The 57,340-nt window shown below is 69.3% G+C and carries 51 protein-coding genes (2 of these 51 cut by a window edge); 37 read left to right on the forward strand and 14 right to left on the reverse strand.

Annotated features, from left to right (window positions below):
* Window positions 1–1,529 carry the 3' portion of a LuxR C-terminal-related transcriptional regulator gene (locus tag ACZ7KI_RS05645; RefSeq protein ID WP_470272016.1) on the forward strand. The gene continues 784 nt to the left of window position 1, outside the view, so only the last 1,529 of its 2,313 coding nucleotides appear in the window; its start codon lies beyond the left edge, outside the window; it ends in the stop codon at window positions 1,527–1,529.
* 180 nt (window positions 1,530–1,709) lie between these two features.
* Here ACZ7KI_RS05645 and ACZ7KI_RS05650 read toward each other — a convergent pair whose 3' ends face one another.
* The 3 genes from ACZ7KI_RS05650 to ACZ7KI_RS05660 all read right to left on the reverse strand — a co-directional run bounded on the left by ACZ7KI_RS05650 (window position 1,710) and on the right by ACZ7KI_RS05660 (window position 6,164).
* Window positions 1,710–2,834, reverse strand: a complete 1,125-nt coding sequence (locus tag ACZ7KI_RS05650; RefSeq protein WP_470272017.1) for a helix-turn-helix domain-containing protein — start codon at window positions 2,832–2,834, stop codon at window positions 1,710–1,712.
* A 305-nt stretch (window positions 2,835–3,139) separates the two neighbouring features.
* Window positions 3,140–4,819 carry a dihydroxy-acid dehydratase gene (gene ilvD, locus ACZ7KI_RS05655; protein ID WP_470272018.1) on the reverse strand — a complete coding sequence of 560 codons (1,680 nt, stop codon included), beginning with the start codon at window positions 4,817–4,819 and terminating at the stop codon, window positions 3,140–3,142.
* 64 nt (window positions 4,820–4,883) lie between these two features.
* Window positions 4,884–6,164, reverse strand: a complete 1,281-nt coding sequence (locus tag ACZ7KI_RS05660; protein WP_470272019.1) for a hemolysin family protein — start codon at window positions 6,162–6,164, stop codon at window positions 4,884–4,886.
* Window positions 6,165–6,292: 128 nt separating this feature from the next.
* On the opposite strand from ACZ7KI_RS05660, the gene ACZ7KI_RS05665 reads away from it, so the two are divergent.
* The 9 genes from ACZ7KI_RS05665 (at window position 6,293) to ACZ7KI_RS05705 (ending at window position 14,887) form a co-directional block, all read left to right on the forward strand.
* Window positions 6,293–7,627: a cytochrome P450 gene (locus ACZ7KI_RS05665; protein WP_470272020.1), complete on the forward strand. Its 1,335-nt coding sequence runs from the start codon at window positions 6,293–6,295 to the stop codon at window positions 7,625–7,627.
* Between the two features lie 61 nt (window positions 7,628–7,688).
* On the forward strand, window positions 7,689–8,177 hold the full coding sequence (locus ACZ7KI_RS05670; protein WP_470272021.1) for a hypothetical protein: 489 nt from the start codon (window positions 7,689–7,691) through the stop codon (window positions 8,175–8,177).
* 62 nt (window positions 8,178–8,239) lie between these two features.
* Entirely contained in the window at window positions 8,240–9,238 is a 999-nt protein-coding gene (locus ACZ7KI_RS05675) for an AraC-like ligand-binding domain-containing protein (protein ID WP_470272022.1), read from the forward strand.
* 40 nt (window positions 9,239–9,278) lie between these two features.
* On the forward strand, window positions 9,279–10,046 hold the full coding sequence (locus tag ACZ7KI_RS05680) for a MoaF C-terminal domain-containing protein (RefSeq protein WP_470272023.1): 768 nt from the start codon (window positions 9,279–9,281) through the stop codon (window positions 10,044–10,046).
* 9 nt (window positions 10,047–10,055) lie between these two features.
* Window positions 10,056–10,457 carry a nuclear transport factor 2 family protein gene (locus ACZ7KI_RS05685; RefSeq protein WP_470272024.1) on the forward strand — a complete coding sequence of 134 codons (402 nt, stop codon included), beginning with the start codon at window positions 10,056–10,058 and terminating at the stop codon, window positions 10,455–10,457.
* The gene (locus ACZ7KI_RS05690; RefSeq protein ID WP_470272025.1) at window positions 10,454–11,632 is read left to right on the forward strand and encodes an ABC transporter substrate-binding protein; all 1,179 of its coding nucleotides are present in this window, start codon (window positions 10,454–10,456) and stop codon (window positions 11,630–11,632) included. Before ACZ7KI_RS05685 ends, ACZ7KI_RS05690 begins: the two co-directional genes overlap by 4 nt.
* Before the next feature lie 12 nt (window positions 11,633–11,644).
* Window positions 11,645–12,505 (forward strand): branched-chain amino acid ABC transporter permease, encoded by an 861-nt coding sequence (locus tag ACZ7KI_RS05695; RefSeq protein WP_470272026.1) that lies wholly within the window; start codon window positions 11,645–11,647, stop codon window positions 12,503–12,505.
* The gene (locus tag ACZ7KI_RS05700; RefSeq protein WP_470272027.1) at window positions 12,492–14,195 is read left to right on the forward strand and encodes a branched-chain amino acid ABC transporter ATP-binding protein/permease; all 1,704 of its coding nucleotides are present in this window, start codon (window positions 12,492–12,494) and stop codon (window positions 14,193–14,195) included. The genes ACZ7KI_RS05695 and ACZ7KI_RS05700 overlap by 14 nt, the downstream gene beginning before the upstream one ends.
* Window positions 14,192–14,887, forward strand: coding sequence for an ABC transporter ATP-binding protein (locus tag ACZ7KI_RS05705; RefSeq protein ID WP_470272028.1), 696 nt, complete (start codon window positions 14,192–14,194; stop codon window positions 14,885–14,887). Before ACZ7KI_RS05700 ends, ACZ7KI_RS05705 begins: the two co-directional genes overlap by 4 nt.
* A gap of 636 nt (window positions 14,888–15,523) precedes the next feature.
* Here ACZ7KI_RS05705 and ACZ7KI_RS05710 read toward each other — a convergent pair.
* Both ACZ7KI_RS05710 and ACZ7KI_RS05715 read right to left on the reverse strand, forming a co-directional pair.
* Entirely contained in the window at window positions 15,524–16,321 is a 798-nt protein-coding gene (locus tag ACZ7KI_RS05710) for an SDR family NAD(P)-dependent oxidoreductase (RefSeq protein ID WP_470272029.1), read from the reverse strand.
* Between the two features lie 14 nt (window positions 16,322–16,335).
* Window positions 16,336–17,055, reverse strand: a complete 720-nt coding sequence (locus ACZ7KI_RS05715) for an SDR family NAD(P)-dependent oxidoreductase (protein ID WP_470272171.1) — start codon at window positions 17,053–17,055, stop codon at window positions 16,336–16,338.
* A gap of 122 nt (window positions 17,056–17,177) precedes the next feature.
* Here ACZ7KI_RS05715 and ACZ7KI_RS05720 point away from each other — a divergent pair, with 122 nt between their 5' ends.
* Genes ACZ7KI_RS05720 through ACZ7KI_RS05735 form a run of 4 tightly spaced genes read left to right on the forward strand, consistent with a single transcriptional unit; the run spans window position 17,178 to window position 22,112 of the window.
* Window positions 17,178–19,043, forward strand: coding sequence for a primary-amine oxidase (locus ACZ7KI_RS05720; RefSeq protein WP_470272030.1), 1,866 nt, complete (start codon window positions 17,178–17,180; stop codon window positions 19,041–19,043).
* 10 nt (window positions 19,044–19,053) lie between these two features.
* Window positions 19,054–19,845 carry a molybdenum cofactor biosynthesis F family protein gene (locus ACZ7KI_RS05725; RefSeq protein WP_470272031.1) on the forward strand — a complete coding sequence of 264 codons (792 nt, stop codon included), beginning with the start codon at window positions 19,054–19,056 and terminating at the stop codon, window positions 19,843–19,845.
* Window positions 19,846–19,848: 3 nt separating this feature from the next.
* Window positions 19,849–21,483, forward strand: coding sequence for an amidohydrolase (locus tag ACZ7KI_RS05730; protein WP_470272032.1), 1,635 nt, complete (start codon window positions 19,849–19,851; stop codon window positions 21,481–21,483).
* Window positions 21,484–21,524: 41 nt separating this feature from the next.
* The gene (locus tag ACZ7KI_RS05735) at window positions 21,525–22,112 is read left to right on the forward strand and encodes a TetR/AcrR family transcriptional regulator (protein ID WP_470272033.1); all 588 of its coding nucleotides are present in this window, start codon (window positions 21,525–21,527) and stop codon (window positions 22,110–22,112) included.
* Window positions 22,113–22,164: 52 nt separating this feature from the next.
* On the opposite strand, the gene ACZ7KI_RS05740 is transcribed toward ACZ7KI_RS05735, so the two are convergent.
* Both ACZ7KI_RS05740 and ACZ7KI_RS05745 read right to left on the reverse strand, forming a co-directional pair.
* A complete protein-coding gene (locus ACZ7KI_RS05740) occupies window positions 22,165–23,118 on the reverse strand; it encodes an alpha/beta hydrolase (RefSeq protein ID WP_470272034.1) in 954 nt (317 codons plus the stop codon).
* Window positions 23,115–24,101, reverse strand: coding sequence for a methyltransferase (locus ACZ7KI_RS05745; protein ID WP_470272035.1), 987 nt, complete (start codon window positions 24,099–24,101; stop codon window positions 23,115–23,117). Before ACZ7KI_RS05745 ends, ACZ7KI_RS05740 begins: the two co-directional genes overlap by 4 nt.
* Window positions 24,102–24,335: 234 nt before the next feature.
* Between ACZ7KI_RS05745 and ACZ7KI_RS05750 the strand changes: the two genes are divergently transcribed.
* The 5 genes from ACZ7KI_RS05750 (at window position 24,336) to ACZ7KI_RS05770 (ending at window position 30,260) form a co-directional block, all read left to right on the forward strand.
* Window positions 24,336–26,096 carry a dipeptide ABC transporter ATP-binding protein gene (locus ACZ7KI_RS05750; protein WP_470272036.1) on the forward strand — a complete coding sequence of 587 codons (1,761 nt, stop codon included), beginning with the start codon at window positions 24,336–24,338 and terminating at the stop codon, window positions 26,094–26,096.
* Window positions 26,093–27,673, forward strand: coding sequence for an ABC transporter substrate-binding protein (locus ACZ7KI_RS05755; RefSeq protein WP_470272037.1), 1,581 nt, complete (start codon window positions 26,093–26,095; stop codon window positions 27,671–27,673). Before ACZ7KI_RS05750 ends, ACZ7KI_RS05755 begins: the two co-directional genes overlap by 4 nt.
* On the forward strand, window positions 27,670–28,614 hold the full coding sequence (locus ACZ7KI_RS05760) for an ABC transporter permease (RefSeq protein ID WP_470272038.1): 945 nt from the start codon (window positions 27,670–27,672) through the stop codon (window positions 28,612–28,614). The genes ACZ7KI_RS05755 and ACZ7KI_RS05760 overlap by 4 nt, the downstream gene beginning before the upstream one ends.
* Complete coding sequence (locus ACZ7KI_RS05765) at window positions 28,611–29,531, forward strand: ABC transporter permease (protein WP_470272039.1); 921 nt, start codon at window positions 28,611–28,613, stop codon at window positions 29,529–29,531. Before ACZ7KI_RS05760 ends, ACZ7KI_RS05765 begins: the two co-directional genes overlap by 4 nt.
* A 75-nt stretch (window positions 29,532–29,606) precedes the next feature.
* Complete coding sequence (locus ACZ7KI_RS05770) at window positions 29,607–30,260, forward strand: alpha/beta fold hydrolase (protein WP_470272040.1); 654 nt, start codon at window positions 29,607–29,609, stop codon at window positions 30,258–30,260.
* A gap of 77 nt (window positions 30,261–30,337) precedes the next feature.
* Here the strand turns inward: ACZ7KI_RS05770 and ACZ7KI_RS05775 are convergent, their stop codons facing one another.
* The gene (locus ACZ7KI_RS05775) at window positions 30,338–31,279 is read right to left on the reverse strand and encodes an aldo/keto reductase (protein ID WP_470272041.1); all 942 of its coding nucleotides are present in this window, start codon (window positions 31,277–31,279) and stop codon (window positions 30,338–30,340) included.
* Window positions 31,280–31,348: 69 nt separating this feature from the next.
* On the opposite strand from ACZ7KI_RS05775, the gene ACZ7KI_RS05780 reads away from it, so the two are divergent.
* Entirely contained in the window at window positions 31,349–32,065 is a 717-nt protein-coding gene (locus ACZ7KI_RS05780; RefSeq protein ID WP_470272172.1) for an SDR family NAD(P)-dependent oxidoreductase, read from the forward strand.
* On the opposite strand, the gene ACZ7KI_RS05785 is transcribed toward ACZ7KI_RS05780, so the two are convergent.
* A complete protein-coding gene (locus tag ACZ7KI_RS05785) occupies window positions 31,982–33,361 on the reverse strand; it encodes an amidohydrolase (protein WP_470272042.1) in 1,380 nt (459 codons plus the stop codon). The two genes, ACZ7KI_RS05780 and ACZ7KI_RS05785, sit on opposite strands and share 84 nt — an antisense overlap.
* Window positions 33,362–33,411: 50 nt before the next feature.
* On the opposite strand from ACZ7KI_RS05785, the gene ACZ7KI_RS05790 reads away from it, so the two are divergent.
* The 3 genes from ACZ7KI_RS05790 to ACZ7KI_RS05800 are packed head-to-tail and all read left to right on the forward strand — an operon-like array spanning window position 33,412 to window position 36,406.
* Window positions 33,412–34,515, forward strand: a complete 1,104-nt coding sequence (locus ACZ7KI_RS05790; protein ID WP_470272043.1) for a zinc-binding dehydrogenase — start codon at window positions 33,412–33,414, stop codon at window positions 34,513–34,515.
* A gap of 8 nt (window positions 34,516–34,523) precedes the next feature.
* Window positions 34,524–35,483, forward strand: a complete 960-nt coding sequence (locus ACZ7KI_RS05795) for an aldo/keto reductase (protein ID WP_470272044.1) — start codon at window positions 34,524–34,526, stop codon at window positions 35,481–35,483.
* Window positions 35,480–36,406 carry an alpha/beta hydrolase gene (locus tag ACZ7KI_RS05800; RefSeq protein WP_470272045.1) on the forward strand — a complete coding sequence of 309 codons (927 nt, stop codon included), beginning with the start codon at window positions 35,480–35,482 and terminating at the stop codon, window positions 36,404–36,406. Before ACZ7KI_RS05795 ends, ACZ7KI_RS05800 begins: the two co-directional genes overlap by 4 nt.
* On the opposite strand, the gene ACZ7KI_RS05805 is transcribed toward ACZ7KI_RS05800, so the two are convergent.
* Window positions 36,390–37,835: a GMC family oxidoreductase gene (locus ACZ7KI_RS05805; protein WP_470272046.1), complete on the reverse strand. Its 1,446-nt coding sequence runs from the start codon at window positions 37,833–37,835 to the stop codon at window positions 36,390–36,392. The genes ACZ7KI_RS05800 and ACZ7KI_RS05805 overlap by 17 nt on opposite strands.
* A 138-nt stretch (window positions 37,836–37,973) precedes the next feature.
* Here ACZ7KI_RS05805 and ACZ7KI_RS05810 point away from each other — a divergent pair, with 138 nt between their 5' ends.
* On the forward strand, window positions 37,974–39,407 hold the full coding sequence (locus tag ACZ7KI_RS05810) for an aldehyde dehydrogenase family protein (protein WP_470272047.1): 1,434 nt from the start codon (window positions 37,974–37,976) through the stop codon (window positions 39,405–39,407).
* Window positions 39,404–40,075: a GntR family transcriptional regulator gene (locus ACZ7KI_RS05815; RefSeq protein WP_470272048.1), complete on the forward strand. Its 672-nt coding sequence runs from the start codon at window positions 39,404–39,406 to the stop codon at window positions 40,073–40,075. The genes ACZ7KI_RS05810 and ACZ7KI_RS05815 overlap by 4 nt, the downstream gene beginning before the upstream one ends.
* A 693-nt stretch (window positions 40,076–40,768) precedes the next feature.
* On the opposite strand, the gene ACZ7KI_RS05820 is transcribed toward ACZ7KI_RS05815, so the two are convergent.
* Window positions 40,769–41,662, reverse strand: coding sequence for a helix-turn-helix domain-containing protein (locus ACZ7KI_RS05820; protein WP_470272049.1), 894 nt, complete (start codon window positions 41,660–41,662; stop codon window positions 40,769–40,771).
* Between the two features lie 115 nt (window positions 41,663–41,777).
* On the opposite strand from ACZ7KI_RS05820, the gene ACZ7KI_RS05825 reads away from it, so the two are divergent.
* Entirely contained in the window at window positions 41,778–42,665 is an 888-nt protein-coding gene (locus tag ACZ7KI_RS05825; protein WP_470272050.1) for a DUF2268 domain-containing putative Zn-dependent protease, read from the forward strand.
* On the opposite strand, the gene ACZ7KI_RS05830 is transcribed toward ACZ7KI_RS05825, so the two are convergent.
* Window positions 42,662–44,182 carry a choice-of-anchor A family protein gene (locus tag ACZ7KI_RS05830; RefSeq protein ID WP_470272051.1) on the reverse strand — a complete coding sequence of 507 codons (1,521 nt, stop codon included), beginning with the start codon at window positions 44,180–44,182 and terminating at the stop codon, window positions 42,662–42,664. The two genes, ACZ7KI_RS05825 and ACZ7KI_RS05830, sit on opposite strands and share 4 nt — an antisense overlap.
* 157 nt (window positions 44,183–44,339) lie before the next feature.
* Between ACZ7KI_RS05830 and ACZ7KI_RS05835 the strand changes: the two genes are divergently transcribed.
* Together ACZ7KI_RS05835 and ACZ7KI_RS05840 are read left to right on the forward strand one after the other, a co-directional pair.
* Window positions 44,340–45,299 carry a permease gene (locus ACZ7KI_RS05835; protein WP_470272052.1) on the forward strand — a complete coding sequence of 320 codons (960 nt, stop codon included), beginning with the start codon at window positions 44,340–44,342 and terminating at the stop codon, window positions 45,297–45,299.
* Window positions 45,296–45,943 carry a TIGR03943 family putative permease subunit gene (locus tag ACZ7KI_RS05840; RefSeq protein WP_470272053.1) on the forward strand — a complete coding sequence of 216 codons (648 nt, stop codon included), beginning with the start codon at window positions 45,296–45,298 and terminating at the stop codon, window positions 45,941–45,943. Before ACZ7KI_RS05835 ends, ACZ7KI_RS05840 begins: the two co-directional genes overlap by 4 nt.
* A gap of 48 nt (window positions 45,944–45,991) precedes the next feature.
* Here the strand turns inward: ACZ7KI_RS05840 and ACZ7KI_RS05845 are convergent, their stop codons facing one another.
* A complete protein-coding gene (locus tag ACZ7KI_RS05845; protein ID WP_470272054.1) occupies window positions 45,992–46,900 on the reverse strand; it encodes a helix-turn-helix domain-containing protein in 909 nt (302 codons plus the stop codon).
* A gap of 252 nt (window positions 46,901–47,152) precedes the next feature.
* Between ACZ7KI_RS05845 and ACZ7KI_RS05850 the strand changes: the two genes are divergently transcribed.
* The 9 genes from ACZ7KI_RS05850 to ACZ7KI_RS05890 all read left to right on the forward strand — a co-directional run bounded on the left by ACZ7KI_RS05850 (window position 47,153) and on the right by ACZ7KI_RS05890 (window position 57,161).
* Entirely contained in the window at window positions 47,153–49,243 is a 2,091-nt protein-coding gene (locus tag ACZ7KI_RS05850) for a metallophosphoesterase (RefSeq protein WP_470272055.1), read from the forward strand.
* A gap of 15 nt (window positions 49,244–49,258) precedes the next feature.
* The gene (locus ACZ7KI_RS05855; RefSeq protein WP_470272056.1) at window positions 49,259–50,470 is read left to right on the forward strand and encodes an MFS transporter; all 1,212 of its coding nucleotides are present in this window, start codon (window positions 49,259–49,261) and stop codon (window positions 50,468–50,470) included.
* The gene (locus tag ACZ7KI_RS05860; protein WP_470272057.1) at window positions 50,467–51,372 is read left to right on the forward strand and encodes a TolB family protein; all 906 of its coding nucleotides are present in this window, start codon (window positions 50,467–50,469) and stop codon (window positions 51,370–51,372) included. The genes ACZ7KI_RS05855 and ACZ7KI_RS05860 overlap by 4 nt, the downstream gene beginning before the upstream one ends.
* On the forward strand, window positions 51,369–52,403 hold the full coding sequence (locus tag ACZ7KI_RS05865; protein WP_470272058.1) for a hypothetical protein: 1,035 nt from the start codon (window positions 51,369–51,371) through the stop codon (window positions 52,401–52,403). The genes ACZ7KI_RS05860 and ACZ7KI_RS05865 overlap by 4 nt, the downstream gene beginning before the upstream one ends.
* A gap of 9 nt (window positions 52,404–52,412) precedes the next feature.
* A complete protein-coding gene (locus tag ACZ7KI_RS05870) occupies window positions 52,413–53,516 on the forward strand; it encodes a sensor histidine kinase (RefSeq protein WP_470272059.1) in 1,104 nt (367 codons plus the stop codon).
* Window positions 53,509–54,579 carry a histidine kinase gene (locus ACZ7KI_RS05875; RefSeq protein ID WP_470272060.1) on the forward strand — a complete coding sequence of 357 codons (1,071 nt, stop codon included), beginning with the start codon at window positions 53,509–53,511 and terminating at the stop codon, window positions 54,577–54,579. The genes ACZ7KI_RS05870 and ACZ7KI_RS05875 overlap by 8 nt, the downstream gene beginning before the upstream one ends.
* Window positions 54,558–55,214, forward strand: a complete 657-nt coding sequence (locus ACZ7KI_RS05880; RefSeq protein WP_470272061.1) for a response regulator — start codon at window positions 54,558–54,560, stop codon at window positions 55,212–55,214. The genes ACZ7KI_RS05875 and ACZ7KI_RS05880 overlap by 22 nt, the downstream gene beginning before the upstream one ends.
* A gap of 101 nt (window positions 55,215–55,315) precedes the next feature.
* Window positions 55,316–55,939 carry a hypothetical protein gene (locus ACZ7KI_RS05885; protein ID WP_470272062.1) on the forward strand — a complete coding sequence of 208 codons (624 nt, stop codon included), beginning with the start codon at window positions 55,316–55,318 and terminating at the stop codon, window positions 55,937–55,939.
* A 784-nt stretch (window positions 55,940–56,723) separates the two neighbouring features.
* Window positions 56,724–57,161 (forward strand): SRPBCC family protein, encoded by a 438-nt coding sequence (locus ACZ7KI_RS05890; RefSeq protein WP_470272063.1) that lies wholly within the window; start codon window positions 56,724–56,726, stop codon window positions 57,159–57,161.
* On the opposite strand, the gene ACZ7KI_RS05895 is transcribed toward ACZ7KI_RS05890, so the two are convergent.
* Window positions 57,158–57,340, reverse strand: partial view of a 3-deoxy-7-phosphoheptulonate synthase gene (locus ACZ7KI_RS05895; RefSeq protein ID WP_470272064.1) — the 3' end only. The gene runs 858 nt beyond the window's last position; the window shows 183 of its 1,041 coding nt (coding positions 859–1,041); the start codon falls outside the window, past its right edge; the stop codon is at window positions 57,158–57,160. The genes ACZ7KI_RS05890 and ACZ7KI_RS05895 overlap by 4 nt on opposite strands.

A 57,340-nucleotide genomic window follows, 5' to 3' on the forward strand; every position in this document is an offset into this window, starting at 1 on the left:
TGCGGGCGCTGATCGACTGGAGTCACGACCTGTGCACCGGTCCCGAGCGGCTGCTGTGGGCCCGCGCTTCGGTGTTCTCCGGCAGTTTCGACCTCGACGCCGCCGAGGAGGTCTGTTCCGGCGGAGACCTGCCGCGCGAGGACGTCCTCGAGGTCGTCGACGGGCTGCTCGACAAGTCCATCCTGCTGCGCGAGGAGTACCCGGGCGGCGTGCGATACCGCATGCTGGAATCGGTCCGCGAGTACGGCGTCGACAGGCTGAGCGAGACCGGCGGGACGACGGAGTTCCGGAAACGGCACCGGGACTGGTTCGCCGAACTCTCCGCCCGGTACGCCGCGGAATGGCTGCAGACCGATCAGCTGGGCTGGATCGCGCGGTTGCGGCGCGAGCACGCGAACCTCCGGGTAGCGCTCGACTTCTGCGCCGGTGCTCCCGAAGAAGCGGTCGTCGGACTGCGGATGTTGCGCGACGTCAAGGAGTTCTGGATCGTCCGCGGGCTGAACACCGAGGGCCGGATGTGGGTACGCCGTCTCGACGAGGCCGCCCCGCCTGGTGTCCCGGAGCGGGCACACGGACTGTGGCTGTCCGGTTTCCTGGCCCTGGTGCAAGGAGATCTGCCCGCTCATCGGTCCATGGTGGACAGGGCGGCCGCGGAAGCCGGGACGAACGGCGACGAACTCGCCGCCGCGTACGTCCTGCACGTCCGCGCTTATGCCGCGCTGATCGGCAACGACATGGCCGAGGCGGCGCGTCTGTTCGGCGCGGCCATCGACCTCTTCCGCACCCACGGCGACGAAGGCGCGGAACTCTGGGCGAGCTACAACTACGGGCTGGCCGTCTGGCTGGACGGCGACATCGACCGCGGCCGGGCGGTGCTCACCGAATCCGTCGAGCGCTGCGAACGCCGGGGTGAGGTCTTCTGGCGGGGCTGGGCGCTGTGGTCGCGTGCCGCCGCCGAGTACCTCCAAGGCGATCTCGCGGTGGCGGGCCGCTGCTGCGAGCAGATCCTGCGGCTGCACGCCCGCGTCGACGACCGCGTCGTCGTCGGCTTCACCCTCACCGTCATGGCGGGCTGCGCGGCCCGCACCGGACGGCCCAACCGGGCCGCGATCCTGCAGGGCGCCGCGATGAACGTCTGGCGCACGGTCGGCGCTTGGCCGACGCGGTACGAAGCGTTCACCGAGCCGCTGCAGGCCGACATCGACACCGTGACGACGGCACTCGGCTGGGAGGTCGCGGTCAAGGAGTTCACCGACGGCTCCGCGATGTCCACCGGTGACGCCATCGCGTACGCCCTCGGCGAGCGGTCCCCCGAGTCGGGGAAACCGGCCGCGCGGGTACTCACCAAACGCGAGACCGAGATCGCGCACGTGATCGCCGAGGGGCTGACCAACCAGGAGATCGCCGACCGGCTCGGCATCGCCAGGCGCACCGTGGACACCCATATCGACCACATCCTCACCAAGCTCGGCTACTCCAACCGGGTGCAGGTCGCCACCTGGGTGACCCGCACCGCCGATCAGGCCTGAGAGCCTGTTGGCGGAGCTGCGACGTGCCTCGCGAAAGGGACATGACGCGTGAACCCGCCCCGGCCGAAGGCCCCGCTATCGGGGTGGCAGGGCCACCTCTGTCGCCAACGTGAGAGGTATGACCAGGTCGCGCCCTGCCGACGCGATCGCGGACGCGGGTTCACCACCAGACACTGACGGTCAGGCCGCCCTGATCGGGGTGAGAGGCTTCGCCGGCTCGGGTGCGGGCGTGAGCAGCTCCGCGCGCAAGGCGATCCGCAGGTCGAGCCGCTCACGCGGGTCGTCGAGGCGGTCACCGAACAACACGCGGAGACGGCGCAGGCGGTTGCGGACCGTCTGCGGGTGCACGCCGAGGTTGTTCGCGATCTCGGGGGCACCGCCACGGGCGGCGAGCATCGCCTCGAGGGTCTCGGCGAGTTTGGTGCGCTCGTTGGGCGGCAGCTGCGCGATCGGCGCCAGGCTGCGCGTGACGAGCGCGGTCGTGAGTACTTCGTCGGCGAACAGCCAGTGCGTGGTGAGGTGGTCCGACCAGCGCACGAGCGGACCGTCCTCGATCACCTCACGCCGGACCAGTTCGAGCGTCCGGCGGGCCCACCGCAGGGACACCGCCGCTTCGGCGGGCGCCACGGCGGGCCCGACAGCCGCCCGTGTCCCCGCCGGTACGCCACCGATCTCGACGTCGTCGGGCACGAGGAGGTGCGGATATTCGCCGGTGAGGTCGGCCAGCACCTCCGGGCCGAACGAGGCCCGGATCGCGCCGGGCTCCGCGGCGATGGCGACCACGCGCGCGGGCGGCACCCAGCCCGCCTCGGCCGCGAGTCCCGCCCACCTCGCGGGCGGGCGGCCGCTCAAGATCTCCTTGAGCAGATCACGGCGCAACTCGGCGACCGAAGGTGTATGCGCGGCGCGGTAGGCGGCGGTGGAGAGCCGGGTCAGGACGTCCGAGCAGCGGAGCAGCGCCTCCACCCCGGTGTCCATCAAACCCGGCCCGGCCCCGGTCCGGCGGGACAACGAGGCCAGCACGGGCAGCGCGCACCGGCCCGCCGCGTGGTAGGCCCTGGAGAGCCTGTCGAGCCCCCTACCGGCGGCGTACTCGGCTACACCCACTTCCCGGAAGGCGTCCGCCCCGGCGGCGATGCCCAGCGCGGACGCCATACCGTCGTGCTCCAGGATCGACGCGACGAACTCCGTGGCACGCGCGCCGAACAGGGGCGCGTGCTCCGGCAGGGAATGCCGGACTCCGTCGACGACGGCACGGGCGAGCACGAGGGCGGCGGAGCGGGCTGGAGCAAGGGACGCGGTCATCGTCGACCTCCGGAGCAGCGGGAATCGTCGGGGCGCCGAGTCTGCTACTCCGGGGTAACGGGCACATCGGGTGAATTACGTAGTCGGGCCTTTCCGCGGTGTGGATCACCCGATCGTGGCGGGATCTCCCAGGATCACCGCAGGGTCAGCGGACGCCGCCCATAGGCGAAGCCGTTACGAGCAGGCCGGCACAGCGAACACCGCCAAGCCGGCGGGTAGCGATGTGCCGGGCCGTCCATGAAGGAATTGGGGCGTTGAGTGTCCTGGTTCCTCCACGCTCACCGCAGGGTCAGCGGATTAGCGGCCTATTCGCATACGGCTCCGTGCGCGGCGCTCTGGACGACCTTCGCGTACTTGCCGAGCACCCCGCGCGTGTACGCCGGAGCCTTGGGGGTCCAGCCCTCCCGGCGCGCCTCGATGTCGTCGATCTCGACGTCGAGCGTCCGGTTCGCGACGTCCAGCGTGATCGAGTCCCCGTCCCGCACGAACGCGATCGGCCCGGCGTCGACCGCTTCCGGCGCGATGTGGCCGACGCAGAGGCCGGTCGTGCCGCCGCTGAACCGGCCGTCGGTGATGAGCAGGACGTCCTTCCCGAGTCCGGCGCCCTTGATCGCGCCGGTGATGGCGAGCATCTCCCGCATCCCCGGCCCGCCCTTGGGGCCTTCGTAGCGGATGACGACGACGTCCCCGGCGACGATCCGGCCCTCGGCGAGCGCGTCGAGCGCGGCCCGTTCGCCGTCGAAGACCCGCGCGGTCCCGGTGAACGTCGATTCGTCGAAGCCCGCCGACTTCACGACCGCGCCTTCCGGTGCGAGCGATCCCTTGAGGATGGTCAGCCCGCCGGTCTTGTGGATCGGGCGGTCGAGCGGGCGGATGATCTCGCCGTCGAGACCGGCGGGCGCGATGCCTTCGAGGTTCTCGGCCATCGTCTTGCCGGTCACGGTCAGCACGTCACCGTGCATGAGCCCGGCGTCGAGCAGCGCCTTCATCACCACGGGGATGCCGCCGACCTTGTCGACGTCGTTCATCACGTACTTCCCGAACGGCTTCAGATCGCCCAGGTGCGGGACCTTGTCGCCGATCCGGTTGAAGTCGTCGATCCGCAGGTCGACCTCGGCCTCACGCGCGATCGCGAGGAGGTGGAGGACGGCGTTGGTCGAGCCGCCCAGCGCCATCACGACGGCGATGGCGTTCTCGAACGCCTCCATGGTCATGATCTGCCGCGCGGTGATGCCCTGGCGGAGCATGCCGACGACGGCCTCTCCCGACCGGTGGGCGAACCCGTCGCGGCGCCGGTCGACGGCGGGCGGGGCGGCCGAACCGGGCAGCGACATGCCGAGTGCTTCGGCCACCGACGCCATCGTGTTGGCGGTGTACATCCCGCCGCAGGCACCCTCGCCGGGACAGATCGCGCGTTCGATCCGGTCCACTTCGGCGCGGGTGATCTTGCCTGCCAGACAGGCGCCGACGGCCTCGAAGGCGTCGATGATCGTGACGTCCTGCCCGTCGACCTGCCCGGGCATGATCGAACCGGCGTAAAGGAAAACGGAGGCGAGGTCGAGCCGGGCCGCGGCCATCAGCATGCCCGGCAGCGATTTGTCACAGCCGGCGAGGAGCACTGAGCCGTCCAGCCGCTCGGCCATCATCACCGTCTCGACGGAGTCCGCGATGACCTCCCGCGACACCAGCGAGAAGTGCATGCCCTCGTGCCCCATGGAAATACCGTCGGACACCGAGATCGTGCCGAACTCGAGCGGGTAGCCGCCGCCCGCGTGCACGCCGTTCTTGACCGCCTTGGCCAGCCTGTCCAGCGACAGGTTGCACGGGGTGATCTCGTTCCACGACGACGCCACGCCGATCTGGGGTTTGGCGAAGTCGTCGTCACCCATGCCGACCGCGCGGAGCATGCCGCGGGCGGCGGCGCGCTCCAGGCCGTCGGTCACGTCGCGGGAACGAGGCTTCAAGTCCGGCTGGTCCTGCGGCATCGGGATACCTTTCCTTCGTGGTGGGACACCGGGCACGCTGCCAACCGAAGCCGCCCGGCGCAACTCACCGCTCCGCGTTCGTCCCACGGCGCAGCGCGACTCGCGTGATCGCGTGGTGGTCCACGCCGAGCACTTCGACCGTCCAGCCGGAGACCACCACCCGGTCACCCGGCTTCTCCGGGATCCGGCCGAGGATCACGAGAATCAGCCCCGCGATCGTCGCGTACTCCCCCGGCGGCGCGTCCGGCAGTTCGACCCCGATGTCGACGAGGTCGTGCACCGGGAAGGTACCGGGCAGCACCAGCGAACCGTCCTGGCCGTCCCGTACGGCCAGGACGTCCCGGTCGGTCTCGTCGTAGATCTCGCCGACGATCTCCTCCAGCAGGTCCTCCAGCGTGACCATGCCCGCGACCGCGCCGTGTTCGTCGACGACCAGCGCCATCTGCTCCCGCTCGGCCTTGAAACCGCGCAACGCGTCGGAAACCCGCAGCGAATCGGGGAACACCACCGCCGGCCTGACCACCTCGGCGAGTTCTTCGCGGTCGTCGAGCAGATCGCGCAGGTGCACCACGCCGACGACGTCGTCCAGATGGCCACCGCGGGCGACCGGCGCCCGGGAATGACCCGACTCGGCCAGCAGTCTCCGGGCCGAACCGAGGTCCTGCTCCACCGCGAGTGTCAGGACCGCACGCCGGGGGACGAGCACTTCGCGCAGCCTTCGCTCGTGGATCTCCAAGGCACCGTTCATGATCATGCGCTGCTCGGCGTTCAGCCCGCGCTGGGCCGACACCAGTTCCCGGAGCTCCTCGGGCGACATCTGATCCGGATCGGCTTCCGTTCGGCCGCCCAGCATCCGCACGACGAAGTTCGTCGACACGCTCAGCGCCCACACCGCGGGCCGGGAGATCGCCGACAGCAAGGTCAGCGGACGCGCCACCAGCAACGCCCACCGCAGCGCGTTCTGCATGGCCAGCCGTTTGGGCGCCAGTTCGCCGAGCACCAGGGTCAGGAAGGTGAGGACCATCGTCACCAGCGCGACAGCCACCGCTGCGGCGGCATTGCCGAGGAAACTCAACAGTGGCACCAAGGGCTCGGAGAGGGACACCGCCGCCGTCGCCGAGGCAAGGAACCCGGCGAGCGTGATCCCGATCTGGATCGTCGCCAGGAAGCGGTTCGGGTCACGCGCCAACCGCACCAGTGTCCGGGCGGCGGCGCGCCCGTCCCGTTCCAAGGTCCGCAACTGCCCCTCGCGCAACGAGATCAGCGCCATCTCGCTGCCCGCGAACACCGCGTTGAGCACCACCAGCACCGCGACCAGCGCGATGTCGAACCCGTAGCCGCCCACAAGCACTCCCCGGCCCGCCGGAAGTGCAGAACATTACCGAGGGACGAGCGCGCCCGCAGAGATCCGGACGGGTCGATACTGACACGTCGTTCCGCTACCGTCGAAGGACCCGCACGGACGGAGTCCTGATGTTCGCACTCAAGACCGCTCCCGCCCGGACCTTCCTGCGCCGGGCGGAGGAGATCGCCAAACCGGTCACCCGCTGGAGCCTCGGCCACGCGATCCCCCGGGTGGCCCTGCGGGCCGCAGCTCGCCGGGGCGATCTCCAAGGCAGGCTGTCCGTCGAAGCGAGCGGCGGGGCCGACCTGACCGGCCTGTTCGACGAGATCCGCTCGCACGGCGCCATCGCCACCACCCGGGTCGGGCATGTGACCACCCGGCACGCGGCGTGCAAGGAGATCCTGACCAGCGACGCGTTCAAGACCGTCCGGTTCGTCCCGGACAACCCGCTGCTCAACCGGCTGGTCACCTGGTCGGCGTCCGGGTTGATCCATCCGATCGAACCGCCGTCGCTGCTCGCCAGCGAGCCGCCGGACCACACGCGCTACCGGAAACTGGTCACGCGCGTCTTCACCGCCCGCGCGGTCGAGCAACTGCGCGAGCGCACGCAGGCGATCACCGACGAACTGCTCGACGGCCTCGACCCGAAGGACCCCGTCGACCTCATCGAGTCCTACTGCGGGCTCCTGCCGGTCACCGTCATCAGCCAGATTCTCGGTGTCCCGCTGGAAGAACGGGACAAGGTCCTCGCGCTCGGCGGGGCCGCGGCCCCCAGCCTCGATCTCGGACTGCCGTGGCGGACCTTCCGGACCGTGGAGTCGACGCTCGCCGAGTTCGACTCCTGGCTCACGGAGCATCTGGAGAAGCTGCGGGCCGATCCCGGCGACAACCTGCTCAGCAAACTGATCGCCGCCCGCGAAGACGGCGTCGGCCTGACCGAGCGGGAACTCAAGGCCACCGCGGGGCTGGTGCTGGCGGCCGGCTTCGAAACGACCGTCAACCTGCTCGGCAACGGCATCGCCTTGCTCACCCGGCATCCGGACCAGCTCCGGAAACTGCGGGACGATCCGGAACTGTGGAGCAACGCCGTCGACGAGGTCCTCCGCTACGACCCGCCCGTCCTGCTCACCGGACGGCTGTGCGCCCGCGATACCGAGATCGGCGGAGCGCGCGTCGAACGAGGGGCGATCGTCAGCACGGTCCTGGCGGGCGCGAACCGGGACCCGGAGATCTTCGACGACCCCGCCGCTTTCGACGTCGCTCGGGCGAACGCGCGGGACCACGTGTCCTTCGGCGCCGGTCGGCACTACTGCCTCGGCGCGTCGCTGGCGAGGATGGAAGGGGAGATCGGCTTGCGGTCGATCTTCGAGCGGTTCCCGGATCTGCGGCTCCTGGACGGCGCGCGGCGGCGGCAGACGCGGATCCTGCGCGGTTTCGAAACACTGCCCGCCGCCCTCTCCTGAGTGGTGAGGACCGGCATTTTTACCGGACCGGCCCCGAAGATCGGCCACTACTGTCGCGCCGATGACGACCACTCCGGACCGTCGAGGCGAGGAGGCCCCGGAGTTGCCCGCCCTCACCGGCTTCGGGTGCCTGATGGGCTTCTTCATGACCGTGATGGCTCTCATCGGGCCTGCCTTGCTCTGGCTCAGCACCCGGTTCGATCCCGCCGATGACGACCGGCTGGTCGTCATCGCCATGGGCGCCGTGTTCACGATCGGCGGACTGGCCACCGTCGCCGCACACCTCCGGCAGAACGCCAGGGCCCGCGAGGTCCACCGCGCACTCGACCGGTCCGGGGTCCGTGCGACCGCCGAAGTCGTTGCCAGGAAACGGATCTGGGTCGGCGAGGTGAGCACTCCCGCCGACGACGTCGACTTCGTCGTCACCGGCCCCGGGGTGACACCGTTCAGCGCCCGGCTGCTCACCGAGGACGTCGGCCGCTACGAAACGGGCACGGTGGTACCCGTCGACGTCGACCCGGGAACCCTCCTGTTCCGCCTCGCCGACTGACCTCGTCGCGATCATTGCCCGGCAGCATCGTATCGCTTATCGTATATGAAATTCACCCCCCGATGCTGCGAGGTGACGTCTTGACCACCGCCACCGCCGACCCGACCACCACCACGGTCGCGCGAGATTTCACCGATTTCCGCACGGTGGTGTCGCAGTCCTTCGTGCCGTTGCACGTGACGAGCGAGCACCGCGACCACTTCCGCGGCCGCATCCGCTCGTGTGGCGCCGACGAGGTACAGCTGACCGAGGTGACCGCGTCGGCCCACGTGGTCGAGCGGACGCCCGAACTCATCGCGAGGGCGGACAGGCACTACTACAAGCTCAGCCTGATCCTGTCCGGGACCGGGCTGCTGGTGCAGGACAACCGCGAGGCGATGCTGCGCCCCGGTGACGTGGCGTTGTACGACACGAACCGGCCGTACACGCTGGCGTTCGAGGAGGATTTCCGCACGCTCGTGGTGATGTTCCCGCAGCGGCTCATCGATCTCCCCCGTGACCTGGTCGGCCAGCTGACCGCGGTCCCGATGTCGGGCAAGCGCGGGATGGGCAACGTGGTGGTGCCGTTCCTCGCGCAGCTCGGCAGCAACCTCGACCAGCTCGGCGGACCGGCGGGCGTCCGGCTCGCGCATACCGCGGTCGACCTGCTCGCCACGCTGCTCGCCAGCGAACTCGACCTCGCCCGCACCACGGCCGGACCGCATCACGAACTGATGCGCCGCGTCCTCGCCTACATCGACGCGAACCTCTCCTCCACCGACCTCGGCCCGGCGCAGATCGCCGCGGAGCACTACATCTCCACCCGGCATCTGCACGGCCTCTTCCACGAACAGGGCACGACCGTCTCGAGCTGGATCCGCACCCGCCGCCTCGAACACTGCCGCCGTGAACTGCTCGACCCGGTGCACGCCTCGCGGCCCGTCGCCGCCATCGCGGCGAAGTGGGGTTTCGTCGACGCGCCGCATTTCAGCCGGGTCTTCAAGACGGAATTCGGCCGCTCGCCGAGCGAACTGCGCCGTGGCTTGACCGTGAGCGAGCGGTTGTTGCCGCCCAGCGCGTGACAGCTGGCCCTCCCCCGGCGGTCGCCCCGACGATGACCGCATGTCCGAAGCACCCGAGGAACAGTGGCGCACCTATGACGAGTTCGCCGCCGGAATAGCCACCTACCGCCTGCCGAACGCGGATCTGTCGGGACGCGAGCTCACCGTCACCCTCGACGACGGGAAGACGTTCGCGCTGCGGTTCGAGAACGCGGAAACCGTCACCTGCAACGGCATCGAGGATCCGTACGACGCGGTCGCCGTCCGGGAAGACGTCTTCTTCGTCAATCTCCCCCATACCAGCGTGGAAGGCGAAGCGCTCACCGTCGTCTTCTCCACGACGACGCATCGCGCGCTGGCCGTGCGCTCGGTGATCGGCGCCGAGGACGTCGAAGGCGTTCCCCGTGTCTCGCAGACATTCTGGTCCGGCACCACCGACGCGGGCACGCCGACCGGCGAGGTGCCGGGACCCTCGCGCGACCTGATCGGCAAGCGCAACGTCTACCGCTACAGCCCGGAACACCTCTACGAGCACGTGTACGTGTCCTCCCAGCGCTATGCCTGGCAATGCCTCGAAGGCGTGCAGCGCGGCCACGGGGACATGGACCTGTCGACGGTGTGGAAGTTCCAGGACGGGCTCTACCTGTTCTGCTTCCGCGAATTCCGCATCGCCGTGGCCAGTGTATGGCTGCACGACCTCGGCTACGCGTTGAAGACCACCGGCGTCTTCCTCGGCCTGACCGGCGACGGCCGGTCGGAGCATTCCCGAGCGGGCGGGCACATCTACCCACTCGGCGCCGTCTCTTATCCCGACGCGCAACCGGTCTAAGGAGCTCAAGTGTCCAATTCAGACATCATCGCGGCGCACTACGCCGCGAGCGACCGAGGCGACCTGGCGGGCATGCTGGCCCCGCTCGGTCCCACCACCACCTGGACGGAGGCGGCCGGTTTCCCTTACGCCGGAACCTACACCGGCCCGGAAGAGGTCCGTGACAACGTCTTCGGCGCGATCGCGAAGGACTGGGACGGCTACACCTTCACCCTCGGGGACCTGCTCGACGCCGGTGACACGGTGATCGGCCTCGGGACCTACCAGGGCAAGCACCGCGAGACCGGTCGCTCGTTCACCGCCCGTGTCGCGCACGTATGGAAGTTCGAGGGCGGCAAGCTCGCCTCGTTCGAGCAGATCGTCGACTCCGTGCCCGTGGTGAAAGCCATGAACGATGCGGGGAACCGGTGAAACCCGCACGGGGCCTGACAGCCCTCGCCGCCGCCATCCTGCTCGGCGCGGCGGGCTGCGCCGGAGCCGAAAGCGGTTCGAGCGGCCCGATCGTGGTCGGCTCGGTCAACGCGCTGAGCGGCGCGGCCACCTTCCCCGAGGCCTCCCAGGCGGCGAAGGCGGTCTTCGACGCGGCCAACGCGAGCGGCGGTGTCAACGGCAGGCAGATCCAGTACAAGGCCCTCGACGACAAAGGCGACCCAGCGGCAGCGGCGGCCGCGGCCCGCGAGGTCGTCGGCCGCGACGAGGCTGTGGCGCTGGTCGGCTCGTCCAGCCTTATCGAGTGCGAGATCAACAACAAGTACTACGAGCAGCAGAAGATCCTGTCCATGCAGGGCATCGGGGTGGACCCGGCGTGCTTCTCCAGCCCCAATATCGCGCCGGTCAACGTCGGCCCCTACCACGACATGACGTTGACGTTGCTCTACGGCTCGGAAACGTTGAAGCTGAACGACATCTGCGCGTTGCTGGAGATCGCGGGCAACACGCTGCCGTCGTATCACGCGGCCATCGACGAGTGGTCGGCCATCACCGGCAAGAAGCTCAAGTACCTCGACGCGACCGTGCCCTACGGCGGTTCCGACTACACCTCCTACATCGTCAAGGCCCGCAACGCCGGCTGCAAGGCGATCACGGTGAACCCGGTCGAACCGGATTCGATCGGCCAGCTCAAGGCCGCCGCCGCGCAGGGCTGGAACGACGTCACGTGGTTGCTGCTGACCAGCGTCTACAGCGAGAACTACGCCAAGGCCATCACCAACGCCGGTGCCGGGGTCTACGTACCCGCCGAGTTCTATCCGTTCACCGACGCGACCAGCCCGCAGAACAAGGACTGGCGCGAGCTGATGACGAAGAACGGCATCCCGCTGACGTCGTTCAGCCAGGGCGGCTACCTGGCGGCGAAGTACTTCCTCGACGTCGTCCGCGGGATCACCGGTGACATCACCCGCGAGTCGGTGACCAAGGCACTGCGCGAAATGAAGCCGGTCAGCGACCCGATGGTCGGCACGCCGTACGTCTTCGGCCCCGGCAAGGCCCACCACGACAACACCTCGGGCTGGCCGATCAAGCTCGCCTCGGGCACCAACAAATGGGAGCTCGTCGCGAACGACTGGCTGCGGATTCCCAAAAAGTAACGGGAGGATTCGATGCTGCAGGGAGCGCTGGCAGGCTTGGCCGCCGGCGGACTGTACGCGGTACTGGCGGTGTGCCTGACACTCATGTCGCGCTTGGTACGGGTGGTCAACTTCGCCCAGTCGGCCACCGGGATGTTCGGTTGCTACGTCGCGGTGTTCCTGTCCGTCGGCTGGGGATTGCCGACCTGGCTCGCCACGGTGGCGGGGATCCTGCTCGGCGGTCTGCTCAGCGCGCTGCTCGGCTGGATCGTGTCCACCTGGCTCGCCGAAGCCGACACCGGCACCCGCTCGGCGGTCACCGTGGCGGTGCTGCTCCTGCTGATCTCGGTGTCGTTCATCCTGTTCGGCAACAAACCGCAGCCGTTCCATCCGATCCTCGACGGACCGGCGGTCACGGTCGGCGGCGTGGTGATCAGCCAGGTCACCGTGGTCACCGTCGCGCTGGCGGTGCTCGTGGCGGCGGCCAGCCGGATCGTGCTGACCCGGACGTCGGCGGGGGTCCAGCTCCGGGCGCTTTCGGAACGGCCGACGACGGCCGAACTGCTGGGCATCCCGGCGAAACGGCTCAGCATCGCGGTCTGGGCGGTCACCGGGGTGGTCAGCACACTGGTCATCTCGATCGTCGCACCGTCGCAGTCGAACGACGCGACGTCGCTGGCGATGCTGGTGGTCCCGGCCGCCGCCGCTGCCCTGCTCGGCGGGTTCCGCCGCCTCGACCTCGCGGTCGCGGGCGGACTGGGCCTCGGCCTGATCCAAGGTGCGGCCGCGCAGGTCGACGGCCTTTCGGTGGTGCGGTATTTCCTGCCGTTCGCGGTGATCGTCGCGCTGCTGCTGTGGTCGCAGCGCAAGGAGGTGTGGGATGCGGCTCGCTGAACGCGGGATTCCGTTCGTGGTCGCGCTGGCGGCGATCGCGGCAGGCTACGGCCTGAGCATTGGCCTCGACGGGTACTTCGTGTACCTCGGCATGAGTGCCGTGGTCGCCGGCATCTCGTTGCTCGGGCTGGGCGTGGTCACCGGCAGCGCGGGGATGATTTCCCTGTGCCAGCTCACCTTCGGCGCTGTCGGCGCCTGGACGGTGTCCGCGCTGAACGAGGCACAGGCACCCGGCGGGTTCCTCACCTGGCTGGTGCTCGGCGGTCTCGCCGCCGGGGTGGTCGGGGTGCTCGTCGGTCTCCCGGCGTTGCGGCTGCGCGGGATCAACCTCGCCGTCGTCACGCTGGGGCTCGCCGCCGCGGCCGACCTCGCGCTGGTGCAGCTGCAGTTCCCCGGCGTCTCCGGCGGGATCTCGGTCGAGCGGCCGGACGCCTTCTCCGACGACCGGTCCTACTTCCTGCTCGCCGTGGTGGTGCTGGTGCTGTGCTGCCTTGCCGTGTACTTTCTGCGCCGCGGACGCTGGGGCAGCGCGTGGCAGGCGGTGGCGTTCTCCGAACGGGGGACGGCCGCCGCCGGCACCAGCGTCCGGACGTCGAAGCTGACCGCGTTCGCGGTGAGCGCCACCCTCGGCGGGATCAGCGGCGGCCTGCTCACCGGGCAGGTCGGGCTCGCCTTCCCGGCCAGTTTCACCGCGATCCAGTCGCTGGCGCTGTACGTGCTGGCGATCATGTCCGGGGCGCATCTGATCGACATGGCGGTGTTCGGCGCGGTGTTGTGGGTCGGTGTTCCGGAGCTGCTGAAACGCTGGGGAATCCCGCAGGACTGGGGTTTCGTGGTCTTCGGGGTGCTCGGCGTCCAGGCGCTGGCCAGTGGCGGGAACCTGGGCACGACGGTGCGGCAGATCTGGTACCGGCGGTCCACAAAGGAACCGGCGAAACTCGACCTCGCTTCCGGAACCGCGGACATCGAGTCCAAGGCGCCCGGCCCGCCTGTGCTCGTCGTGCGTGGGCTGAGCGTGACCTTCGGACATGTGGCCGCACTGTCCTCAGTGGACATCGCGGTGCCGGAACATGGCGTGCTCGGGGTGATCGGCCCCAACGGCGCGGGCAAATCGACACTGGTCGACGCGATCAGCGGATTCCTGCCGAACGCGGACGGCGTGGTCGAACTCGGCGGCAAACCGTTGACCGGGTCACCGTCGAACCGGGCCCGCTCCGGGCTGCGCCGGACGTTCCAGCAGGACCGTGTCCCGCCTGGTCTGACGGTCGGCGCCTACCTGAAGTTCCTCGCCAGGCGTCGCCTCACCGCCGACGAGATCGAGGACGCCCTGCACTTCTTCGGCTGCCCCACCGCCCGCACCCCGCTGTCGCGGGTGGACGTCGGCGCGCGCAGGCTGGTCGAGGTCGTCGGGCATCTGCTGGCGAAACCGCGCGTCCTGCTGCTGGACGAGCCGGCCGCCGGACTCCCGCACGAGGAGCACGTCGCGTTCGGGGAACGGCTACGGCAGGTTCCCGCGCGCTTCGGGGTATCCGTGCTGCTCATCGAGCACGACCTCGACCTGGTGCGGTCGGTCTGCGACACGATCACTGTCCTCGACTTCGGCCGTGTCCTGGCCTCCGGCCCCCAGGCCGAAGTGCTCGCCGATCCGGCCGTGCTCAAGGCGTACATGGGTGAAACGGAGCTGCTGTGAACGCTTTGCGGATAGCGGGACTGACGGTCACCCGCGGTGCCGGGCCGGTGATCTCCGACGTCGATCTGACGCTGGAGCCGGGCCGGATCACCGCGCTCGTCGGGCCCAACGGCGCCGGGAAGACCAGCCTGCTGGAGGCGGTCTCCGGCGTCGTCCCCGCCTCGGCCGGGACCGTCCACATCGGACCGGACGAGATCACGAAGCAGTCGCGCGTCGCCCGCGCGCGACGTGGTCTGGCGCATATCGAGCAGGGGCGCGCGGTGTTCGGCGGACTGACCGTGCTGGAGAACCTGATGCTGACCGCGCGCACCCGCGCGCGGGCCGACGAGCTGTTCGAGTTGTTCCCCGAACTGGAGAAACGCCGCGATTCCCCGGCGGCGCTGCTCAGCGGCGGGGAACAGCAGATGGTGGTGCTGGCCCGCGCGTTCGCCGCGCGGCCGTCGTTCCTGCTGATCGACGAGATGTCACTCGGGCTCGCGCCGGTGGTGTTCACCCGGTTGCTGCCGATGGTGACCCGGTTCGCCGAGGAAGGCGCGGCGATCCTGCTCGTCGAGCAGTTCACCCACCTGGCGCTCGGCGTGGCGAGCGACGCGCTGGTGGTGTCTTCGGGGCGTGTCACCTACGCGGGTTCAGCTCAGGCCCTGCTGGACTCCCCCGGCACCCTGCACACGGCCTACCTCGGGGAATCCTGACCAGCGGCCTCGTGCCGCCGGTTCGAGGTTGGGCGTCACTGTTGTCTCCAGGGTCGCCTGGGGGCACATCGGCGGGTAGTAAAGGGCCCCTTCCCTACTTGAGGGTCAGGGTCGCGGCAAAGTCGAGATCTTGCAGGTCAGGCGACTATTCCTACACAGTCGCAGGGTCGCATGAGGCTTATTGAGGGGTAACCCAAAGGTGGTGCCCTGGGGGGGCTGATTCGGCGTTGCGGGGAATCGGGAACCGGACACGTCTCCAATGCGGCATTGGAGACGCTCAGCGCCCCCAATGCCGCATTGGGGACATCAGACCGCGGCGCAAAACCGCGCAAGTCACCCAGACCGGGCACGTTTTCTCGGAAAGTGTCCCTTATGGACAGTCGAGAGCCGAGTGACGCTCCTTGCGTGAGCCAGCTCCCACCGGGTCCACCACGACACGGTGCCCAGTCTCGCCATAGCGGTGGAGTTGACCGGCAGTTATGCGACTTTGCCGGGCCCCAGACTCTGAGGGTAGGCAAGGAGTCCTTCACGGCGAAACCGGCAGGCACGTGCGGCCCATACTCGCGTTTAGTCCTCTGGATGCGTTCGGGGGGTAGGTCACGGGGGTCGCGGCCGCACCGGGTTCACGCGCTACGGCTAAGCACCCATGCCCGCTCGTTCGAAAGCCAGGGTCGGCAGGTCGACGGCGTGCGCGCCGCCGTCGGCCACGATCACCGCCCCGGTGATGTACGACGACTCCGAAGATCCCAGGAACCGCACGATCGACGCGATCTCCTCGGGTTCGGCGGGGCGACGCAACGGGACCTCGGCGGTGACTCGCCGGTAGCCCTCGTCGTGACCGCCGTCGAAGCCCGCCGCCTCGGCGAACTGGTCCATTTCGCCGTCCGCCATCGGGGTGCGCACCCACCCCGGGCAGACGGCGTTCGCGCGGACGCCCTTCGGCCCGTAGTCGCGGGCGATCGAGCGGGTCAGCCCGATCAGCGCGTGCTTGGCGACGGTGTAGCCGGCGACGTTCGGTCCGGCGAACAGTCCGGCCAGTGACGACACGATGACCACCTGACCGCCGGTCTCGATCAGCGAGGGCAGGGTGGCCCGGCAGAACACGAACGCGCTGGACAGGTTCGAGCGCAGGGCTAGTTCCCATTCGTCGTCGCCGGTGTCGACCACCGAAGACAGCCCGTGCCCGCCCGCGTTGGCCACCACGACGTCCAGCCTGCCGAACTTTCCGACGATCTCGGCCGCGGCGCTCTCGGCGGCTTCGCGTTCGCTGGCGTCACAGGCGATGACGTGCGCGCCGGTCTCGGCGGCCACCTTCTCCAGCGGCTCGCGGCGCCGTCCGAGCACCACCACCTGGGCGCCCTCGTCGGCGTACCGGCGGGCGACGGCCGCGCCGATACCGGTACCGCCCCCTGTGATCGCGATGACCTTCTTCACTTGCGGAGTCCTTTCTAAGCGGGAAAACCGGAGCGGGCCGAGACGCCGAAGTCGGCGAGCAAGGCCTGGCCGTTGACCGTCCGCGAACGCGCGGACGCGAGATAGAGCACCTGGTCCGCGACGTCTTCAGGAGCCTGCACCGGGAACGCGGGATCGTCGAGCACCTCGCCGAGGTCACCGCGCGCCATCGGGGTGTCGACCACCGATGGGCACACGCAGTTCACCCGGACACCGGGGAGGTCGACCGAGAGTGCCCTGGTCATCGCGACCACGGCGCCCTTCGACGCGCAGTAGGGCACCATGCCGGGCGCGCTGGTGAACGCCGAGTCGCTGGCCAGCAGGACGACCGAGCCTCCTGCCGCGGTGAGCCACGGCGCGGCGTGTTTGACCAGCAAGAACTGTCCGGTGACGTTGACCGCCATGAGCGCGGCGAAGTCGGCCGCCGAGGTTTCGGTGACCGGAGTCCCCACCGGGCCGGAGATCCCGGCGCAGCCGACGACGACGTCCAGGCCGCCGAACCGCTCGGCGACGGCGCCGACCGCGTCGGACACCGAACGCTCGTCGGTGACGTCGGCGTGGACCGTCAGCAGGCCGTCGGCGAGGGTGGGCACGGGTGCCCGGTCCAGTGCGCCGACCCGCGCGCCTTCGGCCAGGAAGGCGTGGACGCAGGCGAGGCCGATACCGGACGCCGCGCCGGTCACCAGCACGGCCTTGCCCGCGAGATCCAGTCGCATGGCGCCATCCTCCGGTCCGGCCCGTTCGCGGGGGTTGGCCATCAGCGCATCCTTCTTGTCCGCGGCCGCATGACGACGTCGCGCCCTTTCCTCGCGCCGGTGGACCGGCAAGACTGCGAAGCATGACCAGGCCGCATCCTTTGGACCCGCTGACCGCCGACGAGCTCACCGCAGGCCGTGCGATCCTGGCCGACGAGGGCCTGCTCACCGAGACCACGCGGTTCCCGGCGGTACTTCCGGTGGAGCCGGACAAGGCCGACGCCGCCCCCGACCGCCGGGTCCAATACACGCTGCTGGACACCGCGACCGGCCTGGCGCGCGACGTGGTCGTTTCGCTGGCGAAACGCGAAATCGTCGCCGCCGAATCCTGCGGCGACGGCCAGCCCGCCTATCTGTTCGAGGAGTACGACCTCGCCGCGTCGATCACCAAGGCGTCACCCGAATGGCAGGCCGCGATGCGGCGGCGCGGACTCGGTGACCGGATCGGGCAAGCCTTCTGCGCTCCGCTGGCGCCGGGTTTCTTCAGCAGGTCCGACGAGACCGGACGGGTCATCCGCTCGCTGACCTTCCTGCGCGACGACGAGTCGGACAGCCCGTGGGCGCATCCCGTCGAGGGCCTGATCGTGCACATCGATCTGACTGGACAGCGGGTGCTGCGGGTCGAGGACGAGGGCGACGTGCCCGTCCCGCCGGAGCACGGTCGCTACGACGGAGTCCCACCCCGCACCACACTCAAGCCCATCGAAATCACCCAGCCCGAAGGCCCGAGCTTCACCGTCGACGGCAATGAGGTCACCTGGGAGGGCTGGCGGCTGCGTGTCGGTTTCAACGCCCGCGAAGGCCTGACGCTGCACCAGATCTCGTTTCAAGAACGCTCGGTGCTGTACCGGGCTTCGGTTCCGGAGATGGTCGTGCCCTACGGCGACACCGCGCCCGGGCGGTTCTGGATCAGCTACTTCGACGCGGGTGAGTACCTGCTCGGCAAGAACGGCAACGACCTGCGGCTGGGCTGCGACTGCCTCGGCGTCATCCACTACTTCCCCGCGTTCGTCGCCGACGACCACGGCCACCCGGTCGAGATCCCCCGCGCGATCTGCCTGCACGAGGAGGACTACGGGATCCTCTGGAAGCACACCGATCTCGACGGCCGCGCCGAAGTCCGCCGCTCGCGGCGGCTGGTGATCTCGTCGATCTCCACCATCGGCAACTACGACTACGGCTTCTTCTGGTACCTCTACCTCGACGGCACCGTGGAGCTGGAGGCGAAGGCCACCGGCATCGTGTTCGCCGGCGCCGCGCACTCCGGGACGAAACACCCGCACGCCAACGAGATCGCGCCCGGCCTGTTCGCGCCGGTGCACCAGCACCTGTTCTGCGCGCGGCTGGACGTGGCGATCGACGGCGAACGCAACTCCCTCGTCGAGATCGACGTCGAGGGCGTGCCGACCGGCGACCGGAACCCGTACGGGAACGCCTTCACCTGGAAGGAAACCCCGCTGCGGACCGAGCGGGAAGCGCAGCGGCACGCGGATCCGGCCAAGGCGCGGGTCTGGGAGATCCGCAGCGCGGAGCGGACCAACCGGCTCGGCGCGCCGACGGCGTACCAGCTGGTGCCCCGGCCGTCCGCGACCCTGATGGCGCAACCGGAATCGAGTGTCCACAAGCGAGCGACGTTCGCCACCCGGCATCTGTGGGCCACGCCGTACCGCGCCGACGAACGCTTCCCGGCGGGCGACCGGCCGAACGCGCACCCCGGCGGGGCGGGCCTGCCGGCCTGGACCGCCGCCGACCGGGACCTCACCGACACCGATCTCGTGCTGTGGCACGTCTTCGGCCCCACCCACATCCCGCGTCCCGAGGACTGGCCGGTCATGCCGGTCGACTACTCGGGTTTCACCTTGCGTCCCTACGGCTTCCTGGACCGCAACCCGGCACTGGACCTGCCTTCCGGCGCCACCGACGAGCACTGTTCCGCCCACGAGCACTAGGACTCTCTTGATGCCTGAACTCACCCTGTCCGACACCTCCACCTGGCTGCCGCTGGACGGCTTGGCCCCCGGTTTCGACGCGAACAAGGCGCCCACGGTCGGCGATCTGCACGGCCGCACCTTCGAACTCGCCTGCGAGGACGGCACCACGTTCACCGCGGCCTTCTCCGGCACCCGGATCGACTGGACCTATCACGGTTCCGGCACCGACCGCTGTGAGACGTTCCTGGTCGACGACGACCTGTACTACGTCCAGTTCCACCCGCAGGCGCGGCAGGAGGAGGCGTTCACCCTCTTGCTCGACGTGCGGCGCGGCCGCGCGCTCCTGGTGCTGAGCAAGATCGGCGACACCTCGCCGAGGGTCACGCAGACCTTCCTGGCCGCCACGATCGGCGGTATCGAGCCGAGCGGGGAGTCGCTCGCACCCACCACGTCGCTGGTGGGCCGTCGGGTGCTGTGGGTGTACAGCACCGCGCACGCCTACGAGCACGTGTACCTCAGCCCGCACTGGTACACCTGGCAATGCCTTGCCGGACCGGAGAAGGGGCTCGCGGACACCGACGAGAACTCGGTCTACGAACTGCGGCCCGGCATCTACGTCTTCGCCTGGCGGGAGAAGGTGATCCCGTGCGCGTCGGTGACCGTCGCGGACCACCGCGACGCGAAGCGGCTGCGCTCGCACGGTGTCCTTTTCGGACTGGACGCCACCGGGTCCACCCCGACCCACTTCACCTTCGGCGCGCACGGCAAGCTCCTGAGCACCACCGTGCACCCCGAGGCGTACGACCCCGCCGGGAGCTGAGCCTTGACCGCCGACCTCATTCTCACCAACGCCAAGGTGTACACAGTGGACGGTGTCCGGCCCTGGGCGTCGTCACTGGCGATCAAGGACGGTCGCGTCGTGTCCCTGGAGGACCTGGATCGCGGGCCGTCCACCGAAGTCGTCGACCTCGAAGGCGCGTTCGTGATGCCCGGCCTCGTCGACGTCCACAACCACCACGCTCTGGCCGGCCGCTCGGCACTGTTCGAGCTGAACTTCGGTGTGGACGCCGGCTTCGAGGACATTCTCGCGGCGGTCCGCTCGCGTGCGGCGGGACTCGGGCCCGACGAATGGGTGGTCGGCGGGGCCTGGGCGTCCACTTTGGTCGGAACCCTGTCACGGTCTTCCGCGAGACACGCGCTCGACGAGGCGGCGGGCGGCCGTCCGGTCATGCTCTCGGATGACAGCAGGCACAACCGCTGGGTGAGCAGCCGGGCCTTGGCACTGGCGGGCATCACCACCTCGACACCCGATCCGGCTGGCGGGGAGATCGTCCGCGACCCCTCGACCGGTGAACCTGTCGGCGTCCTGCTCGAAGCGGCGGGCGTCGCGGTGGAGCGAGCGCTCAGCGAGACACGGACGCTCACCGAAGAGCAGCACGCGGCGGCGTCGCGGCACGGGATCGGCACGCTGCATTCGTACGGGGTCACCGCGTTCCAGGACGCCGGAGTCTCCTCCGACATCCTGCGGGCACTGAAGTCCCTCGACGACGCGGGGGAACTGCACGCGTGGGTCGTGTCGTCGCTGCTGATCAACGACCCGATCTTCGGCTTCGACCCGATCGGCGCGCCGCTGCTGGAGGTCGCCGGGCAGTATCGCGGGGAGCACCACCGGCCCGACTTCGTGAAAATCTTCCTCGACGGAGTCCCGCCGACGCGCACGGCCGCGTTCCTGGAGCCGTACCTGCCGGACGACGTGCACGGCGCGTGTCATCACGGGGCCACCACCATGCCCGGCGACGAACTCGTCGGCTGGCTGCGCACCGCGGCCGCGGCCGGGCTCTCGGCCAAGGTGCACTGCACCGGCGACGCGTCGGTGCGCGCGACGCTGGACGCCGTCGAAAAGGTGCGGGCCGAGGGCTTCGCCGAAGCGCGTTTCCAGGTCGCGCACGGCCAGTTCGTGCACCCGGACGACCTCCCGCGCTTCGCCGCGCTGGGTGTCGCCGCGGACATCTCGCCGTTCCTGTGGGTTCCCGGCGTCATCCCGGCGGCCATCGCGGAGGTCCTGCCCGGCGAGCGGGCGGGGCGGATGCAGCCGAACCGGTCGCTGCTGGACGAGGGCGCGCTGGTCGCGGGCGGTTCCGACTGGCCGGTCAGCGAGTCGCCGAACGCGTGGGAGGGCATCCACGGCCTCGTCACCCGGCAGGACCCGACCGGCACCTTCCCCGGCGCGCTGTGGCCGGAGCAGGCCATCACCCTGGCCGAGGCGATCGAGGTCTTCACCCTCTCCGCCGCCCGCGCGATGGGCGTCGACGACGTCACCGGTTCGCTGATCCCCGGAAAGTCGGCGGATCTCGTCGTACTGGACCGGGATCCGTTCCAGACCGATCCGTCGGCGCTCGTCAAGACGAACGTGACGCAAACGTGGTTCGCCGGGCACCGCGTGTATCAGCGGGACTGATCTCCTACACTGGTAGAAGAACCAGTGCGGGAGGTCTGCCGATGCCGAAGATCATCGACCACGACGAGCGGCGAAGTCATATCGTCGACGTCACCTGGGAACTGATCACCCAGGGCGGGATCGAGGCCGCCACCATGCGCGAGATCGCGGCCGCCGCCGGCTTCGCCAACGGGGCGCTGAAGCTGTACTTCCCGAGCAAGGAAGACATCATCCAGGCCACCTACGAGCGCGCGCTCGGGATGATGCGCGAGTACGTGGAGCTGGACGGACTGCGCGGGCTGGTCGCACTCCGCGAGCTGTGCGTCTCGTCGATGCCGATCGACGAGGACCGCATCGCCGCGGGGCGTGTCCTGCTCACCTTCTGGCAGCTTTCGCTGACCAACCCGAAACTGCAGGACAAGTACCTCGAGCACATCCGCTCGTGGCGCGGGCTGCTTCACCGGTATCTCGCCGAGGGCCGCGAAGACGGCGACATCGTCACCGCGACCCCCGACGAGCAGCTGGTCGACGAGGTCGTGCTGATCAACGCCGGGGCGAACGTGATGAGCCTGGTCGCCGGGGAGTTCTCGACCATCGCCCTGCAGCGACAGCACCTCGAGTCCTTCTTCGACCGCCTGACCCGCCCCTAAGCCCTGCATTTCGTCCTCTAAATGCGGTCGTTCGTACTACGTACTACCGCGTTTAGTCCTCTAAATGCGGTCGTTGTGCGGACGTGAAGACGCGGGTCAGGAAGCTTGCCACGTGCCGGTGCGATCGGGGCGAAGCGGGAAGATCGGTGTAGAGGCCATAGAAGCCGTGGATCTGGCCCGAGTACCGCGTCATCTCCACCCGCGTCCCGGCATCGGCCAGTCGCCGCGCGAACTCCTCCCCCTCGTCTCGCAGGACGTCGTACTCGGCCGTCAGCACGAGCGCCGGCGGGAGCTTCGTCAAGTCGGAGGCCCGCAGCGGCAGCAAATACGGGTCGTTCAGGTGCGCCGGGTCCGACACGTACTGATCGAAGAAGAACCGCATCGCCCCGGCTGTCATACCGAACCCCTCAGCGAAGTCCACATAGGACCGGAAGCCGTCGTCCGGGTGACCGTAGACCGGGCAGATCAGCACCTGCGCGGCCAACGGCGGCCCGCCCCGATCGCGGGACATCATCGAGACCACCGTGGACAGATTGCCACCGGCGCTCTCCCCGCCGATCGCGATCCGGCGCGAGTCCACCGACGTTCCCGCGCCGCCCGCGGCGAGCCATTCGACGACGGCGTAGCAGTCGTCCGGCGCCGCCGGGAACGGATGCTCGGGGGCGAGCCGGTAGTCCACCGCGACGACGGCGACCTTCGCCGCGTTGCACACCGCGCGCGAGGCGACCTCGTTCTCGTCGATCGAGCCGATCGTCCATCCGCCGCCGTGGATCCACACGAAAGCCGGCACCGGCGCGGCGACGTCGGGCAGATAGATCCGCACGCGGACACCGGAGGGCAGGACGTGGTCGGTGACCGAGGCGACCGCTTCGACCGTTTCGGGACGTCGCCACGAGGCGGCGAAAGCGGCTCGCAGCTCCGCGGCCGCCGGCGGCGCGGCCGGTGCTTCGGGCGCGACGCTGCGGGCGAGCAGTTCCTTGACGGCGGGATCGAGGGTCACGGTCACACCGCTTCCGCGACGAGCACGCGCGGGCTGCCCGGCAGCGTGAGCCGGTCGGTCACCCGCCAGCCCGCCTCGCTCAGCCAGCCCCGGACCTCGGCCTCCGGATAGACGACCGTCCCGTCGATCACCAGGTACTCCCCCGCGTGCAGCGCGTCGATCGGCCGCTGGACCGCGTCGTCGTCGAGGAAGAAGTCGAGCAGCAGCAGCGTCGCACCCGGCGCCGCGGCGGCGCGGGCGTTACGCAGGATCTCCGCGTTCTGGCCCGCGTCGAAGCGGTGGACGACGTGGTTGACCATCACCAGGTCGAACGCGCCTTCGGGCCGCGCGGTGGGCGTCTCCGCTCCGACGACGGCGGCGCGGTCCGCGAATCCCGCCTCGGCCACCGCGGTGGTGACCGAGGCGGTGAAGCCCGGGTCGAAGACGAACGTCGTGTGCAGATCCTCGGCGGTCTTCATGGCTTCGACCGCGAACGCGCTGGAGAGCCCGCCGAGGTCCAGCAGCTTCCGGTGCGGGCCGAAATCGAACGCGTCGGCCAGCATCTTGGCGTGCAGGGCGTTATACGTCATGACGCCTGCCATGAACGTGCCCCAGCGCGCGTCGTCCATCTCCAGTCTCCCGGGCTCGCCAGTGTCGGCGGTGTGGCCGAAGTGCAGCCAATGCGGGTAACTGATCGAGTCCAGGAACGTCAGGAACGGGGCCAGATCGAGGTCGCCGGCGCCGAGGTACTCCGCCGTGTCGGCGGCCAGCGCGTAGCGTCCGTCCACACGGGACAGCAGTCCGAGTGATGACATGGCGTCACCGAGGATGCGGACGATCTTCGCCGGTTTGCCGGTCGTCCCCGCCAGTTCCGCCACCGTCAGGGGCCCGTCGGCGAGGGCGGTGAACAGGCCGATCCGGCTCGCCGCGAAGAGTTGCTTGGCCGCCATGTAGCCCACGGCGATGTCCACGATCCGCTCGGGACCGGCAGTGTTGGTCGACCCGCTCACGGGTGCCCTCCTTAACTCGTTTCCGCCGAGAGTCTACAGGTGTAGACAAAAGAATCCAGTGCCAGTTTTCGTCCACTGCCAGGGAAAACCGGTCGGATATCAACTTCCTACATTCGTAGAATATACCCATTGACAGGCAACTCCCCCAGTGTCAACATGCGTAGAACTACCCCCGCCGGAGGCCCGCTCCCCGGCAGTGCGGTCCGCTTCGGGCGGGCTCGGGAAAGGGGATTCATGACCCTGCTCGAATTACGAGAACTGACCGTCGGCGTGATCGCCGACGAGACCGAACGCGAACTCGTCCGCGAACTCTCCTTCGATCTCGAACAAGGCCGGACACTCTGCGTGGTCGGCGAATCCGGCAGCGGTAAAACGGTGACGGCCTTGTCGATCATCCGATTGCTGGAATTCGTCGCCCCGGCGTTCACCCGCGGTGAGATCACCGTCGACGGTGTGGACGTCACGCGGCTGTCCGCCGACGAGATGCGCGCGTACCGCGGCCCGCGGATCGGCATGATCTTCCAGGAGGCCTTGGATTCACTCAATCCGAGTCAGCGGGTCGGCAAACAGCTGATCGAGGCCTACCGGAAACCCGGTTCCCTGCCGCGCCAGGCCGCCCGCAAGGGCACCGCGCTGCACCGCGAGGCCGAGGCGAAGGCACGGGGACTACTGAAAGAAGTCGGCCTCACCGACACCGACCGCGTGCTTTCGCTGTACCCACACCAGATGTCGGGCGGGATGCAGCAGCGCGTGATGATCGCGCTCGCCCTGATGGCCGACCCCGGCCTGCTGATCGCCGACGAGCCGACCACAGCCTTGGACGTGACCACCCAGGCGGAGATCCTCACCCTGTTCGACCGCGTCCGCCGCGACCATGGCACGGCGTGTGTCTTCATCACGCACGACATGGGTGTCGCCGCGCAGGTGGCCGACCGGATCGCGGTGATGTACCGCGGCGAACTGGTCGAACTCGGGTCCAAAGAGGACATTCTGCACAAGCCGAAGCATCCTTACACCAAGGCGTTGCTCGACTGCGTACCGAAACTCGGGGTGAGCAGACGCGACGGCTTCCCCACCATCTCCGAAGCACTGCTCGAAGCCGCGATGAACGGCGAATCGGCGGTCGCGACCGAAACCAGGAAACTGAGCCGCACCGTCCGGGACGACGAAGGCGAAGGTACCACGCTCGTCATCGACTCGGTGTCCAAAGTGTACGGACGACGCGGGCGGTTCTCACTGAACCGCGAACCCGAGGTGCACGCGGTCAAGGACGTCTCGCTGAAGATCGCGTCCAGCGAGTTCTTCGGCCTGGTCGGGGAATCCGGTTCAGGCAAGACCACGCTGGGCCGGCTGGTGAGCGCGCTCGAACCGCCGACCGAAGGCAGCATCACCTTCGGATCGCACCGGTGCACGCCCTCCGGTCTCGACGGCGACGAACGCGCGTTCCGCCGCCGCGCGCAGCTCATCTTCCAGGACCCGCAAAGCTCGCTCGATCCCCGGCACACCGCCGCCCGGATCATCGCCGAACCGCTGCGCGAACTGACCGGTCTCCGCGGCGCCGAACTGGATCGCCGCGTCACCGAACTGATCGACGAGGTCGGCCTCCCCGCCGACACCGCGAAGAAACTGCCGTCGCAACTGTCCGGCGGACAACGCCAGCGCGTCTCGATCGCCCGCGCCATCGCCGCCGAACCCGACCTCATCGTCGCCGACGAGCCCACCTCCGCGCTCGACGTCTCGGTACAGGGCCAGGTGATGAACCTGCTGCTCGACCTACGGCGCACCCGCGCGCTCAGCTTCCTGTTCATCACGCACAACCTCAGCCTGGTGCTCTCGGTCGCCGACCGCGTCGGCGTGATGTACCGGGGCGAGCTGATCGAAATCGGCGACCCGGACCGGATCCGGCTCCACCCCCGGCACGAGTACACCCGCCGCCTGCTCACGGCGAACCCCGAACTGCCCGTCCACCCCCACCCTGGAGTGCGGAACCCATGAGACGAACCCTCACCTCGGCCGCGCTCGGCGTGGCGACCGTCCTGCTGCTCAGCTCCTGTATGGGAGGGCAAGCGGGCGGTGGCGCCGACGACGGGCCACCGGTCCGCGGCGGCAACCTCGACGTCGCCGTGCCGACGGATCCGCAGTCCCTCGACATGGTCGCGAATCCCGGCCAGGTGACCGCGCACATCGGCAACATGATGTACGAGAAACTGTTCGAAGTGGACCGCGGTTTCACCGCCCGGCCGATGCTGGTCGAGGACTACACCACCAGCCCGGACAGGCTCACCTACACCTTCAAGCTGCGCCAGGGCATCACCTTCCACGACGGCAACCCGCTGACCTCCGAAGACGTCGTTGCGAGCCTGAAGCGCTGGCAGCAGATCCACCGCACCGGCCAGCTGGTCACCCCGGACATCGAGGCGATCACCCCGGCCGATCCGGCGACGGTGACCGTCAAGCTGAAGCAGCCGCGCTACCCGCTGATCAACGAACTCGCCGGGGCGGGAACGGAGATCTACGAGGCGAAGAACCTCACCGGGGTACCGCCGACCGGGTTCGGCCAGGACAAGGCCGTCGGGACCGGACCGTACAAGCTCAAGAGCTGGGACATCGGCCGCGAACTGGTGCTGGAGCGCTACCAGGGCTACAAATCCCGGTCCGAAGAGGACTGGGGCGGCCAGGCGGGTGCCAAGCACGCGTATCTGGACACCGTGACCTACAAGGTGGTCTCCGATCAGGACGCGCTGATCAACGGCCTGCAGACCGGGCAATGGGACCACATCATGCCCACCAACGATCAGTACGAGACGTTGCGTAACAACCCGGCCGTGGTGGTGCACAACCTGCCCGGCGGCAACGAGAACGTCGTCATCCCGAACTTCAACACCGGTTCGAAGTTCGCCGATCCGCGCGCCCGCGAGGCGCTGAACCTGCTGCTGGACAAGCCCGCTATCAACGCGGCCACCGGCGGCAGCAAGGACCTCACCCTCGAGACCGGCGCCTTCGCCTCCCCGGACAACAAGCAGTTCTATTCCACCGCGGGCGAGGACGTCTACAAGAAGCACGATCCGGAGAAGGCCAAGCAGCTGCTCGCCGAGGCCGGCATCACCGCCGGCGCGACCATCCGCATCGTCACCACCAACTCCTATCCCGAGTTCGGCAAATGGGCCGTGCTCATCCAGGACGGCCTGTCGAAGATCGGCATCAACACCAAGATCGACACCTTCGACTTCGCCACCATGCTCGGCACCCTGACCAAGGAACCCGGCGGCTGGGACATCACCACCCTGTTCTTCGACTCGGCGCTGACCTCGCCCGCGCAAATGCCCGCGCTCACCCTGGGCACGCTGAACGGATCGTCCTCGCCCGAACTGGACGCGCTGATGGCCGAATACAACGCCTCGACCACACCCGAGCAGGCCAAGACGGTGGTGGACAAGATGCAGGCCTTCACCTGGAAGCAGCTGTCCGTCATCACGCTGAGCCAGTCCAAGCTGTACGCGGCCTACTCCCCCAAGATCAAGGGCTACGGCGACTTCTACCGCGTGTTCTGGAACGCTTGGCTGGCGTCATGACCGGCCTGCTCCTGCGCAGGCTGCGTGACCTGCTGATCATCCTGGTGATCGTCGGGACGATGATGTTCTTCGTCATCCGGCTCATCCCCGGTGATCCGGCGCAGGCCATCCTCGGCCCGACGGCGCGTCCGTCCGATGTGGACGCGTTGCGGGAGAGCATGGGGCTGAACGGGACGCTGTGGGAGCAGTACCTCGGCTGGGCCGGAAACGTGCTGCACGGCGATTTCGGCACGTCGATCACCTACCACGCACCGGTGCTCGGGGTGGTCGCCGACCACATCCTGCCGACGCTGACGCTGGCCGTGCTGTCGACCGTGATCAGCTTCTTCCTCTCGGTCGCGATCACCTCCTGGCAGGCGGTCGCGCCGCGCAATCCGGTGGCGCGGGCACTGGACCGGTTCTCCGCGCTGGGCATGGCGATGCCGGACTTCTGGATCTCGCTGATGCTCGTGCTGGTGTTCTCGGTGACGCTGCGCTGGTTCCCGTCCAGCGGCTACGAGAACCTGTTCACCGATCCGGCGACGGCGGTACCCGCGCTGGTGCTGCCGCTGACCGTGCTGGTCATCGGGCAGACCGCGTTGTTCGTGCTCACCCTGCGCGAAAGCCTGCTCGGCGAGCTGCCGCTGGCGTATCTGCGCACCGCGCGGGTCAAGGGGCTCTCGGAGCGGCAGGTGATGACCAAACATGTCCTGCCGAACGCGCTGATGCCGCTGATCACCCAGCTGGGCAGCAACTTCGCCATGCTGGTCGGCGGGATCGTGATCATCGAGTCCATCTTCGTCGTACCCGGGCTCGGTCATCTGCTGATGGGCGCGGTATCCACCCGCGACTTCCCGCTGATCCAGGGTGTGACCCTGTTCGTCGCGGTGCTGTTCGTCCTGGTCAACCTGCTGGTGGACCTGTCGTACGCCCTACTCGACCCGAAGGTGCGTGTCTCGTGAGCGTGGTTTTGGCGGAAACGACACCGTCGGTGCGGGAAGCGCCCCCAGCCGGTCGCGCGGCCAGGTTGTTCCGGCGCAACCGGATGCTGGTCATCACCACCGCGCTGCTGGCGCTGATCGTCCTGGTCGTGCTCGTGCTGCCGCTCTTCCTGCCGAGTGTCAGCGCGACCGACCCGGTGAACCGGCTGTTGCCGCCGTCGGCCGCGCATCCCCTCGGCACGGACTCGTTCGGCCGCGACGTACTCGCCAGGCTGGTCTCCGGCGGAAGGGCGTCGCTCGGGCTCTCCGCGTTGATCACCCTCTGCGCGGCCTTCACCGGTCTCGTGATCGGGCTGATCAGCGGGTTCTTCCGGGCGGCTGACGCGGTGCTGATGCGGCTGATGGACGCCTGGATGTCGTTCCCCGCGATCATCCTCGCGATGGCGCTGGCGATCTCGCTCGGTGCGAGCATCTGGACCGAACTGATCGCGCTGACGGTGATCTTCACGCCGTTCACCGCCCGCGTCATCCGTAGCCGGGTGCTCGGCATCGCCGGCCGGGCCTATATCGGCGCGGCGCGGGTTTCCGGGATGAGCAAGGGGAAGATCCTCGTCGTGCACGTGTTCCCCAACGTGCTGCCGCTGGCGCTGGTGCAGGTGGTGATCCTCTCCGCGGCGGCGATGCTGGTCGACGGCGCGATGAGCTTCCTCGGTCTCGGCATCGCACCCCCGACCCCGACCTGGGGCAACATGATCGCCGAGGGCCGGTCGTATCTGGTGCAGGCACCGTGGCTGGTGATCGCGCCCGGCGTGGCGATCATGGCGTGCGTGTTCCTGCTGAACCTCATCGGATCGTCGCTGCGGATCGCCGTCGACGTCCGCGCGCGGACGCTCAGCGAACTGCAGCGCCTGCGCACCCGCCGCCCCTCCGGCAGCTGAGAAAGGATCCCGTTGTCCGCCACTACTTCCCTGGCCGTGCGCCGCTTCACTCCTTCGGTCCCTTCAGGTCCACCCGTGCTCCTGGTGCACGGATTCGCCTCCGACGGGCACACGGACTGGATCACCACGGGGTGGCCCGCCGCGCTCACCGCCGCGGGCCGCGAAGTACTCGTGCCCGATCTGCCCGCTCACGGCTCCAGCCCCGCTCTCCCGGGTTCACTGGGCGCCGCCGCGATCATCACGGAACTGACGCGGCTCGTTTCGGGTCTGTCCGAAGTGGACGTCGTCGGGTATTCGCTGGGCGCCCGGCTGTCCTGGGAGCTGCCCGCACGTGCCCCGGTCCGGCGGCTCGTGCTGGCCGGGGTGAGCCCGTTCGAACCGTTCGGCGCCGTCGACGTCGCGGCCGCGCTGGCGTTCGCCGACGGCGGCAAGGCGCCGTCGGATCCGCTCACGGGCATGATCGCGCACATGATCACCGCGCCGGGGCGGAACCCGGCCGCGCTCGCCCGGTGTATCGAGGATCTGCGCGCTGAGCCTTTCGCGCCGGTCTCGGGGGCTGTCACGGTGCCGACGCGGTTCGTGGCGGGTGCGGAGGATCCGGTGAGCCAGGGCATCGAGACGCTCGTGGAGCTGGTACCGGGGGCGGACCTCGTGCGGGTGCCCGGGGATCACGGTGGGGCTTTGCGGAGCCCGGAGTTCAAGGCGGCCGTGCTGGAGTTCCTCGGCTAGAGACCAACGCGGTCCGTGAAGGCCTCCTTCACTACCTTGAGGGTAGGGAAGGAGGCCTTCACGGACTTACGGCTTGGTCAGAAGGTGCCATCGGCGGCGACACCACGGTCCAGCCAGAGGTCCGCCAGTGCGGTCCGCACCTCCGCACCGTGCTCGGAGGCCAGCCGTACAGCGCCCAAGTTGTCCTCTAATTGCGCGAGGCGGCTCACCCCGAACAACACGTTCGCCACCGGCTCATAGGCGAGGCAGAACGCGAGAGCCAGCTGCGAAGAACTCACCCCGAACTCCCCTGCCACGGCAGCGAGACGCGTGGCGGCGGCGCGGATCGACTCCCGGATACCCCCGGGGTCCGCACCGATCTTCCGCGCCGGATTCCTGCCGAGCAGCACGCCTCCCTCGAACACGTCCGACGCCTGCAGTGCCAGCCGTCCGGCCGCGAAATGCTTGCCGTAGAACGGGCCTTCCGCCATGGACCGGCGGGCGACGCTGTACTTCAGTTGAGCGAACCGCGGCGCCGGAAGCTCTTCGCGCGAGGCGAATTCCAGTGCGAGTTCAAGGTCCGCCGCGTGCCAGTTGTTCACGCCCCACACGTCGAACCGCCCGAGCCGGATCTGCTCGGCCACCTCGGTGACGATCCGCGGGATGTCCGGCCGTTCGAAATAGTCGCCGACGACGACGGCTTCCGCGCGATCGACGCCGATCCGGTCGAAGGAGGTCGCGAGCTGCTCGGCGAAACCCGTGCTCGGGTAGTCCCAGAGCCAGAGTTTCCCGCACAGCTGATAGTCGTCGCGCGCGATTCCGGCGGCCCGGACGGCCTCACCGAAAAGGACGTCCGTGCGCGACTGTTCGGCATGCGGCCCCATGTCGTAGTGGGCCACGTCGAACAGGGTGACGCGGGCGTCGATCGCGCGCCGGATCAGGCGCACCGCGTCGTCGAAGTCCATGCGGTCCCAGGTGTTCCACGAGCCGAGGCCGAGCGCCGAAGTGGCGAAGCCCAGTCCGTTCTGCTTCTCGTGCACGAGATTTCCTTTCGCTGGCAACGGAAACCAGTTTTAGTCTACGATCGTAGAATGAACAAGAGACTCGTAGTGGTGACCGGCGGCGCCAGCGGTATCGGCCGCGGCGTCGCCGAAGCGTTCCAGTCAGCGGGCGACCGGGTGGTCATCGCCGACGTCGACGCGCGCGCGGCCCACCATCTGGCGGGCGAACTCGGCGCGGAGCACGTCGAACTCGACATCTCCGACCCCGGCTCGGTCGAGGCCGCGCTGGCACTCGTCACCGGCCGGTTCGGTCCGGTGGACGTCCTGGTCAACAACGCCGGTCTCGCCGGAGGCGGCGGCCCCTTGGTGGGACTGGAGATCGGCGTCTTCGATCTGTGCATGCGGGTGAACTTCCGCGGCACCTTCCTGATGACCAGGGCGGTCGGCGCGCATATGCTCGAAGCGGGCACCCGCGGCGCGATCGTCAACATCACCTCCATCGGCGCCCGGCAGCCGACTCCCGGGCTCGGCCACTACGAAGCCACCAAGGCCGCGGTCGAGGCACTTACCCGCTCGGCCGCGCTCGAACTCGCGCCGCACGGCATCCGGGTCAACGCCGTCGCGCCCGGCCCGGTGCTCACGCCGATGACCGCCGGCTTCGCTTCCGACACCGCTGCCCGCGCGGCTTGGGAAGCGAGGATCCCGCTGGGGACCATCGCTTCCGTCGCCGACGTGGTGCCGTCAGTCCTGTTCCTCGCCTCGGCCGACGCCGGCCATCTCACCGGGGTGAGCCTGCAGGTCGACGGTGGGCAGCTGCTCACCTGAGTACACGACGCGGCCGCCGGACACGGTGAGTTCGACATCGACGTCCGGCAGGTCCGCGAACGCGACCTCGAGTGGATTCGCCTCCAGCACACAGAAGTCGGCGACGCGGCCCACGGTCAGTGATCCCTTCCATGACGCCGCCCCGTCCTGCTCGGCGGCCACGACCGTGTAGCAGCGCAGCAGCCTGGTCATCAGCACAGCGTCCACTTCGGACACTTCCAGTATCCGTGCCGCCGCGGCGATGTGCACCCGCCAGTCCGGGGTGACGACCGGCGCGTCACTGCTCAAGGTCAGCGGGACGCCCGAAGCGAGCATCTCCGCCAGCGGCCAAGCGCGGGCACCGACCTCGGCACCCAGCGCGTCCGAAAGCATTCCCCGCGTCGCGACCGCGATCGCGGGCTGAGTGGTCAGGCCGATCCCCGCCGCGGCCATCCGCGCCAGCTGGTCCGTGGTCACCAGATCGCCGTGGACGAGATGATCGCCTCGGCGCAGTGACGCGAGCGCGGTTTCGATGCAGCGGTCTCCCGTGGCGTGCACCGCGACCACCATTCCGGCGTCGTGAGCGAGCCTGATCATCGCGGCGAGGTTGCCCGCGCGATCCGGGTCGTCCTCACCGTCGACGAGCAGCGCGCCGTGTGAACCGTCGGCGTAGCAATGATTCGTCCACGCGGACCGCATCGGCGGGATGCCGTCGGCGAAGATCTTGACCCCGGGCACGGTGAGCCACGACGGATCCGCCGCCGGGATCGGCGTCGCGAGTCCACGTTCGAAATCCGTCAGCGAACTGGCACCGTCGAGCAGGCCGAACAGCCGCAGCGCGGTCACCCTCGCTCGCAACAGGCCTTCGGCGGCCAGCGCCGCGTATTCCTCCAGCACCTCGGCGCCGAAACAGCCCGTCTCCCCCGGCCCCAGGCCCGGTTCGGTGTAGCTGGTGATGCCGAGTGACGCGCACAGCTCACCCGCACGCAGGATGACGGCCCGCCGTTCGCGTGCGGTGCGCACCGTTTTCTCTTCACCCCCGGAGAATCCCGCGGCCCCGATGAGCGTGTCCGGCCATCGGGCGCCGAGCCAGGTCGCGTGGAGGTGGGAATCGTTGATACCGGGCAAGACGGTCCTGCCCGCGAGGTCGATCACCTCGGTTTCCGGGCCGATGTGATCCAGGGCGACATCGCCGACGGCGACGATCCTGCCGTCGCGCACCGCCATCGCCCGCACGACGGTGCCCGCCGGATCGAAGGTGCGGATCGGACCGCCGCGGACCACGAGCGATGCGGGACGAATACGGTGCGACGGCATGGTTTCCTCCAGGATCTGGACTTTTTCTCCTACGACTGTAGACTAAAAAGATGGTCAACAGAACCGAAGCGGCGGTGCTCACCGAACACGGGTCCGTGCTCACCCTGCGGGAACTGCCGCTGCCGGAGGAACCGGAACCGGGCGCCGCGCTGGTCCGGATCACCTGCACCACCCTGTGCGGCACCGACGTGCATCTCTGGTCGGGCCAGATGACCTTCCCCGGCATGCTCCCGATGGTGCTGGGGCACGAAATGGTCGGCGAGGTGGTGGCCGTCGGGCCGGGTACCACCGACGCCCTCGGCCGGGAGATCGCCGAGGGCGACCGCATCGGCTGGTCCGAGTCGACGTGCGGAAAGTGTTACGGCTGCACGATCTTGCGTGAACCGGTCGCGTGCGAGAAGCGTGGCTACGGGTTCCTCCAGCGCTCCGACGTCTTTCCCTACGCCACCGGCGGTCTCGCCCGACACTGCTACGTGACTCCCGGGGCGGCCAAGTTCCTGCTGCCGGAAGACGTGAAGGACACTCGGGCCTCGATGTCGGGCTGCGCGGGCAAAACCGTCCTTCGGGCGGTCGCGCGCTCGGGCGGGATCCGTCCCGGTGCGACGGTCGTGGTCCAGGGCGCCGGCGCGCTCGGCGTGTTCGCCACCGCCGTCGCGCGGATCTCCGGTGCGGGGGACGTGATCACCATCGGTGGACCCGCCGACCGGCTCAAGACCGCCGAGCGTTTCGGTGCGACCGCGACGATCCCGGTCGACGGCAGCGCCGAAGAACGCATCGAGCGGGTCAAGCAACTCACCGGTGGCCGGGGCGCCGACCACGTCTTCGACTTCGCCGGCGGCCCCACCATCGGCGAGGAGGCGGTGGCCTTCGCCGCGCAGCGCGGCACGATCGCGATCGTCGGCTCCACCGGTCCCGCGCCCTCCCCCGTGGCGCTGGGCACCGTGATGGGCAAGGAACTCACGGTCGTCGGCTCGCTCAACGGCGACATCGCCGACTACCACCGCTCGGTGGAATTCTTTCGCACTTTCGCCGATCGAATGCCCTGGGACGACCTGTTCAGCGCGCCCGTCGGGCTTTCCGAAGCTTCGCAGAGCGTCGAGTCGATGTCGCGGCTCGGCGAACTCAAGGCCGTCATCGATCCCCGTCTTCCCTAGGAGACCTCATGTCCGTCATCCCCCAGCGCCGGATCGGCCGGGACGGCCCCCTCACCGGCGTGCTCTCGCTCGGTTCCTGGCATACCTACGACCGGATGGACTTCCGTGAGGCGGTGAACCTCGTCCGCACCGCGGTCGATCGCGGGATCACGCTCTTCGACGTCGGCGTCTACGGGTTCCCCGGCAGTACACCGGTCTACACCGACGTACTGTTCTCCGCCATGGTCCGCGCGGCCGGGCTCAACCGGGACGACTATCTGCTCTCGGCCAAGCTCTGGCTGGAGGGCTACCCGGAACACAACCTGCGCGACCAATTGGACAACGCGCTCTTCCGTGCCGGAGTCGAGCACGCGGATCTGGTGGTGTTGGGAGACCTCCGCCGCGACGACACCGACCTGCGCCAACTGGTGGTGGACCTCGACGAACTCCGCGAAGCCGGGCTCATCCGGCAGTGGGGTGTGAACAACTGGTCGGCCACCGCCATCCGGGCCCTGCACGACTTCGCCGCGGCGGAGAACGTGCCCGGCCCCGCCATCGCGCAACTGAAGTACAGCGTCGCGCGAAGGTCCATTCCGGACGGTGAGCCCTTCAAGAAGGTCTTCGGCGAACTCGGGGTCACGCTCCAGTCCTCGGACATCTTCGAAGGCGGGATCCTGCTGGGCAAGAACAGCGGTGCCCGCCAGGTCGGCCGCGACCCCGGCGACATCCGCGAGCGCATCGCCTCCTCCGCCCCGGAACTCGCGAAGCTCGCGAGCGAACTCGGCGCGACGGCGGCGCAACTTTGCCTGGCCTTCACCCTCACCCACCCGGCCAACACGACCACGCTCTTCGGCGCCACCAGTACCGATCAGCTCAACGACAACCTCGGCGCCGTCGACCTCGTCGAGCGGGTGGGTGCGGAGAAACTGCGCGAACTCGTCGAGCCGTACTGGGCGGACCGGGACGTCGTCGATCCGGAGGGCCCGTGACGGCCTTCGATCCCGAACTCGCCGAAGCCCTCGAAGGTCTGCCGTCCGGGCCGCCGCTGAGTGCCGAGTCGCTGGCGAGTGTCCGGAAGGCGCTGGCGGACGGGAACCCGACGTGCGCCGAGGTGATCGGCGACCGGGACCTCGTCTGGGAAGACCGCGCCGTTCCCGGTACCGACGTCGTCGTCACGGTACTCAAACCCCGGCGGCTTGAACGCGGCGCGCCGGGGTTTTACAACATCCACGGCGGCGGGATGGTGCTGGACAACCGGTTCGCCGACCTGCCCCGGATGGTCGCGCTCGTCGAGGAGTTCGGCTTCGTCGGAGTGACCGTGGACTACCGGCTGGCACCCGAACATCCGCATCCGGCGCCGCTCGAAGACTGCTACGCGGGGCTGATCTGGATGGTCCACAACGCCGGTGAACTCGGTTTCGATCCGGCGAAGCTGATCGTCGGCGGCGGCAGTGCGGGCGGCGGGCTCAGCGCCGGGGTCGCCCTGCTGGCCCGGGATCGCGGTGGTCCGGCGTTGGCAGGTCAGCTGCTGCTGTGCCCGATGATCGACAGCCGCAGCGATTCGGCGTCCACAGTGGAATTCGCCGAACGCGGTGTCTGGGGTCGAGCGGCCAACGAGTTCGGCTGGCGATCCCTCCTTAATGGACAGACCTCGCCGTACGCCGTCCCGGCGACCGCGACCGATCTCACCGGGCTTCCGCCCGCGTTCGTCGAGGTCGGCGCGGCGGAGATCTTCCGCGACGAGGACGTCGATTACGCGCGCCGCCTGTGGCGAGCGGGCGTGCCCACCGAACTGCACGTCTGGGCGGGCGCGTACCACGGTTTCGACCGGATCGCGCCGGACAGCGAGGTGACCCGGGCCGCGCTCGCCGCCCGGGCATCCTGGCTGCGCCGCACTATCGGCCGAGAATGAACCTGGCCGCCTGCTCGCCGACCAGCACCGCCGGCGCGTTGGTGTTGCCCGTGGTCACGCGGGGCAGCACCGACGCGTCGGCGATCCGGAGTCCTTCGAGCCCGTGCACGGCCAGCGCCGGATCGACCACGGCCAGCTCGTCGGTGCCCATCCGGCAGGTCCCGACCTGGTGGTGGTAGGTGATGGCGGTCCGGCGGACGTAGTCGCGGACATCGGCGTCCGGCCCCGGATAGAGCTCGCGGGCGCCCCAGTCCTCCGCCAGCGCGGGTGCCCGGCCGATCTCCCGGCACTGCTCCACCGACGCGACCAGGCTCTCGAAGTCGGCCGGGTCTTCCAGCGCGGCGAGGTCGATGAGCGGTTCGTCGAGCGGGCTCGGCCCCGAGAGCCGCAGGCTGCCCCGGCTGCGCGGTGTCACCATGCCCGCCATCAGCGAGAATCCGGTCTCCGGGCCGGTCATCCACGGCTCGTACATCGGCACGCTGAAGTGGATCGGCTGGGTGTCGGGCACGTCGAGACCGGGTCGGCTGCGCCAGAACAGATGGGTCTGGGTCACCGAGCGGCCGGGCGCGGGCGGCTCGACCTGACGGCGGCCGGTCGCGAAGATGACCGGAGAGAGCAGGTGGTCGTGCAGGTTCTTCCCGACGCCCGGCAGGTCCGCGACGACGTCGATGCCGTGGGCGGCCAGTTCGTCCGCCGGGCCGACGCCACTGCGCAACAGGATCGCCGGTGAGGCCAGCGCGCCCGCGGCGAGCACGACCTCGTCGGCGAAGACCTTGCGCAGTTCGCCGTCGACCTCGGCCAGGACTCCGGTCACCTTGTCGCCCTCGATCAGCAACCGGTGCACGAGCGCTCCCGTGTGGACGGTCATCCGTTCGGCGGCGGGCAGCCCGTAGGCGAGCCAGGTGTTGAGCCGTTTGCCGTCGCGGGTGGTGACGCGCTGCACCGAGACACCGTCGAGCTCGTCGCCGTTGTAGTCGGGATTGAACGGCAGGCCGGTCTGCATGGCAGCGTCCACAATGGACCGCTGGATCGGGTGGAGCGGCTCGTTGGGCACGACGTCGAGCAGGTCCTTCTCGATCCGCTCGAACACCGGGCGCACGTCGTCCCACCGCCAGCCGGGCAGCTCCCAGCCGTCGTAGTCGACGGGCGCGCCGCGCACCCAGATCATCGCGTTGAGCGAATGCGACCCGCCGAGCACCTTGCCGCGCGGCAGATGCAGCCGGCGGTTCGCCGCATGCGGCTGCGGCACGGTGTAGTAGTCCCAGTCCTCCGGGCCGTGCCACAGCTCGCCCGCGCGCGAAGGGTCGTGGATGGCCGGGTTGGTGTCCGGGCCGCCCGCTTCGAGCAGAGTGACCCACGCCCCGGAGTCGGCCAGTCTCCTGGCGACCACCGAACCGGCCGAACCCGCTCCCACCACGATGACGTCCATGTCCCCCACCCTCGCAAGCCGGGACGCCGTCCGGCGGATTCGGTTCGCTGGCCGACAATCGGCGTGCCCTGGCGGGCAAGACCGGGAAGCCCGTGGCGCCCGATACTCGATCACATCCAGGTCGAAGAGGAGCTAGCCATGGCCACAAGCCTGTTCATCGACGGACAGTGGACCGCCGCCGGAGGCGGATCCCTGCCGACGTACGATCCGGCCACCGGCCAGGTGATCGAGGAGGTCGGCACCGCGTCGGCCGCCGACGTCGACGCCGCGGTCGGTGCCGCCCGGAAGGCGCTGAGCGACCCCGCGTGGGCGGGACTGCTCCCGGTTCAGCGGGCCGCGCTGCTGTTCAAGCTGGCGGCACTGGTCGACGAGCACCACGAGGAACTGGCCGCGCTCGAGACGCGCGACCAGGGGCAGCCGATCGGTATCTCCCGCCAGGTCAGCGTCACCGGCGCGGCCGAGCACCTGCGGTACTTCGCGGGCTGGGTGACCAAGATCCAGGGCACCACCAACCCGGTGTCCTACCCGGACACCCTGCACTACACCCGCCGCGAGCCGGTCGGGGTGAACGCGCTGATCACGCCGTGGAACTTCCCGCTGATGATCCTGGTGTGGAAACTGGCGCCCGCGCTGGCCACCGGCAACACCGTGGTGATCAAGCCCAGCGAGGTCACGCCGCTGACCAGCATCCGGCTGGTGGAACTGGTGCACGAGGCCGGGTTCCCGCCGGGCGTGGTCAACCTGGTCACCGGCGACGGCGCGGTGGGCGCGCTGCTGAGCGGGCACCACGACGTCGACCACCTCTCCTACACGGGGTCGACCGCGGTCGGGAAGCTGATCACGGCGGCCAGCGCGGAATCGAACCTGAAACGGCTCACCCTCGAACTCGGCGGCAAGGCACCCAGCATCATCGCCTCGGACGCCGACATCGACGCCGCCGTCGCCGGCAACCTCGCGGGCGCGACGCTGAACAGCGGACAGGTTTGTGCCGCGTACACCCGGTTCTTCGTGGACCGCAAGCGCGAACAGGAGTTCGTCGCGAAACTGGCCGCCGGGCTCGAAGGCCTCAAACTCGGGCCGGGTCTGGACGAGTCCACCCAGCTCGGGCCGCTGGTGTCCGCGAAGCACCGCGAGCACGTGGACTTCCTCGTCTCGACCGGTCGTGAACAGGGCGCGGACCTGGTCACCGGCGGCCAGGTCGTCGATCGCGACGGCTACTTCTACTCCCCGACGCTGTTCGCCGGCGTCGCAGACGACATGACGATCATGCGCGAAGAGATCTTCGGGCCGGTCCTCGCCGTCACCGCCTACGACGATCAGGACGAGCTACTGGCGCGCGCGAACGACACCGAGTACGGGCTCGCCGCGACGGTGTGGACTCGCGACATCGGTGTCGCGCACCGGTTCGCCGACGGCATCCGCGCGGGCGCCGTGTTCGTCAACATGCCACCGATCCCCGACATGGCCGCGCCGTGGGGCGGCTACAAGGCGTCGGGCTGGGGCCGCGAGATGGGACCGTGGGCCATCGACGCCTACACCGAGACCAAATCCGTCTGGCTGCACTACTCGTGACCGCGGGCGACGCGGTGAACGGGACCGCGAAGAGCAAGTCACAGATCGCCTACCACTGGGTCAAGGCGCGGATCGACGACGGCACCTTCTCCCCCGGCTACCGCCTCGTGTTCGGCCAGATCGCGCAGGAACTCGGCGTCAGCACGGTGCCCGTGCGCGAAGCGGTCCGGCGGCTGGAGGCCGAAGGGCTGGTGACCTACGAGCACAACATCGGCGCGCAGGTCGCGATGGCCGACGAGAGCGATTACCAGCACACGATGCAGACGCTCGCCCTGGTCGAGGGCTACGCCGCGGCACTGGCGGCGCCGACGTTGCCCGGCAAGGCACTCGAGGAGGCCAAAGGGCTCAACGCTGAGCTGACCGCCTGTCTCGACAACTTCGAGCCGTCGCGGTTCACCGCGCTGAACCGCGATTTCCACCGTGTCCTGTTCGGCACCTGCCCCAACCCCCAGGTACTCGACCTGGTCAACCGCGGCTGGAACCGGCTGGCCGGACTGCGCACGTCGACGTTCAGCTTCGTGCCCGGGCGCGCGCACGAATCCGTGCTGGAGCACGGGAAGATCCTCGACCTGTTCGACAGGAAGGCGCCTGCCGTGGAGATCGAACTGGCCGTACGGGAGCACCGGCTGACGACGCTGGAGACGTTCCTCGCCTGGCGGCATCCCTAGGCTGTCTTGAGTGGCAAGGAGAGTTACGCCGTAGCGATGGCGTGTCCGTGAAGGCCTCCTTCCCTACCTTGAGGGTAGGGTCCCGGCGAAGCCGCATAACTGCTGGTCGGCTCCATCGCTTCCATAAGGGACACTTTTCGAGACAAGCGTGCCCGATTTGGGCGAGTTGCGGGGTTTCGCGAAGGGGTCGTGAGTGATTTGGGTCGTTCTAACCCTCATTAACACTCACGACCCCGCACGGAAACGTATATAGCGGCATCAATCGGACACTCGATGGGCTGGCGTTGTCCCTTGTGGACACCGAAGTCCACTGGCGTCCAGAATCAGGCCTGCCCGACCTCGGCTCGCCCCTGATCTTCCGTTGATCAAGCTCCGCCACCGGTGCGCGCGGCCCCTGACAGTGCAGGAATAGTCGCCTGACCTGCAAGATCGCGACTTTGCCGGGACCCTACCTTGAGGGTAGGGAAGGAGGCCTTCACGCACTTTCCTCACTTGAGGCTTCCGGAGAGGGGTGGTCGTGTCGGTTTCGCGTGACTTGAGTGGACGACACGCGGACCCGACCGATCCCGCCGCGAGTCGTCCGGCTGGGTACGCGTGTCGTCCATCGGTGTACGCGTGCCCGCCCGACAGTAGGTACCTAAAACACCTTTGGTTCTAGCCCGAATCGCCATTCACGACCCGCCCGATGCATCCCTAGGACGGAACGGCCTCCGGTGGCGGGAAAGCGTAGAAGCGCACGGAAAGCTCTTGCTCACCCGCCGCCGGGCGGCGACGGCGTTGGCAGTACCGGTTGATCAGCTCGCGGTATTCGGCGTCCAGTTCGCGGAATTCTTCTTCGGTCAGCCGCGTCGAAGTCCGCTGAGCCGTCGCCCACGGACCGAACTCGTCGCGATGCGACGCGGCCCAGGACAGCAGTGCGACCTCGTTCTCGTACTTCGCGTCGAGGAACGCGGTGACCCGCTCCCGGTCCTCGCCGTCGTAGTCCTCCGGCTTCGGCTCGCGCAGGTCCTGCGGGAGGGAGACCCACTGCCCCTTTCGGTCACGGCGCACGAAACCGTTGTCCTGCAAGGTTTTCAGACATTCAGCGACTTCCGCTCGCTTGAGGCCGACGTTCCGCGCCACCTGTTCGGCGGTGGCGGGAAGTTCGCGCGTCACCAGCCGGTATCGCGGGTCTTCCCGCATCTCGATGTCGCGCAAGGTCACCGTCCGCTGAGGCATCGCCGTGCTCAGCAGCCGCCGGGCGGCGAGGGCCAGGACGACGGCGACCGGGATCTCGACTAAAACCGCGAGCGCGACACTGGCCCACCGCTCGTCCGACGTCCAGCCGAGCATGACGTCGAACCACGCGTCGCAGCACAACAGCGCGGCGGTGGCCGACAGCAGCGGGACGGCCGCCCGGCGGCGGTGCAACCCGAGCCAGGCCCCGGCGGCGAAGCAGAGCAGGAGGGCGACGTCGAATCCGACCCAGGCCGCGCGCCATTGGCCGGTGTCGTACCGGTCGGGCAGCGTATGCGCGAGGTAGACGGTCCAGGGCACGAGGCAGACCGCCGCCCCCGCGAGGAGAGCCAGGAGTATCCGTCGGATCATGATCACGACGTTAGGAGCGGGCGCCGCCGCCGGCATCCGGGATTCTCCCTGGTTCTCGTCGTCACCACTCACGAGGCTTGAGTCTCCCCCGACTGGAGCCTTTACCGTCGCTTCCATGACGATCACCGTTCTGGACACTTACCCGGCAATGCGCGAGATCCTGCGCGCGCCGCGGGCCGACCGCGCCGCGCTGCTCAAGGCGATGGTCGAACCCGCCGCGGGTATGTACCGCTACTTCCCCGGCGAGGTGGACCTCGTCGCGATGCACGCGATGAGTTCCGGCTTCCCACTCGACCGCGACGAAGAGCGCTGCCTCGAAGCCGTCGACGCCCTGCACGAAGCCGACGCCTGGAACCGTATCCAGCGGGCACTCGACGACGCCGTCACCGCGCAGCTCGCGGCGACCCCGGAGCTCGCGGTACCGGACATCACCGTCCTCACCGTGCTCGGCGATCCCGGCGACGCGCATTTCATGGGGCCGAACCTGGGGATGTCGGCGAACGGCAGCGTGTCCGGCTACATCTACCTCACCTTCTGGCCGTACCCGGAGAATTTGGCAAGGCTGGAGGCAACGGCGGTGCACGAGCTCAACCACAATCTCCGCTACAGCCCCGGCGGGGTGATCTGGGACCCGGCGACGGTCACCGTCGGCGAGCAGATCGTGTCCGAAGGGCTGGCCGATGCCTTCGCTCGCCAGTTGTACGGCGACGAACTCGGCTATGCCCGCATCGGCGTGCCGCACCTGCACGACGACGCGGTGTTCGCGAAGGTCGTCTCCGGGCTGGAGATCACCGGCATGCAGAACTTCACGGCCTGGGTACACGGTGACGAGACCGCCGCCCGCTACGGCGGCACCCCGGTCGGTCTCCCGACCGGTGCCGGTTACGCCGTGGGCAACCGGCTCGTCGACGCCTACCTGGCCGCGACGGGCCGCACAGCCGCGGAGGCCCTGCTGGCGGACCGCCGCGACGTCATCGACACCGCGCTCGCCAAGCTCTCCTAGGACTCGCGGCGCCTCGACCGGATCGTGAGCGCCACCAGCGCGCCACCGAGAAGCAGCAGGAACAAGCCGGAGACGAGCAGGCCACGGAGTTCGCTGCCGGTCGAGGCCAGTGGGCCGCTGTCGGACGGCCCGCCGCCAGGAGTGGTCGCGATCGGCTGACCCGGCGTGGTGCTGGTCGTCACCCCGGGGCCCGGCGTCGTGCTCGACGTGCTGCTGGTGGTCGGCGAAGTGCTGCTGCCGGTGGTGGTGGTCCGCGAAGTGCTGCTGGAGGAGGTCCTGCTCGTGGGCACGCTGCTCGACGTCGTGGTGCTGCTGCTGGAGGTGCTCGTCGGGCTCGACGACGTGGTGGTGGCACTGCTCGAACTGCTGGTCGTTGCCGAGCTTGTGGTCGTGGCGGAGCTGGTGGTCGTCGGGCTGGTAGAGCTGGAGGACGAAGACGTCGAGCTGCTCGGCGTCGTGGTCGGCGCGGTGACGCAGTCGGGCAGGTCGCCGGTGAACGGGTAGGCGTGGAACTCCTGCCCGCCCCCACCGGTCGCCTCAGAGGTGTGCACCAGCGAGCCCGTGGTGAAGAAGCGGCCGTTCATCCCGGAAGCGGTGACCGTCGCGGTGCTCCCCGGCTCGCCGATCAGCACGCTCCCCTGGAACTGGGCGCCGCCCGCGATCTTGACCTTGGTGGCGTCCGGGAAGTTCCACAGGAGCCGCTCGCGCAGTTTGTTCAGCGGGTCCCGGTCGTCGAGGTCGCCGGTATAGGTGTTGATCGTCCGTTCCGCCCCCACCATGTTGACCAGGATCGTCGCCCCGGCCGGGATGCCCGCGAACTCGATCCCCTGCATGCCGCCGTTGCGGCCGGTCAGGTCGAAGTCCACGGTGAACACCTGCAGGGCGGATTTCCCGTCCCCGGTGAACAGAGTGCGGTGACCCTCGTTGCGCGCCGTGCCCGTCGCGGGCCGCGGGGTGGTGTTCTCGCGTGCGTAGCACTTGCTCGCCACGCGAAGATCCTCACGCAGGCCCAGATACGGTTTCGCCGCGTCAGGGTCCTTTTCGAGTTTGCCGGTCACCGTCCCGGTGATCGTTCCCGCGTGCCGGACCACCCCGCCGTCGGCGAGCAACCGTTGTCCCGCCGCGATGCCCACGTTCCCGCCGGTCGTCAGGAAGTCCGCCCCGTCCGGCGGTGGGACCCGTGAGCCGACCCCGGCGATGCCGACGTTGTACGCGGCGGACGCGCCTGCTCGTTTCGCCATGTCGAAATCACCGAGGACGACGACTCGGCCTTCGGCTTCCGCCGCCGCTTCGCGTACCTGGAATTCGCCGCCGACATAAACGTTGATCCCGTTGTCCCGCCCGGCGTAGTCCTTGTTGTTCACCGGTGGGTACGTGCCGGGACAGGCGGGTCCGACGCACGGTCCCAGTCCGCCCGGTAACGGGGCGGCGACCGCACCGTCGGTGACGACAAGGGCCGCCACGCACACCGCCGCGGCGGCACCGGCAGAAATCGAGGCGAACCGCCTTGCACGCATGGGGCGATTCTTGTGCCGTCCGACCGGGTGAACACAATCGAAATCCGGAAATACCCCCGACCGGGCGAGGCGGGTAACCCACCCCCATTCGTGTCCGTCCAGTGTTATCCAGAGGACGGAATTCCTGGTGGACCGCGAAAACCCTAGAGTCACGCCGGTGGACGCCGAAGTGGACAGACGGACCGGTTCGGTGGAAGTGCTCGCGGGCCTGCTCGTTCTCGTTCTGCTCGTCCGGGGTCCGCTCGACGGCCTCCTCGGCACGCCTGCCGTGCAGACCTGGACGACGGTCTTCGTTTCCGTCGTGCTCCAGGCCGTTCCGTTCCTCGTCTTCGGGGTGACCCTTTCCGCCGCGATCGCGGTCTTCGTCCCGCGCGAGTTCTTCGCGAAAGCCCTTCCGAAACATCCGGCCCTCGCGGTTCCGGCGGCCGCGGCGACCGGAATGGTGCTGCCGGGGTGTGAATGCGGTTCGGTTCCGGTCGCGGGCGCGCTGGTCCGCAAGGGGATCACGCCCGCGGCGGCACTGGCGTTCCTGCTCGCCGCCCCGGCACTGAACCCGGTCGTGCTGGCCGCCACGGCGATCGCGTTCCCGGATCGGCCGTCGATGGTCTTCGCCAGGGCGGCGGCGAGCCTCGCCGCCTCGGTCGTCATGGGCTGGCTGTGGCTCGGCCTCGGCCGGACGGAGTGGATCAAGCTGCCCGAGCACTCCCACGGTGACACGCGATGGCGGGCGTTCGCCGGAGCGGCGGGGCACGACCTGGTGCACGCGGGCGGCTTCCTGGTCGTCGGCGCGATGGCGGCCGCGACGCTCACCGTGCTGATCCCCGGCCGCTGGCTCCAGGCCGTCGCCGACAACCCGGTCCTCAGTGTCCTCGCGCTCTCCCTGCTGGCGGTCCTGTTGTCGATCTGCTCCGAGGCGGACGCCTTCGTCGCCGCGTCGCTGACCCAGTTCTCCCTCACCGCCCGCCTGGCGTTCCTGGTGGTCGGGCCGATGGTCGACCTGAAGCTGTTCGCCATGCAGGCCGGCACCTTCGGCAGGCGGTTCGCCGTCCGGTTCGCCCCCGCCACGTTCGTCGTCGCACTCGGCTGCGCGGCCGTGACCGGCACGGTGCTCTGGTGAACCGCACCGCGGCGACCGTCGTGCTGCTCCTGCTGGGCGTGGCCGTGGTCAAGGTGTGCCTGACCGGCCAATACCTGCGTTACGTCAAGGAAGGGCTGTGGCCGTTCCTGCTCGCGTCCGGCGTCGTCGTGCTGGTCCTGGCGGCCACGAACCGCCATCGCCACCCGAAGGTGGCATGGCTGCTCCCGCTGCCGGTCCTGGCGCTGCTGCTGGTCGCGCCGCAACCCCTCGGCAGTTACGCCGCGGGCAACGCGGGCACGGCGCTGACCCGGTCCGACGAGTACCCGCCACTGCCCGACGGCGACCCGGTACGGGTGACCGTCCTCGACTACGCCTCGCGCGCGGTGTACGACGAGGGCCGTTCCCTCGGGTCGAGGCGGGTGACGCTCACGGGTTTCACCGCCACCGGCCCGGACGGCGGATCGCTGCTGGTCCGGATGATCCTGACCTGCTGCGCCGCGGACGGCCGCCCGGTCAAGATCGGTCTGGACGGCCGCGTCCCGACCGAACCCGACACCTGGATCGAGGTCACCGGCACGTTCCGGCCGGGGTCCGTGGTGGACGCCGTCAACGGCGAACGCATCCCGTTCCTGAAGGTGGAAACCGTCACGCCGGTCGCCGCGCCCGAACGCCCTTACGAATAGTTCAGGGCCGGGCCACTCACGACCTGGCTTGAGGCTTCCGGTGAGGCGTTAGGTCCAGCTCCACCGGATCCCGTACTGGCCGGGCAGCGGGTCGAGCGTGATGAACTGGAACGTGCTCGTGTTCCCGTCGAACGTCGCCTCGCCACGGTCCTCCGGTGGCACCGCGCTGCGCGGCTGGAAATAGGCGCCGCACCGCCGCGGCAGATATCCGGGGTCGAACGCGATCTGCAGCGCGATCTCCCGCGCGGGCCGGTAGAGGGCGATCTGCGCGTGCTCACCGGACTGTCCCGGCGGGAACCGGATCCCGAACTCCACGGCGGCCAGTTCGCCCGCCGCCAGTGTCCGGTCGAGCGCGAATTCGAAGACACAGGTGGACGACGGGACGTCCGCGCGAAACCTAGCCGGGCGGCACCCTTCGGTGTACAGCACCGCCGGCGGCCTGGTGAGGCTGGAATAGCGGATCACGAACAGGAACCGGGAGGTGTCGTCGTGGTCGGCGCGGATCAGCCGCCGGACCCGCATCGATTCCTCGTGGCCGTCGCCGTCGATGCGAAAGGACACGTACTGCGAAAGCCGGTGCGGGGTGTCGAGTCCTTCGTGCGTCGCGTCCACTTTGGCCAGTGCGCGGGTCACCGTCTCCGGCCGGTTCCACACCTGTTCGTACGCCACGAGGCGGTCGGCGCGCACGTTCCAGCGGCCACGGGGCCTGCGGGGACCGAGCAGCCTGCTGAGGGTTTCCGGTGGCTGGCCGAGAATGGCCTCCAGTTCGCTCACGGCGGCGAGTGAGCTGGCACGTTCCGGCCGGTTCTCCCCGTTCTGCCAATAGCTCAGCGCGCTGATGCTGACCGGCGTCTCCTGTTCGCGCAGCCGCCTGCTGATCTCGTTGAGACTCAGTCCGCTGCGTTCGATCGCCGTGCGCAGGGCAGCACCGAATTCCGCCGGAGCGATGCTCGTCATGAAAGCGCAGCGTACCGCCCGGAACGCCCGACTTTCGTCGGGTGAAGCCCGCCCCGTTCAGAGTTATCCAGCCTCCCCGGCGGCTTTCGTTGACGGTACTCCGGCCGCGATTAGGGTCGGAATCGTCGGAAGAATCCCCGCGAATCCCGCCGATTCCCGAATCGCACGTCCTCCCCTCAAAGTCCGAAGAGGATCCTCATGCGCTCAGCGACAAGACACCGCCGGCGATGGCGCCGCAGGACGCTCGCCGTCGTGACCTCCGCGTTGGCGGCCGGGACCTTCCTGATCGCCGCCCAGTCACAGGCCGGCGGTACCGCGGCGGCCCCGTCCGTGCCCGAAGTGGCCGATCAGGTCCCGCAACTCACCGAAGCGGGTGTCATCGGTGGCCCCGCGTCGGTCTCCGGCGACGGCGCGTCCGCACAGGCCGCGTCCGCGCGGTCCGTCTGTGCCGCCGGAGCGCGGTGGCTGCGCGTCCGATTCACGGAACTTTCGTTGCGCGGCAACGACTCCGTGACGTTGACCGGCAGCGCCGCGGGTTCGTTCACGCTCACCGCCCAGCACTGGCCGGGCAAGGCGTTTCACACTCGCGCGTTCGAAGGTGACTGCGTGCGGGTCTCGGCCGCGCTGGCCGATCCCGCCAGCCGGTTCGCCATCGACGCCTACCAGGCGGGCGACCAGCCGCTCGCCGCGGCGACCACGACCGTCGCCGCGGTCGGTGACGTCTGCGGCTCTTCGTGCAACCAGACCGCGCCACTGATCGAGAACATGACCCCGCAGGCGCTGATCCTGGCCGGGGACAACGCCTACAGCTCCGGCACCTTGTCCGAATACAAGAACAACTACGACCCCTACTACGGCCAGTTCAAGTCGATCACTTATCCGACACCGGGCAATCACGAGTACAACACTTCCGGCGCCTCGGGGTACTTCGACTACTTCGGGACGCGAGCCGGTACGCGGGGAAAGGGGTGGTACAGCTTCGATGTCGGTGACTGGCATTTCGTCGCGCTCAACTCCAACGTCACGCGCAGCGCCGGGTCGGAGCAGGTGACGTGGCTGAAGAACGACCTCGCGGCGAGCACCAAACCCTGCACGGCCGCGTTCTTCCACCATCCGCGGTTCAGCCGCGGCACCCACGGCGACGATTCGTCGGTGACGCCATTCTTCGAGACACTTTACGACGCGAAGGCGGATCTGGTCGTCGTCGGTCACGACCACAACTACCAGCGGTATGCGCCGTCGCGGCCGGACGGCACGCGCGACGACGTGAACGGCGTCCGCGAACTGCTGATCGGCACCGGCGGCCGGGGCTACTACAACTTCGACCGGTCTTCGGCCGCCGTGCAGGAGGCGGGTAACACCAACACCTTCGGCGTCGGCAAGCTGACGTTGACCGCGAGCGACTACCGCAGCGACTTCGTGCCGGTGTCGGGCCGCACCTTCACCGACACGGCGACCGGGAAGTGCAAGAAGGCCGCCTCGACCACCCCGGGCTTCACCGTCGGCACGAACCCGTCGTCGGTGTCGGTGCGGCCGGGTGGGACGGCGCCGGTCACGGTGAACGTCGCCAGCACCGGCGGTTTCAGCGCGGCCACCGCGCTTTCGGTGTCGGGCCTGCCCTCCGGCGTGACCGGGACGCTTTCGCCGTCGTCGGTCACCCCGCCTGCCAACGGCACCGCGACGGCGACGCTGACCCTGACCGCGTCGGACGCCGCGACCGGCTCCTCGACCGCGACGATCACCGGTTCTTCCGGCTCGGCGACCCAGACGGCGAAGGTCTCGGTGAGCGTCGGATCGGCCGGTGGTGAATCCTTCGCCGACGACTTCGAGACCGACAAGGGCTGGAGCCTCAACGCGGCCGGATCGGACACCGCCACCTCGGGCAAATGGGAACGCGGCGATCCCGAGCAGACCACGTCGACCTACAGCAACCAGATCAAGCAGCGCGGCGACACGACCAGCGGCGCGAACTGCCTGGTCACCGGGCGGCTGGCCGGAGCCGAGTACGGCGCCAACGACCTCGACGGCGGCGCTTCGTCGATGGCTTCACCACTGTTCACCGTGCCCGCCAGCGGGAAGCTGACCTTCTCCTACACCTTCGCGCACGGTGACAACGCGACATCCGCGGACTATCTGCGGATTCGCGTGCTCGATGGCACCACGCCGACGACGGTGTTCGAGAAACCCGGTTCCGCGACCGAGGTCGCGGGCGGCTGGCAGACCGCGACGGCGGACCTGTCCTCGTTCGCCGGACGCGATGTCCGGCTGCTGGTCGAAGCCGCCGACTCGAGCACCGCCTCACTGTGGGAAGCCGCGGTCGACGACATCCGCGTCACCGGCTAGCCCGGAAGGCCTGACATGTACCTCTCCACCCTCCGTTCCACCGATCCCGCCCGGCCCGCGAGCCGGGCGGGATCGGTGCCCGCCACCGTGGTCGGCCTGGGCGTGGTCAGCCTGATCACCGACATGTCCGCCGAGATGGTCACCGCCGTGCTCCCCCTCTACCTCGTCTACGGGCTCGGCGTCGGCTATCTGCAGCTGGGCGCGATCGACGGGCTCTACACCGGCGCGACCGCACTGCTTCGGCTGGCGGGCGGCTACTTCGCCGACCGACTCGGCCGTCCGAAGGCCGTCGCGTTGGTGGGCTATGGCCTGTCCGCGGCGGCCAAACTGGCCTTCCCCGTCGCCGGGTCCTCCCTCGGCGCGATCGGCCTGGTGATCGGCGCCGACCGCGCGGGCAAGGGCATCCGGACCGCGCCGAGGGACGCGATGATCACCCTCGCCACCCCGGCCGACGGTCTCGGCCGCGCGTTCGGGGTACACCGCGCGATGGACACCGCCGGCGCGCTGCTCGGACCGATCATCGCGTTCGGGCTGCTGACCGTGCTCGTCGGCGACTACCCGGTGGTGTTCGGGGTGAGCTTCTGCCTCGCCGTGCTCGCGGTGATCGTGCTGGCGGTGTTCGTCCGCGCGCCCGCCGGGACCGTCGAGCGCTCGCGGGTGCGGCTGCGGGCGGGATTCGCCCTGCTGCGGCGACCCGGCCTGCGCGGGACCTGCCTCGCCGCCGCGCTGCTCGGCGTCTGCACGGTCGGCGACATGTTCCTTTTCGTGGGCGTCCAGCAGTCCGCCGGTCTGCCGCCTGGAGCACTTCCCTTGCTGCCACTGGCGACGGCGCTGGCGTTCATGGCGCTGGCCTCCCCGATCGGACGGCTCGCCGACCGCGTCGGACGCTGGAAGGTGTTCCTCGCGGGTCACGTCGTACTGCTCGCCGCGTACGTCGTTCTAGCGGCTTCGCCGAGCGGATGGCTCGTCGCGGCGGTCGTCCTGATCGCGCACGGGGTGTTCTACGCGTGCACGGACGGCGTCCTGATGGCGCACGCGTCGCCGCTGGTGCCGGAGTCGTTACGCGCCACCGGCCTCGCGGTCGTCCAAACAGGACAGTCCGTGGCCAGGGCCGCGGGCGCGGTGCTGTTCGGCGTGCTCGCGGCCGGGACGGCGGTGCGGCCCGCGTTCGCGGTCTTCGCCGTCGTGCTGCTGGTGTCGGTGCTGACCGGAACGAGGGTGAAATGAGCACACGGCGGACCTGGGCGGGTATCGCGGCGGTCGTGGTGACGGTGGTGGCCGGGGCGGTCTTCGTCGGGCTGCGCACCGGCGACGCGGTGGCCGAACAACGGCTGGACCTCGCCCACGGCGGCTTGGTGTACGTGGACGACTCGGGCCGGGTGCGACAGGACGATCGCGTCGGCCCGTCCTGTCAGCGGGTCGACGTCGCCGCGGGTGTGCTGGCGTGCCTGCGCGCGACGGCGGTGCCCGACCAGGCCGAACTGGTCGTCACCGCACCGGGAGCCGAACCGCGGCTGATCTCCGAATGGGGAATGCCGTCGCGGGTCCGGGTCTCACCGTCCGGGCGGCTGGTGGGGTGGACGGTGTTCCGCTCCGGTGACTCCTATCTGGGCGGGGTGGGCACCTTCTCCACCACGGCCGGGATCTTCGATCTCGCCACCGGGAGCCACTACGGCTCGCTGGAGGATTTCGCGCTCATCGTGGACGGAAAGCCTTACCCGGCAAAGGATCTGAACTACTGGGGAGTGACCTTCGCGCGGGACGACCAGACGTTCTACGCCACGGCCTCCTCGGCGGGCGGCACCTGGCTGGTGCGGGGTGATCTGCGCGGCCGCACGCTGACCGCGGTGCGACGCAACGTCGAATGTCCGTCGCTGTCGCCCGACGGCACCCGGATCGCCTACAAGTTCCGCGAAAACGACCGCTGGCGGCTGCACGTGCTTTCCCCCGCGGACGGCCGGGACGTCCCGCTCGCCGACCCCGCGCATCTCGACGACCAGCCGCAATGGCTGGACGGCAAGACCGTCGCCTACGGCCGGGACAAGGCGATCTACGCGGTGCCCGCCGATGGGACCGGCGCGCCCGTGCTCGTCCGCCCGGCGGCCTCCTCGCCGGCGGTGGTGCGGTGATCCCGCGCGACTGCACCCCGCTCGGCCTGGCACTGGTGGTGGCGGCCGCCGTCGCGGTCGTGATCTTGCCGGGGCCGGAACCCGATCCCGGTCCCGGCGTCTCCGCCGCTCCCTCGCTCACCGACGTCTGGCCGGACGCGCGGATCACCGCGGTAGCCGTCGCCGGAGCGCCCTACACACCGTTGGCGTACCTCGATTCCGGCACCTCCGCGGGGATAACTCAGGCGGGCGGCTCGATCCGGCTGACGCTCGCAGATCGCGTGCTCCGCGAGGTATCGCCGTCGGGCTCGCCCCGCTTCGTCCTCGCCGCCGCCCCGGACGCGCTGGTGTGGCTCGAACTGTCCGACATCACCGGCACGGGGTCGCTGTGGCGTTCCGGACCGCGAGGCGAGGACCCCGTCCGCGTCACCGCCGACACCGGCCGGGTCGTCCTCCTGGACTCCCGATATGACCTGGTCGTGCACGACGGGCAGGCCAGCTGGATGGCCGTGCGGGGCGACGCCACCGAAGTACGGACGGTGGCGTTGTCCGGCGGCATGGTGACCACCACGCCACTTCCCGGCGACTACGCGCTGACCGCGTGGCCGTTCGCGACGTCGGCGGCGGTCGAGCAGGCCGGGCCGTCGGAACTCGTCGACGTCCGCGACGGCCGGGTCACGAAGGTCGACGGGCAGAGCGTCGAACTGGTCGACTGCACGCCGTCGTGGTGCCGCGTCCAAGTGCTCCGCCAGAGCGGGACCGCGCGCTTCGACCTGATGAAACCCGATGGTTCCGAACGCAGGAGGGTCGGCGGGAAAGGAATCCGGCCGGCGTTCGGCGACGTCGTCGTGCTCGATCGGTACGCCGTCGTGGTCGACGACGACCGCGGCGCGCTCGTCCTGTACGACACCGCCACCGGGCGGATGGCCGACCTGGCGGCGGAGTTCGGCACCGTAGTGGCGCGGGGGCCGTTCTTATGGTGGTCCGACGGTGGGAACGAAGCGCTGACCTGGCGGGTGCTGGACCTGCGCACGCTCAAGGCGTCTGCTTGACTACTGCCCGTGCCGCCCGCTCGTGAGACCTCCGTCGAAGCGGAGTTCCTGACGGTGGTCGGCCGGTTCGCCGGGCCCGCGCGAGGCGTCGGACTACTGGTGATCAGCGCTTTCGGGGTGCTCGCGACGCCGCAGGGCGCGCTGCCTCTCGGCTTCGGCCTGCTCGCGCTGGCGCTGGGCACCGCCGTGGCCGAGCGGCTGGCCGGGAAGACGGGCCGGGGCAGGCCGGTGGCGTTCGCGCTGACGCTGATCCGTGCCGCGGCGATCTGCGGCACCCAGTTCCTGACGGCGCCCGAAGCGGGCGAGCTGAACCAGTGGGCGTTGAACGTCCTCACCATCACCGCGATCACCCTGCAGTGGGAATGGCCGCCGAAGGTCACCGTGCCCGCCGTCGCCTGTCTGCTGGCGATCGAGGTGGTGCCGCTCGGTTTCGCGGACGGCCTGTTCGTGGTGGCGCGGGTGGTGCTCGAAGCCGCGCTCGCCAGGGGCGCCTTCGTCCTGCTGCTGCGCACGACCCGCCGGACCGACCATCTGCGTGAGCGGCGCGCCCGGCTGGCCCGCGAGGAATCCCTTGCCGTGGAACGACGACGTCAGGAACGGGAGTATCTCGCCGTCCTGCACGACACGGCGGCGGCCACCTTCCTCACGGTGGCCCAGCGCGGGAAGACCGCGGGTCCGGCCGAGGTCGCCGGGTACGCCCGCCGGGATCTGGCGATCCTCACCGGCGAATCCGGCCCCGGCGGGGTGGTCGATCTCGAAACCTCGCTGCGCGGAGTGCTCGAGGAAAGCCCGGTGAAGGTCGAGACACACTGGTCGCCGCTCCCGGCGATCCCGGCCTCCGCGGCGCTCGCGCTGGTGCGGGCCGTACGCGAGGCGCTGGCGAACGTCGACCGGCACGCGGGCGTCGGCGAAGCCCGGCTGACGGTCGAAGACGGCGTGCGCGTGACCGTCCGGGACGAGGGCCGCGGGTTCGATCCCGCCGGGACCCCGGCGCAGCGGCGAGGCGTCCGTGGCTCGCTCGTGGAGCGCATGGCCGCGGTGGGCGGCCGTGCGAAGGTGACCTCCGCGCCCGGCGCGGGGACCACGGTGGAACTGGTGTGGCCCGATGGATGAGACGGCGGGCCGGGTGCTCGGTGGCTGCCGGATCGCGATCCTGCTCGCGACGGCGGCGATCCAGGTCGGGCTCAGCCTGCCCCGGCTGGACGACACCGCCGATCTGATCGCGTTCACGGCGCTCGCCGTGGTGCTCGTCGTGGCGGCGTGGTGGGTCCTGCGCTGGAAGCCGGTCCCCTGGCCGGTCGCGCTCACGGGGGCGGTGGTGGTCCTCGCCGCGTCGACGATCGCCATCTGGGCGCTGCCACCGGATCGGCTGCTCGACAGTGACGACTGGGCGTCCGGACTCGCGGGCTGGCATCTGCTGGTGTTGCTGCTGGACCGCCCCGCGCTCGTGATGGTCGGGCTCCTCCTCCAGATGGCACTCACCTTTTTCCGGCAGATCGGTTCGGCGCCGGCCGATCGCGGTGAGATCGGTGGGCTGGTCCTCGTCGGGCTCAGTGTGCTCACCTTCCAGCTCGCCACGTTGGCGCTGGTGCGGGTCGTGTACCGGAGGGCGGGCGAAGCCGCGGAGGCCTCGGCCGAACGCGACCGGCTGTTCCATCGCAAGGCGCTCGCCGAGCAACGGGAAGCCGACCAGCGCAGCCGGTTCGCCGGTCAGCTCGGCGCCACCCTGCCGCTGCTCGCCGGACTGGCCGATCGCACGCTGGATCCGCGTGACGAGGCGGTCCAGCGGCGATGCGCGCTCGCGGCCACGCAGCTGCGACGGCTGTTCGCGGAGAACGACGACGTCCCCGATCCGCTGGTGCACGAGGTGTCGGCGTGCGTCGACCTCGCCGAAAGGCGGGGGCTGACGGTGGCCTTGGCGGTCAGCGGCGAACCGGCGCCGGTGCCGACGGTGATCCGCCGCGAGCTGACCGGCCCGCTGATGACCGCGCTGGTCGCCGCCCGGTCGCAGGCGAGGGTCAGCGTGCTGCGGACCGGCGACGAGATCCGGGTCGCGGCGATCACCGACGGTGAACCGGGCGCGGCGGTGAACGGATCGGGCGCCGTCGACGTCGAATGGCACGCGCTGGGAGAACGATCGTGGATGGAGGCGAAATGGCGTTCGCGACCGAACTGACCGCGGTGGTCGTCGACGATCATCCGGCCGTGCGGGCCGGGGTCGTGCACTGGCTGTCCTCGGGGACTCCGCCGGTCAAGGTGGTGGCCGAAGGCGAGGACGTGCGGGCCGCCTGGATCGGCGAAGGGGCGCAGGCCGACGTCGTCATCCTCGACCTGCACTTGAACAGCACCACTCCCGCGATGGGCGACCTGCGCAGGCTCACCGAGGCCGGCCGCCGCGTCGTCGTCTACTCGATGCGGGCCGACGACGAGACCGTTCTGCAGTGCCTCGAACTCGGCGCGCTCAGCTATCTCACCAAGGCCGAAGGCGCGGAACACCTCCTCGAAGCCGTGCGCGCGGCGGCCGCCGACCGGCCGTACACACCGCCGTCGATGGCCGGCGCGCTGGCCGGGGACCGCTCGGACCGGCGTCCCGCCCTCTCGGCGCGGGAGACCGAAGTGCTCATCGAGTGGTTCCAGTCGGAGTCGAAGGACTTCGTCGCGCACCGGCTGGGCATCTCGCCGAACACGGTCAACTCGCATCTCGAGCGGATCAGGGTCAAATACGCCCAGATCGGCAGGGAGGCGCCGACCAAGGCCGCGCTCGTCGCGCGGGCGATCCAGGATGGGCTGATCGGCGTAAGCGATTTGTGATCCGATGTGGTGCGAACGGGCCACACCGATGGACCCGCTCGGCGGTTACGGTGCGTGGCGAGAACGCCGTGTCCGATTCGGCGGGAAGTCCGAGGAGATCCATGAAGTCCGACCGCATCGCCCTGTTCGCCACCGGCTGCGCCGCCGCGCTGCTGCTTTCCGCGTGCGGCGGTGAAAAAGAGGCCGGTACCCCGGCACCCGCCCCCGCTCCGGCCCCGACGTCTGCTCCGGCGTCCTCGCCCGCGACCAGCGGCACCGTTCCGGTTTCGAACGCGGACGCGACCGCGCCGGGCAGCGAGCTCAAGGTCGGCGACCGCGCCGTCGTCCCGTTCAAGTACGGCACCGACAAGACCGGCACCGTCGCGATCACCGTCAAGTCCATCGAGCTGGGCCCGAAGGAAGACCTCGCCGCGTACGGCGACAAGGCCAAGGGCATGACGCCGGTGTACATCCGGATGACGGTGGAGAACGTCGGCGGCACCGACCTCACCTACAGCACGGTGCGGCTGCGCGCGGTCGGCCCGAACAACAAGAGCACCGGCGTGATCATCACCGGCGAAACCCCGAACTGCCAGTCCGAGACGGCGAAGAAGGACTTCAAGACCGTCGGCGCGACCTACGACACCTGCGAACTCCAGGCCGTGCGCGACGGCGGCGAGGTCGGCGGCGCGACCTACAGCGACGGTGACGGGTACAAGGACGAGCCCATCGTGTGGAAGAAGTAAGTTCACCCCCAGTACATGAAGGCCCCCTTCCTTGCGCCTGGCGCAAGGGTCTCGGCAAAGTCGAAATCTTGCAGGTCGGTCGACTATTTCTGCATTGTCGTGGGGCCGCACGCATCGGTGGTGGAGCTTGATCAACGGAAGATCGGGGGCACTCAACGTCCCTGATCTTCCGTTGATCAAGGGCGAGCCGAGGTAGGGCAGGCCCGATCCGGGCCGCCAGCGGGGCTTCAGTGTCCACAAGGGACACTACCGGGCGATAAGGCGTCCGATTGATGCCACTATGTACGTTTCTGTGCGGGGTCGTGAGTGTTAATGAGGGTTATTGAGGGGTAAGTCAAACGTGTCGTGTCGCGGGCTGTGGTCGCTGCTGCCTACGCGTTTCCCTGGTGGTGAAGGCTTCCTTGCCTACGCTGACGGTAGTGAAGGAGCCCTTCACTACCGTCAGGCGTGATCCCTCGTGACAGTGGGACGGCTGTGACATCAACGTCCCGTCTTGAAGTCCGTGAAAGCCTCCTTGAGGGACCCAGAGTCCCTCAAGGAGGCCTTCACGGACTTACCACCCACCACGCCACCTTTGGGTCACCTCTCAATAGAACGACCCAAATCGCTCACAACCCCCTCGTAAAACCGTGTAAGTCACCCAAATCGGGCACATTTGTCTCGAAAAGTGTCCCTTATGGACGGTCAAGAGCCGGGTGAGGCCCTTTGCGTGAGCCCGCTCCCGCCGAGGGGCCTTCATGTGCTGAGACTGCGGTGACCGCTTCTCCTGCGTACCGTTGTCGTGATGGTCCATGTGCACCGGACGATCACCGTCCGCACCCCCAGGCAGACCGTCGTCGACTATCTGCGGGATTTCGCGCACGCCGAGGAGTGGGACCCCGGCACGGTGTCCTGCACCCGGGCGGACTCCGGGCCGGTAGCCGTCGGAGCGCAATGGCGCAACGTGTCCGAGTTCCGCGGTAAGAAGACCGAACTGACCTACCGCCTCGAGCAGCTCGAACCGGAGCGGATCGTGTTCGTCGGCAGCAACAAGACGGCCACGTCCACCGACGATCTGACGGTGACCGAAGAAGGCGGCGAGACGACCGTCAGCTACCACGCCACCATCAAGTTCCACGGACTGGCGAAGCTCGCGGATCCCTTGCTGAAGCGGGAATTCGAGAAGATGGGCGACGAACTCGTGCCGACGATGGCCAAGGCGTTGGAAGCTCTCCGCACTTAGAGGACTAAATGCGGGGATCGCCGAGGGGCGCTGATCCGCCGGACCGCGTTCGCGCAGGCCAGTGACTCCAGCAGCGGCACCGTACGCTCCCAGCCCAGGCAAGCGTCCGTGATGCTCAAGTCCGGCCGGGGCGGCACGGCGCCGACGTCCTGCCTGCCGTCGGAGAGGTACGACTCGAT

This window comes from Amycolatopsis sp. NPDC039088, assembly GCF_055598845.1.

Coding starts and splice junctions, on each gene's coding strand:
- ACZ7KI_RS05650 (WP_470272017.1), bottom strand. CDS start 2,834: ATGACCGCGTCCCTTGCTCCAGCCCGCTCCGCCGCCCTCGTGCTCGCC.
- ilvD (WP_470272018.1), bottom strand. CDS start 4,819: ATGCCGCAGGACCAGCCGGACTTGAAGCCTCGTTCCCGCGACGTGACC.
- ACZ7KI_RS05665 (WP_470272020.1), top strand. CDS start 6,293: ATGTTCGCACTCAAGACCGCTCCCGCCCGGACCTTCCTGCGCCGGGCG.
- ACZ7KI_RS05670 (WP_470272021.1), top strand. CDS start 7,689: ATGACGACCACTCCGGACCGTCGAGGCGAGGAGGCCCCGGAGTTGCCC.
- ACZ7KI_RS05675 (WP_470272022.1), top strand. CDS start 8,240: ATGCTGCGAGGTGACGTCTTGACCACCGCCACCGCCGACCCGACCACC.
- ACZ7KI_RS05680 (WP_470272023.1), top strand. CDS start 9,279: ATGTCCGAAGCACCCGAGGAACAGTGGCGCACCTATGACGAGTTCGCC.
- ACZ7KI_RS05695 (WP_470272026.1), top strand. CDS start 11,645: ATGCTGCAGGGAGCGCTGGCAGGCTTGGCCGCCGGCGGACTGTACGCG.
- ACZ7KI_RS05700 (WP_470272027.1), top strand. CDS start 12,492: ATGCGGCTCGCTGAACGCGGGATTCCGTTCGTGGTCGCGCTGGCGGCG.
- ACZ7KI_RS05715 (WP_470272171.1), bottom strand. CDS start 17,055: ATGCGACTGGATCTCGCGGGCAAGGCCGTGCTGGTGACCGGCGCGGCG.
- ACZ7KI_RS05720 (WP_470272030.1), top strand. CDS start 17,178: ATGACCAGGCCGCATCCTTTGGACCCGCTGACCGCCGACGAGCTCACC.
- ACZ7KI_RS05725 (WP_470272031.1), top strand. CDS start 19,054: ATGCCTGAACTCACCCTGTCCGACACCTCCACCTGGCTGCCGCTGGAC.
- ACZ7KI_RS05735 (WP_470272033.1), top strand. CDS start 21,525: ATGCCGAAGATCATCGACCACGACGAGCGGCGAAGTCATATCGTCGAC.
- ACZ7KI_RS05750 (WP_470272036.1), top strand. CDS start 24,336: ATGACCCTGCTCGAATTACGAGAACTGACCGTCGGCGTGATCGCCGAC.
- ACZ7KI_RS05755 (WP_470272037.1), top strand. CDS start 26,093: ATGAGACGAACCCTCACCTCGGCCGCGCTCGGCGTGGCGACCGTCCTG.
- ACZ7KI_RS05760 (WP_470272038.1), top strand. CDS start 27,670: ATGACCGGCCTGCTCCTGCGCAGGCTGCGTGACCTGCTGATCATCCTG.
- ACZ7KI_RS05785 (WP_470272042.1), bottom strand. CDS start 33,361: ATGCCGTCGCACCGTATTCGTCCCGCATCGCTCGTGGTCCGCGGCGGT.
- ACZ7KI_RS05790 (WP_470272043.1), top strand. CDS start 33,412: ATGGTCAACAGAACCGAAGCGGCGGTGCTCACCGAACACGGGTCCGTG.
- ACZ7KI_RS05795 (WP_470272044.1), top strand. CDS start 34,524: ATGTCCGTCATCCCCCAGCGCCGGATCGGCCGGGACGGCCCCCTCACC.
- ACZ7KI_RS05805 (WP_470272046.1), bottom strand. CDS start 37,835: ATGGACGTCATCGTGGTGGGAGCGGGTTCGGCCGGTTCGGTGGTCGCC.
- ACZ7KI_RS05810 (WP_470272047.1), top strand. CDS start 37,974: ATGGCCACAAGCCTGTTCATCGACGGACAGTGGACCGCCGCCGGAGGC.
- ACZ7KI_RS05820 (WP_470272049.1), bottom strand. CDS start 41,662: ATGATCCGACGGATACTCCTGGCTCTCCTCGCGGGGGCGGCGGTCTGC.
- ACZ7KI_RS05825 (WP_470272050.1), top strand. CDS start 41,778: ATGACGATCACCGTTCTGGACACTTACCCGGCAATGCGCGAGATCCTG.
- ACZ7KI_RS05830 (WP_470272051.1), bottom strand. CDS start 44,182: ATGCGTGCAAGGCGGTTCGCCTCGATTTCTGCCGGTGCCGCCGCGGCG.
- ACZ7KI_RS05845 (WP_470272054.1), bottom strand. CDS start 46,900: ATGACGAGCATCGCTCCGGCGGAATTCGGTGCTGCCCTGCGCACGGCG.
- ACZ7KI_RS05855 (WP_470272056.1), top strand. CDS start 49,259: ATGTACCTCTCCACCCTCCGTTCCACCGATCCCGCCCGGCCCGCGAGC.
- ACZ7KI_RS05860 (WP_470272057.1), top strand. CDS start 50,467: ATGAGCACACGGCGGACCTGGGCGGGTATCGCGGCGGTCGTGGTGACG.
- ACZ7KI_RS05875 (WP_470272060.1), top strand. CDS start 53,509: ATGGATGAGACGGCGGGCCGGGTGCTCGGTGGCTGCCGGATCGCGATC.
- ACZ7KI_RS05880 (WP_470272061.1), top strand. CDS start 54,558: ATGGCGTTCGCGACCGAACTGACCGCGGTGGTCGTCGACGATCATCCG.
- ACZ7KI_RS05885 (WP_470272062.1), top strand. CDS start 55,316: ATGAAGTCCGACCGCATCGCCCTGTTCGCCACCGGCTGCGCCGCCGCG.
- ACZ7KI_RS05890 (WP_470272063.1), top strand. CDS start 56,724: ATGGTCCATGTGCACCGGACGATCACCGTCCGCACCCCCAGGCAGACC.